47 protein-coding genes, 2 tRNA genes and 1 pseudogene (1 of these 50 running past the window's edge) are annotated in these 57671 nt (G+C 66.3%); 25 read left to right on the top strand and 25 right to left on the bottom strand.

The features are described from left to right. The 4 genes in view from ACPXB3_RS07765 to ACPXB3_RS07750 are tightly spaced (at most 53 nt apart) and all read left to right on the top strand, a layout consistent with a single transcriptional unit that may run on beyond the window. On the top strand, positions 1–733 hold the 3' portion of the coding sequence (locus ACPXB3_RS07765; protein ID WP_425727288.1) for a YhgE/Pip domain-containing protein. The gene continues 767 nt to the left of window position 1, outside the view; 733 of the gene's 1500 nt are visible here — the last part of the coding sequence; the start codon falls outside the window, past its left edge; the stop codon is at positions 731–733. 53 nt (positions 734–786) lie between these two features. Continuing rightward, positions 787–1578: a DNA repair protein RecO gene (recO, locus tag ACPXB3_RS07760; protein ID WP_425703635.1), complete on the top strand. Its 792-nt coding sequence runs from the start codon at positions 787–789 to the stop codon at positions 1576–1578. Then, positions 1559–2380, top strand: coding sequence for an isoprenyl transferase (locus ACPXB3_RS07755; RefSeq protein WP_425703634.1), 822 nt, complete (start codon positions 1559–1561; stop codon positions 2378–2380). The genes recO and ACPXB3_RS07755 overlap by 20 nt, the downstream gene beginning before the upstream one ends. Further along, a complete protein-coding gene (locus ACPXB3_RS07750) occupies positions 2377–2787 on the top strand; it encodes a hypothetical protein (RefSeq protein WP_425703632.1) in 411 nt (136 codons plus the stop codon). Before ACPXB3_RS07755 ends, ACPXB3_RS07750 begins: the two co-directional genes overlap by 4 nt. 25 nt (positions 2788–2812) lie before the next feature. Here ACPXB3_RS07750 and ACPXB3_RS07745 read toward each other — a convergent pair whose 3' ends face one another. Both ACPXB3_RS07745 and ACPXB3_RS07740 read right to left on the bottom strand, forming a co-directional pair. Continuing rightward, the gene (locus tag ACPXB3_RS07745; RefSeq protein WP_425703630.1) at positions 2813–3235 is read right to left on the bottom strand and encodes a Fur family transcriptional regulator; all 423 of its coding nucleotides are present in this window, start codon (positions 3233–3235) and stop codon (positions 2813–2815) included. Further along, complete coding sequence (locus ACPXB3_RS07740; protein WP_425703628.1) at positions 3232–3624, bottom strand: ArsR/SmtB family transcription factor; 393 nt, start codon at positions 3622–3624, stop codon at positions 3232–3234. The genes ACPXB3_RS07745 and ACPXB3_RS07740 overlap by 4 nt, the downstream gene beginning before the upstream one ends. Before the next feature lie 187 nt (positions 3625–3811). Here ACPXB3_RS07740 and ACPXB3_RS07735 point away from each other — a divergent pair, with 187 nt between their 5' ends. From ACPXB3_RS07735 to ACPXB3_RS07725, 3 genes are all read left to right on the top strand, one after another. Continuing rightward, positions 3812–5212: a glycine--tRNA ligase gene (locus ACPXB3_RS07735; RefSeq protein WP_425703626.1), complete on the top strand. Its 1401-nt coding sequence runs from the start codon at positions 3812–3814 to the stop codon at positions 5210–5212. A 118-nt stretch (positions 5213–5330) separates the two neighbouring features. Further along, a complete protein-coding gene (locus ACPXB3_RS07730) occupies positions 5331–5810 on the top strand; it encodes a cold-shock protein (protein WP_425703973.1) in 480 nt (159 codons plus the stop codon). Next, positions 5803–7110 (top strand): deoxyguanosinetriphosphate triphosphohydrolase, encoded by a 1308-nt coding sequence (locus ACPXB3_RS07725; RefSeq protein WP_425703624.1) that lies wholly within the window; start codon positions 5803–5805, stop codon positions 7108–7110. The genes ACPXB3_RS07730 and ACPXB3_RS07725 overlap by 8 nt, the downstream gene beginning before the upstream one ends. A gap of 48 nt (positions 7111–7158) precedes the next feature. Here the strand turns inward: ACPXB3_RS07725 and ACPXB3_RS07720 are convergent, their stop codons facing one another. Continuing rightward, the gene (locus tag ACPXB3_RS07720) at positions 7159–9423 is read right to left on the bottom strand and encodes a glycoside hydrolase family 3 C-terminal domain-containing protein (protein ID WP_425703622.1); all 2265 of its coding nucleotides are present in this window, start codon (positions 9421–9423) and stop codon (positions 7159–7161) included. A 128-nt stretch (positions 9424–9551) separates the two neighbouring features. On the opposite strand from ACPXB3_RS07720, the gene dnaG reads away from it, so the two are divergent. After that, entirely contained in the window at positions 9552–11465 is a 1914-nt protein-coding gene (dnaG, locus tag ACPXB3_RS07715) for a DNA primase (protein ID WP_425703620.1), read from the top strand. 305 nt (positions 11466–11770) lie between these two features. Here the strand turns inward: dnaG and ACPXB3_RS07710 are convergent, their stop codons facing one another. Together ACPXB3_RS07710 and ACPXB3_RS07705 are read right to left on the bottom strand one after the other, a co-directional pair. Beyond that, positions 11771–12355 (bottom strand): AAA family ATPase, encoded by a 585-nt coding sequence (locus tag ACPXB3_RS07710; protein WP_425703618.1) that lies wholly within the window; start codon positions 12353–12355, stop codon positions 11771–11773. Further along, positions 12352–12735 (bottom strand): TA system antitoxin ParD family protein, encoded by a 384-nt coding sequence (locus ACPXB3_RS07705; protein ID WP_425703616.1) that lies wholly within the window; start codon positions 12733–12735, stop codon positions 12352–12354. Before ACPXB3_RS07705 ends, ACPXB3_RS07710 begins: the two co-directional genes overlap by 4 nt. Before the next feature lie 480 nt (positions 12736–13215). On the opposite strand from ACPXB3_RS07705, the gene ACPXB3_RS07700 reads away from it, so the two are divergent. The 4 genes from ACPXB3_RS07700 to ACPXB3_RS07685 all read left to right on the top strand — a co-directional run bounded on the left by ACPXB3_RS07700 (position 13216) and on the right by ACPXB3_RS07685 (position 19790). Further along, entirely contained in the window at positions 13216–15507 is a 2292-nt protein-coding gene (locus tag ACPXB3_RS07700) for a glycerol-3-phosphate 1-O-acyltransferase (RefSeq protein ID WP_425703614.1), read from the top strand. After that, the gene (locus ACPXB3_RS07695; protein ID WP_425703612.1) at positions 15504–16991 is read left to right on the top strand and encodes an HAD-IB family hydrolase; all 1488 of its coding nucleotides are present in this window, start codon (positions 15504–15506) and stop codon (positions 16989–16991) included. The genes ACPXB3_RS07700 and ACPXB3_RS07695 overlap by 4 nt, the downstream gene beginning before the upstream one ends. Continuing rightward, positions 16988–18412 (top strand): wax ester/triacylglycerol synthase domain-containing protein, encoded by a 1425-nt coding sequence (locus tag ACPXB3_RS07690; RefSeq protein WP_425703610.1) that lies wholly within the window; start codon positions 16988–16990, stop codon positions 18410–18412. The genes ACPXB3_RS07695 and ACPXB3_RS07690 overlap by 4 nt, the downstream gene beginning before the upstream one ends. A 256-nt stretch (positions 18413–18668) precedes the next feature. Continuing rightward, entirely contained in the window at positions 18669–19790 is a 1122-nt protein-coding gene (locus ACPXB3_RS07685) for a linear amide C-N hydrolase (RefSeq protein ID WP_425703608.1), read from the top strand. 221 nt (positions 19791–20011) lie between these two features. Here ACPXB3_RS07685 and ACPXB3_RS07680 read toward each other — a convergent pair. Continuing rightward, a tRNA-Ile gene (locus tag ACPXB3_RS07680) sits at positions 20012–20085 on the bottom strand. A 183-nt stretch (positions 20086–20268) separates the two neighbouring features. Between ACPXB3_RS07680 and ACPXB3_RS07675 the strand changes: the two genes are divergently transcribed. Then, a tRNA-Asn gene (locus tag ACPXB3_RS07675) sits at positions 20269–20341 on the top strand. Positions 20342–21144: 803 nt separating this feature from the next. Here ACPXB3_RS07675 and ACPXB3_RS07670 read toward each other — a convergent pair. Then, the gene (locus tag ACPXB3_RS07670; RefSeq protein WP_425703607.1) at positions 21145–21474 is read right to left on the bottom strand and encodes a hypothetical protein; all 330 of its coding nucleotides are present in this window, start codon (positions 21472–21474) and stop codon (positions 21145–21147) included. Positions 21475–21614: 140 nt separating this feature from the next. On the opposite strand from ACPXB3_RS07670, the gene ACPXB3_RS07665 reads away from it, so the two are divergent. Both ACPXB3_RS07665 and ACPXB3_RS07660 read left to right on the top strand, forming a co-directional pair. Further along, entirely contained in the window at positions 21615–21785 is a 171-nt protein-coding gene (locus ACPXB3_RS07665) for a hypothetical protein (RefSeq protein ID WP_425703606.1), read from the top strand. A gap of 532 nt (positions 21786–22317) precedes the next feature. Beyond that, positions 22318–22743: a pyridoxamine 5'-phosphate oxidase family protein gene (locus tag ACPXB3_RS07660; RefSeq protein WP_425703604.1), complete on the top strand. Its 426-nt coding sequence runs from the start codon at positions 22318–22320 to the stop codon at positions 22741–22743. A gap of 21 nt (positions 22744–22764) precedes the next feature. On the opposite strand, the gene ACPXB3_RS07655 is transcribed toward ACPXB3_RS07660, so the two are convergent. Further along, positions 22765–23517, bottom strand: coding sequence for a GntR family transcriptional regulator (locus ACPXB3_RS07655; protein ID WP_425703602.1), 753 nt, complete (start codon positions 23515–23517; stop codon positions 22765–22767). Further along, positions 23474–24613, bottom strand: a complete 1140-nt coding sequence (locus ACPXB3_RS07650; RefSeq protein WP_425727395.1) for an acyl-CoA dehydrogenase family protein — start codon at positions 24611–24613, stop codon at positions 23474–23476. The genes ACPXB3_RS07655 and ACPXB3_RS07650 overlap by 44 nt, the downstream gene beginning before the upstream one ends. A gap of 114 nt (positions 24614–24727) precedes the next feature. Here ACPXB3_RS07650 and ACPXB3_RS07645 point away from each other — a divergent pair, with 114 nt between their 5' ends. Further along, entirely contained in the window at positions 24728–25621 is an 894-nt protein-coding gene (locus tag ACPXB3_RS07645) for a hypothetical protein (RefSeq protein ID WP_425703600.1), read from the top strand. On the opposite strand, the gene ACPXB3_RS07640 is transcribed toward ACPXB3_RS07645, so the two are convergent. Continuing rightward, a complete protein-coding gene (locus ACPXB3_RS07640; RefSeq protein WP_425727287.1) occupies positions 25611–26789 on the bottom strand; it encodes a TetR/AcrR family transcriptional regulator in 1179 nt (392 codons plus the stop codon). The two genes, ACPXB3_RS07645 and ACPXB3_RS07640, sit on opposite strands and share 11 nt — an antisense overlap. Before the next feature lie 189 nt (positions 26790–26978). Here ACPXB3_RS07640 and ACPXB3_RS07635 point away from each other — a divergent pair, with 189 nt between their 5' ends. The 5 genes from ACPXB3_RS07635 (at position 26979) to ACPXB3_RS07615 (ending at position 32316) form a co-directional block, all read left to right on the top strand. Next, complete coding sequence (locus ACPXB3_RS07635) at positions 26979–27824, top strand: enoyl-CoA hydratase-related protein (protein WP_425703596.1); 846 nt, start codon at positions 26979–26981, stop codon at positions 27822–27824. 15 nt (positions 27825–27839) lie between these two features. After that, entirely contained in the window at positions 27840–29444 is a 1605-nt protein-coding gene (fadD5, locus tag ACPXB3_RS07630; protein ID WP_425727286.1) for a fatty-acid--CoA ligase FadD5, read from the top strand. A gap of 193 nt (positions 29445–29637) precedes the next feature. Then, positions 29638–30768, top strand: coding sequence for an NDMA-dependent alcohol dehydrogenase (locus ACPXB3_RS07625; protein WP_425703592.1), 1131 nt, complete (start codon positions 29638–29640; stop codon positions 30766–30768). 57 nt (positions 30769–30825) lie between these two features. Then, complete coding sequence (locus tag ACPXB3_RS07620; protein WP_425703590.1) at positions 30826–31641, top strand: serine hydrolase domain-containing protein; 816 nt, start codon at positions 30826–30828, stop codon at positions 31639–31641. A 156-nt stretch (positions 31642–31797) separates the two neighbouring features. Continuing rightward, positions 31798–32316: a DUF3145 domain-containing protein gene (locus ACPXB3_RS07615; RefSeq protein ID WP_425703588.1), complete on the top strand. Its 519-nt coding sequence runs from the start codon at positions 31798–31800 to the stop codon at positions 32314–32316. 226 nt (positions 32317–32542) lie between these two features. Here ACPXB3_RS07615 and ACPXB3_RS07610 read toward each other — a convergent pair whose 3' ends face one another. The 6 genes from ACPXB3_RS07610 to aceE form a co-directional block, all read right to left on the bottom strand. Then, the gene (locus tag ACPXB3_RS07610; protein ID WP_425703586.1) at positions 32543–33994 is read right to left on the bottom strand and encodes an acyl-CoA carboxylase subunit beta; all 1452 of its coding nucleotides are present in this window, start codon (positions 33992–33994) and stop codon (positions 32543–32545) included. 25 nt (positions 33995–34019) lie between these two features. Beyond that, the gene (locus tag ACPXB3_RS07605) at positions 34020–35291 is read right to left on the bottom strand and encodes a KasA/KasB family beta-ketoacyl-ACP synthase (protein ID WP_425703584.1); all 1272 of its coding nucleotides are present in this window, start codon (positions 35289–35291) and stop codon (positions 34020–34022) included. Continuing rightward, positions 35288–35593 (bottom strand): meromycolate extension acyl carrier protein AcpM, encoded by a 306-nt coding sequence (acpM, locus tag ACPXB3_RS07600; RefSeq protein ID WP_425703582.1) that lies wholly within the window; start codon positions 35591–35593, stop codon positions 35288–35290. The genes ACPXB3_RS07605 and acpM overlap by 4 nt, the downstream gene beginning before the upstream one ends. A gap of 132 nt (positions 35594–35725) precedes the next feature. Then, the gene (locus ACPXB3_RS07595) at positions 35726–36634 is read right to left on the bottom strand and encodes an ACP S-malonyltransferase (RefSeq protein WP_425703580.1); all 909 of its coding nucleotides are present in this window, start codon (positions 36632–36634) and stop codon (positions 35726–35728) included. A gap of 195 nt (positions 36635–36829) precedes the next feature. Next, positions 36830–38104: a PucR family transcriptional regulator gene (locus tag ACPXB3_RS07590; RefSeq protein ID WP_425703578.1), complete on the bottom strand. Its 1275-nt coding sequence runs from the start codon at positions 38102–38104 to the stop codon at positions 36830–36832. A 146-nt stretch (positions 38105–38250) separates the two neighbouring features. Then, positions 38251–41100, bottom strand: a complete 2850-nt coding sequence (gene aceE, locus ACPXB3_RS07585; RefSeq protein ID WP_425703971.1) for a pyruvate dehydrogenase (acetyl-transferring), homodimeric type — start codon at positions 41098–41100, stop codon at positions 38251–38253. A 184-nt stretch (positions 41101–41284) separates the two neighbouring features. Here aceE and ACPXB3_RS07580 point away from each other — a divergent pair, with 184 nt between their 5' ends. From ACPXB3_RS07580 to ACPXB3_RS07565, 4 genes are all read left to right on the top strand, one after another. After that, positions 41285–41938: a hypothetical protein gene (locus ACPXB3_RS07580; protein ID WP_425703576.1), complete on the top strand. Its 654-nt coding sequence runs from the start codon at positions 41285–41287 to the stop codon at positions 41936–41938. Between the two features lie 183 nt (positions 41939–42121). Beyond that, positions 42122–42559, top strand: a complete 438-nt coding sequence (locus tag ACPXB3_RS07575; protein WP_425703574.1) for a DUF3052 domain-containing protein — start codon at positions 42122–42124, stop codon at positions 42557–42559. Continuing rightward, positions 42556–43038 carry a redoxin domain-containing protein gene (locus ACPXB3_RS07570; protein ID WP_425703573.1) on the top strand — a complete coding sequence of 161 codons (483 nt, stop codon included), beginning with the start codon at positions 42556–42558 and terminating at the stop codon, positions 43036–43038. The genes ACPXB3_RS07575 and ACPXB3_RS07570 overlap by 4 nt, the downstream gene beginning before the upstream one ends. 129 nt (positions 43039–43167) lie before the next feature. After that, positions 43168–44070, top strand: a complete 903-nt coding sequence (locus ACPXB3_RS07565) for an SGNH/GDSL hydrolase family protein (protein WP_425703572.1) — start codon at positions 43168–43170, stop codon at positions 44068–44070. Positions 44071–44117: 47 nt separating this feature from the next. On the opposite strand, the gene ACPXB3_RS07560 is transcribed toward ACPXB3_RS07565, so the two are convergent. From ACPXB3_RS07560 to ACPXB3_RS07520, 9 genes and pseudogenes are all read right to left on the bottom strand, one after another. After that, positions 44118–46730, bottom strand: a complete 2613-nt coding sequence (locus tag ACPXB3_RS07560) for an acyltransferase family protein (RefSeq protein ID WP_425727285.1) — start codon at positions 46728–46730, stop codon at positions 44118–44120. A 98-nt stretch (positions 46731–46828) separates the two neighbouring features. After that, positions 46829–46957, bottom strand: coding sequence for a hypothetical protein (locus tag ACPXB3_RS07555; protein WP_425703570.1), 129 nt, complete (start codon positions 46955–46957; stop codon positions 46829–46831). A 226-nt stretch (positions 46958–47183) separates the two neighbouring features. Further along, positions 47184–49238, bottom strand: coding sequence for a protein kinase domain-containing protein (locus tag ACPXB3_RS07550; protein ID WP_425703569.1), 2055 nt, complete (start codon positions 49236–49238; stop codon positions 47184–47186). 34 nt (positions 49239–49272) lie between these two features. Next, positions 49273–51930, bottom strand: coding sequence for a protein kinase domain-containing protein (locus ACPXB3_RS07545; RefSeq protein WP_425703568.1), 2658 nt, complete (start codon positions 51928–51930; stop codon positions 49273–49275). 173 nt (positions 51931–52103) lie between these two features. Continuing rightward, positions 52104–53021 (bottom strand): YfaP family protein, encoded by a 918-nt coding sequence (locus ACPXB3_RS07540; protein ID WP_425703566.1) that lies wholly within the window; start codon positions 53019–53021, stop codon positions 52104–52106. 151 nt (positions 53022–53172) lie between these two features. Next, positions 53173–53709 carry a hypothetical protein gene (locus tag ACPXB3_RS07535; protein ID WP_425727284.1) on the bottom strand — a complete coding sequence of 179 codons (537 nt, stop codon included), beginning with the start codon at positions 53707–53709 and terminating at the stop codon, positions 53173–53175. Between the two features lie 342 nt (positions 53710–54051). Next, positions 54052–54477, bottom strand: a complete 426-nt coding sequence (locus tag ACPXB3_RS07530) for a hypothetical protein (protein WP_425703562.1) — start codon at positions 54475–54477, stop codon at positions 54052–54054. Positions 54478–55172: 695 nt separating this feature from the next. After that, positions 55173–55541: a hypothetical protein gene (locus tag ACPXB3_RS07525; RefSeq protein WP_425727283.1), complete on the bottom strand. Its 369-nt coding sequence runs from the start codon at positions 55539–55541 to the stop codon at positions 55173–55175. 551 nt (positions 55542–56092) lie between these two features. After that, positions 56093–57130, bottom strand: a pseudogene (locus tag ACPXB3_RS07520) (IS630 family transposase); the annotation flags it as partial. Positions 57131–57671: the final 541 nt, after the last annotated feature.

Raw genomic sequence — 57671 nt, 5'->3', positions numbered from 1 at the left:
GCTGCTGCTGATCCTCGCCGGCTTCACCGGCGCGATGATGGTCAGCATCGTCGTCGACGGCATCCTGGGGCAGACCCCGATCGAGTTCGGGCCGTTCTATCAGCTCCGGGTACGCCTGGCGATCTCGCGGTGGGGCACGCTGGCTGCCAAATGGACGATCATGGGCCTGGTCGCGATGGTCCAGTCGGCGTTGTTCGTCGGGGTGTGTACGGCGGTGGGGACGTCCCTGCCCAATGCCTTCACGCTGTGGGCGTTCTCGGTGCTGGTGATCTTTGCGGTCGGGGTGTCGGCGAGTTCGATGATGGCGGTATTCGGCAACGTGGGGCTGATCCTCAACCTCGTCTTCTTCGTCATCCTGGGGTTGCCGTCATCGGGTGGGACGGTGCCGCTGGAGGCGAGTCCGCGGTTGTTCACCTGGGTCGCGGCGGTGGAGCCGATGCATCTGGTCTATCTGGGGGTGCGCGCCATCCTGTACTTCGACGCCGACTGGGATGCCGGGCTGGGGCGGTCGATCATCCAGACCATCATCGGTCTGGCGATCGGCGCGCTGCTGGGCTGGGCGGGCACCGTTTTCTACGACCGCAAGGGCTGGCATCGCTATCCGGGCGGGATGCGGCTACCACCACGGCTCGCCGCGGCCCTGGACCGGACCGGGACGCCGACCATCACCACCCCGTCACCGCATCACTCGCCCGTCGCCGGGTCGTCGGCGCGCTCGACGGACGATTCGTGACGTCTCGGGTGTCACCGTCGATGTCTGTCGCCCGACGATGACAGAATGACCTGGTGAGGTTCTACCGGGACGAGGCCGTCGTGCTGCGTCAGCACAAACTCGGCGAGGCCGACCGGATCATCACGCTGCTCACCGCCGAGCACGGATTGGTGCGCGCGGTCGCCAAGGGAGTGCGCCGCACCCGATCCAAGTTCGGGGCGCGACTCGAACCGTTCGCGCACGTCGACGTCCACCTCTACCCGGGACGCAACCTCGACGTCATCACGCAGGTGCACAGCCTGCATGCCTTCGCCGACGCCATCGTCGCCGACTACGGCCGATACACCACCGCGTGCGCGGTTCTCGAGACCGCCGAACGGCTCGCCGGCGAGGAACGCGCACCCGCCACCCAACTGCAGCGGCTGACCGTAGGAGCTCTCGAGGCACTGGCCGGCGACCGTCGTCCCCGGCAACTGATCCTCGACGCCTTCCTGCTGCGCGCCATGCACTGCGCCGGATGGATGCCGGCACTGGAACTGTGCGCCCGCTGCGCTCAGCCCGGCCCGCACCGGGCGTTCCACGTCGCGGCCGGGGGCGCGGTGTGCCTGCACTGTCGTCCGCCGGGGGCCGCGACCCCGTCGCCCGGGGTCCTCGACCTCATGGACGCGCTGTTCCGCGGGCAGTGGGAGCACACCGTGGACGTCTCCGACTCATTGCGGCGCCAGGCCAGCGGACTGACCGCCGCGCACTTGCAGTGGCATCTGGAACGGCAGCTGCGCACCCTGCCGCTCATCGAGCGCGCCGCTCCCCATAGGCTGGGCCAGACGGGTGTGAGAGGAGTCGATGATGGCGCTGCGGCCGGGTAACTCCGCCAAAAAGCAGTCCGCGCCCGGTCGGCGCACGCCGGTTCGGCCGCCCGATCCGCATCCCAGCGGCGCCACCCCGCCGGCCTTGCCCGCCGAGTTCGTACCCAGGCACGTCGCGCTCGTGATGGACGGGAACGGGCGCTGGGCCACCGATCGCGGCTTGTCGCGCACCGAGGGACACAAACGTGGCGAGGCAGTCCTGATGGACACGGTCTGCGGATGCATCGACATCGGCGTGACCTGGCTGTCTGCGTATGCCTTCTCCACCGAGAACTGGTCACGCAGCCCCGACGAGGTCCGCTTCCTCATGGGCTTCAACCGCGACGTGATCCGGCGCAGACGCGACGAGATGCACGAGATGGGTGTCCGGGTGCGCTGGGCCGGACGCCGCCCCCGGCTGTGGCGCAGCGTCATCAAAGAGCTCGAGATCGCCGAGGAACTCACCAAGGACAACGACGTGATGACGCTGACCATGTGTGTCAATTACGGGGGTCGTGCCGAGATCGCAGATGCGGCAAAGGAAATCGCTCGCCGCGCCGCTGCCGGCGAGATCGACCCGGAGCGCATCACCGAGTCGAGTTTCGCCCGGTACCTCGACGAGCCGGAGATGCCTGACGTCGACCTGTTCTTGCGTCCGTCCGGCGAGCAACGGATCTCGAACTTTCTGTTGTGGCAGTCGGCCTATGCCGAGATGGTGTTCCAGGAGAAGCTCTTTCCGGACTTCGATCGCCGCGACCTGTGGGCGGCGTGTGTCGAGTACGCCTCACGCGATCGCCGATTCGGCGGGGTCAAACCCCGGTGAGCTCCGCGGGCGCGAATGCGAATTCGATTGCGCGGGTGCGGCAATTGCTGGCCGAGGTGGGTGACGTCGTCGAGGCGGACGCTGACTCGGTCGTCGTGCGGGTCGGTCGTACCCGTGCCTCGATCCGCGCAGTCGAACTCGCCGAGGAACTCGAGGTCCTCAGCGTCACCCAGCTGATCGCGCTGAACCTGCCGAACACCCCGCAATTGCGCGACGACGTCGAAACACAGGGCGCCAAGCTGAGTTTCGGGAGCCTGCGCCGAAGCGACCCCGACGGGGTGACCACCGATGTGCTGCTCTACTACACGTTTCCGCTCGGCGGACTCGAGGACGTCGGGCTGCTGACGGTATTGCACCTGGTGTTGGTGACCGGTGCCGATGTGGCCGGCGTTCTGGTGGGCGGCTGAGGTTCGCGTCAGCGGCGGACGGCGCTCACCGACCGGCCCGGCATCGCGCGCACCGGCCGAACACCTCGACGGTGTGGTGGATGTCGGTGAAGCCGTGTTCGTCGCCGAGCGCGCTCGCCCACCGCTCGACCGGGTCGGCCTGCACCTCGACGGTCGTGCCGCAGTCGCGGCACACGAGATGGTGATGATGCCCCGACGAACAATGCCGGTAGCGCGTCTCCCCGGACCCGTCCCACAGGGCGTCGATCTGGCCGGACCGGGACAAAGCCTGCAGGTTCCGATAGACAGTGGTCAGTCCGATCGACTCGCCGCGCGCCTTGAGTTGCTCGTGGAGTTCCTGCGCGGACCGGAAATCGTCGCTCGCGGCGAGTTCATCGGCGATCGCGGCACGCTGCCGCGTGGCGCGCACCCCGGTGACCGGACGCTGCGCCTCGGTGCTCTTGCTCATGAGGCCACCTCGGTCTGCGGGCCCGACGCAGCAGTGCCGGTCGAACGCGCGCCGCGCGACTCGTTCGCGTGGACGAGTGCGTCGGTCACGATGTGTGCAAGGTGATCGTCGATGAGCTCGTACATGATCTCGCGGCCGTTGCGGTGTCCCCGAACCACCCCGGCGTCCTTGAGGACCCGCAGATGCTGGCTGACCAGCGGTTGACTCAGCGCGAGGTCGCCGACCAACTCGTGTACGCATTTCGCGCTCTCCTGCAGTGACAGGACGATCGCGATCCGGGTGGGTGCGGCGAGAGCACGCAGCAGATCGCTGGCCGCTTCGCGCGCCTGGGCATCCGCGCGCGCAGTGGCGGCGTCGCAAGGTCGGCGGTTGGACTCCATGCCGACCATCTTATGGGAATTCGTTGTCATTTGGTGCGTGCGATCTGCCACGCCGCCGGCCGAACGTCTCCGCGGTGGGCGATTCTCGGCCCCATCGGGCGAGAGGATTCTTGGCCCCATCCGGCGGCGGCTACCCTGTAAGGGTTGCCGGTCACCCCTGGTGTCCGGCGCAGTCACCCGTCCCAACGTCTGTGGAGTGCGATTCACCGTGGCCGCCGCCCCGTCCAAAGTCGAAGCCGTCGTCAACCTCGCCAAGCGGCGCGGTCTTGTCTACCCGAGTGGTGAGATCTACGGCGGGACCCGCTCGGCGTGGGACTACGGCCCGTTGGGTGTCGAGCTCAAGGAGAACATCAAGCGGCAGTGGTGGCGTGCGATGGTCACCTCGCGCGATGACGTCGTCGGCCTCGACTCCTCGGTGATCCTGCCCCGGCGGGTGTGGGAGGCCTCCGGCCACGTCGAGGTGTTCACCGATCCGCTCGTGGAGTCGCTCTACACCCACAAGCGCTACCGCGCCGATCATCTGATCGAGAACTACGAGATCAAACACGGACACCCGCCGGAGAACGGGCTGGCCGACATCAACGACCCCGACACCGGCCAGCCCGGAAAGTGGACCGAGCCAAAGGCATTCAGCGGTCTGATGAAGACCTACCTCGGCCCGGTGGACGACGAGGAGGGGCTGCACTACCTACGCCCGGAGACCGCGCAGGGCATCTTCGTGAACTTCAAGAACGTGATGACGACGTCGCGTAAGAAGCCGCCGTTCGGTATCGCCCAGATCGGCAAGAGCTTCCGTAACGAGATCACCCCGGGCAACTTCATCTTCCGGACCCGCGAGTTCGAGCAGATGGAGATGGAATTCTTCGTCAAACCGGGTGACGACGAGACGTGGCACCAATACTGGATCGACCGACGATTCGACTGGTACGTCGACCTCGGCATCGATCCCGAGAACCTCCGGCTCTACGAGCACGCGGCGGAGAAGCTCTCGCACTACTCCAAGCGCACCGTCGACGTGGAGTACAAGTTCGGCTTCTCCGGCAACCCGTGGGGTGAGCTCGAGGGTGTGGCCAACCGCACCGACTTCGATCTGTCGACGCATTCCAGGCATTCCGGCGAGGACCTGTCGTTCTTCGATCAGGCGTCCGGGGAGCGCTACACCCCCTACGTCATCGAGCCGGCAGCCGGACTCACCCGATCGGTGATGGCCTTCCTGTGTGACGCGCTCACCGAAGAAGAGGTCCCGAACGCCAAGGGCGGCACCGATTCCCGCACGGTGTTGCGGCTGGATCGGCGACTGGCCCCGGTCAAGGTGGCGGTGCTGCCGCTCTCACGCAACGAGAAGCTCTCACCGAAGGCCAAGGACCTCGCCGCGGAGTTGCGCAAGAGCTGGAACGTGGAGTTCGACGACGCGCAGGGCATCGGCAAGCGCTACCGCCGGCAGGACGAAATCGGCACCCCGTTCTGCGTCACCGTCGACTTCGACACCCTCGATGATCAGGCCGTGACCATCCGGGAACGCGATTCCATGAGCCAGGAGCGCGTCGCCCTCGACCGGGTGGCCGAGTATCTGGGAGGCAAACTGCTCGGCGCGTGAGGTGGTGGCCGGAGATTTCGATTCGGCCTGACCTGCGGTTGTCTGTCACAATTGGGATCACATCGCACGGTCCGGGCAAGGGGCCCACCGGCGCGATCAGCAGAGAGTGAGTGGAATCGTGGCAGTCAACGGCAAGGTCGTCCATTACGACGCGAATCGGGGATTCGGGTTCTTGGCCCCGGAATCTGGTGGGGCAGATGTGTTCTTGCACATCAATGACATCGATATCGACGAGAACGAGCTGAAGCCGGGCGCCCGGGTCTCCTTCGACGTCGAGGAGACCGACCGCGGTTCCAAGGCGACCAATGTCGCGGTGACCGGCGCCGCACCGGCCGACGAATCCGGCGGTGGCCGCCCGTCGCGCCGCGACGAGCACCGCCGCGACGACCATCACGGCCGCTCGCATGACCGGGATCGGGACCGGGACCGTCCGCGGCGTCCGCGCCAAGGTGGCGGCTCGCTGGACGCGGCCGCATTCACCGAGGAGGTGACGGAGCTTCTGCTCGACTCCTCCGACGAACTCACCGCCGCGCAGATCGTCGCGATCCGTAGCCGTATCACCGAATTCGCCGTCGCCCGGGGCTGGGTGCTTGACTAGCAGTCCCGACACCGGTCGGTCGGGGATTCCGCCGACCGCGTTCTACGGCGACGAGGCCACCGAGCGGGTGGTGCCCGAGGGCGCCAAGATCGCCAGTCTGCCGGGCACCCGGACCGATCACCGCAGCGAGTATGCGCGTGATCGTGCCCGGGTGCTGCATTCGGCCGCGCTGCGCCGGCTCGCCGACAAGACGCAGGTGGTCGGCCCCCGGGAGGGTGACATCCCGCGTACCCGATTGACTCATTCGCTCGAGGTCGGCCAGATCGGTCGCGGTATCGCGATCGGCCTGGGCTGCGAACCCGATCTGGTGGAGCTCGCCGGCCTGGCCCACGACATCGGGCATCCGCCCTACGGGCACAACGGTGAGCATGCTCTCAACGAACTGGCCTCCGACATCGGAGGTTTCGAGGGCAACGCGCAGAATCTGCGAATCCTGACGCGGCTGGAGCCGAAGCTGCTCGACGCCGCGGGCCGCAGCGCCGGGCTCAACCTGACCCGGGCCTCGCTCGATGCCACCCTGAAATACCCGTGGACGCGCCGCCCGCCGAAGGTGAAGTTCGGTGCGTACGCCGATGACGCCGCCGCGCTGAACTGGGTGCGCCGGGGTGCTCCCGGTGACCGGCAGTGTATCGAGGCGCAGGTGATGGACTGGTCCGACGACGTCGCCTACTCGGTTCACGATCTCGAGGACGGCGTCATCGCCAATCGGATCGACCTGCGGTCTCTCGCCGACCCCGACGATCAGCGTACGCTCGCCGACATCGGCATCAAGGAGTTCCCGGACCTCGAGCCGGAGCCGCTCATCGATGCGGCCCAACGGCTTTCGCGCATGGAGATCGTGCGGGCGATCGGCGTGTTCGACGGTAGTCTGGATGCTTCGGTCAAACTGAAACGACTCACCAGCGAACTCATCGGCCGATTCGCGTCGGCGGCCATCACCGGTACCCGCGCGGTGGTGGGGGGCCGGTCGCTGTCGCGTTACGACGCCGACCTGTTGGTGCCGCCACTGATCGCCGCCGAGGTGGCGATCCTGAAAACGCTTGCGCTGCGGTTCATCTTCTCCGACGTCCGGCACAAAGCCCATCAAGCCCGCCAGCGCGAGCGGATTCACCGGGTGGGTGACTGGCTCATCGCCGCGGCGCCGGGCGGCCTCGATCCGGTTTTCGTGCCCAGTTGGCAACAGGCCACCGATGATGCGGCCCGCAAGCGGGTGATCGTCGATCAGATCGCCTCGATGACCGAAGGCCGGCTCGAACGTACCGACAAGCACAATTCGGGCGCGCAGGCGCATCTGGGCTGAACCGCCGCCGCCGCCGGCGCTGTGTGGTCAGTGCCGACGTCCCGCAGGTCAGTGCGCGGCGTTGGCCCGATCCAGGATGCCCTGCAGGGATTCTCGCGACAGTGCGCCGGCGGAGAAGTCGACGATGCGGCCCACCGGAACCGAGCCCATCATCGCCGCGATGTCGATGCCAGAATCGGGACCGGAATCGGATCCGCCCGTCAGCCCGGCGATGATCGGCGCCATCCCCTCGGCGGCGACGGGGTCGGCGAGCACCTCGGCGATGCTCGAGTCCTCGGTGAGTGGCAGGGTCGGCTCGTTGCCGACGATGTCGACCTCGACGGTGCCACGCAGGTCTCGACTCGAGGCACCCACCGACACCGCATAACATCCGGACGAGACGACGAAAGCGTGTGTCCGCAGATCCCAGCAGGCCAGATCGTCGGCGGAGATGGTGAGATCCGCGCGGCGCGACTGCCCAGGATCGAGGTCGACGTCGGTGAACGCCTTGAGTTCCCGGACCGGGCCGGTCGCGACGGATTTGGCCTCGCGCCGCTTGGTGGGGCCCGCGTAGACCTGTATCACCTCGCGACCGGCCCGCTCGCCGGTGTTGGCGACCGTCACCGCGATGTCGATGCCGCCGTCGTCGTTCGCGTGGACATCCAGATCTCGGTACTCGAAAGTCGTGTAGGACAAGCCATGTCCGAATGGGAAGGCGACCGGCAGGTTGCGTGAGTCATACCAGCGGTAGCCGATGAACAGTCCCTCGCCGTAGGTCACATGGCCCGACTCGCCGGGGAAGGACAGGTAGTCGGAGGTGTCCTCGATGCGCAGCGGAATCGTCTCGGCCAGTCGGCCCGAGGGATTCACCTGCCCGAACAGTACGTCGGCGACGGCGGCGCCGACCCCCTGGCCGAGGAGTGCGCCGTCGAGGATCGCCGGAGCGGTCAGCGGTGACAGTGCCAGCACCCCGCCGTGTGCGAGAACGATCACCGTGCGCGGATTGGCGGCAACGACGGCCTCGGCGAGTGCGATCTGGTCGGCGGGCAGGTCGATGTCGTCGCGGTCGAAGCCCTCGGACTCCTGCTGATCGGCGAGGCCGAGGAACAGCACCACCGTCGACGAGTTGCGGGCCAGATCGAGCGCCTCGCCGAGAAGGACCTCGCCCGGATCGGCACCGGTGTCGCCGACCAGGTAGCCGGGCGCGAAGCCCACCGATCCGTCGGCACGCGCACGGATCTCGTCGAGTGGCACGTCCACCCGCGTCGCGTTCACGTGTGACGAGCCGCCACCCTGATAGCGCGGCTGCGTGGCGAGGCGACCGATGACGCCGAGGTCAGTCGACGCCGAGAGCGGCAGCACGTCGTCGTCATTGCGCAGCAACACGATTGCCTGGCCGGCCGCCTCCCGCGCCAGCTGGTGGTGGGCGTCGAGGTCGGGGCTCTCGTCGGTGGCCGGTGCGTGCGAGGTGGCCGTGCGGACGAGTGTGGCGACCCGGTCTGCGGCGGCTGCCAGTGTGCTCGGGTCGAGCCGGCCGTCGGACGCCGCGGCGGCGACCTCGGCGTCGGCGGCGGTGCCCGGGGAGGGCATCGTCAGGTCGAGTCCGGCGGCCACCGACCGAACGCGATCCACCACCGCACCCCAGTCGCTGACGACTGCTCCGTCGAAACCCCAACGCTCGCGCAGGGTCTCGGTGAGCAACTCACGGTGCTGCGCGGTGTGTACACCGTTGATCCGGTTGTAGGAGCACATCACCGTCCACGGCTGCTCACGTGTCACGATCGCACGGAACGCGCGCAGGTACAGCTCGTGCAGGGTGCGCTCGTCGACGTCGGCGCTGACGCGCATCCGGTCGGTCTCCTGGTTGTTGGCCGCGAAGTGCTTCAGCGATGCGCCTACGCCGCGGCTCTGCAAGCCCCGTACCCAGGCTCCGCCGAGCTGGGCGGTCAGGTACGGGTCCTCGGAGAAGAACTCGAAGTTGCGGCCACCGCGTACCGACCTCTTGAGATTGATGCCCGGACCGAGGACCACCGAGACCCTCTGGCCGCGCGCCTCGTCGCCGATGGCGGCACCGACCCGCTGGGCCAGCGCCGGACTCCAGGTCTGGGCCAGTCCGGCGGCCGGCGGGAAGCATGTCGCCGCGACGCTGCCCGAGATGCCCAGGGCATCGGTGCCGCCGGTCTGTTTACGCAGACCGTGGGGGCCGTCGGTGAGCATGATCGGCGACAGGTCGCCGATCGCCTCGGTGGTCCAGAAGTCGCGGCCGCTGGTCAGCCGGGCCTGCTCGTCGGTTGTGAACGGAGTGGGGGTGAACGGGGATGATTCCTGTGCCATGCGGACTCCTGTTCCGTCGTCGCCGGGCGGTGATCCGGCCTGATACCGATCAGCTCGACCGTACCGCTCACCGGGCCGGGGCCGAACCGCGCGAGCCGGACACCATCGTGATCACTACACTGGTCGAAGTGGCAGGCCGAATTCCCGATCGCGACATCACGGCTATCCGTGAACAGACCCGCATCGAGGAGATCATCGGCGATTACGTGGCACTCAAGCAGGCCGGTTCGGACCGGCTCAAGGGCTTGTGTCCCTTTCATGACGAGAAGACCCCGTCGTTTCATGTCCGCCCGCTGCATGGGCATTTTCACTGCTTCGGCTGTGGGGAGGGCGGCGATGTCTACAGCTTCTTGCAGAAGCAGGAGCACGTCGGCTTCGTCGAGGCGGTCGAACAGCTCGCCGACCGGATCGGCTATCAGATCCACTACGAGGGCGGCGGACCGAGCGTGGCACGCGACCGCGGGACCCGTGCCCGCCTCGCCGCTGCCAATGCCGCCGCGCACAAGTTCTACGTCGAACAGTTGCGTTCGCCCGAGGCGCAGATCGCTCGCGACTACCTGACCGAACGCAACTTCGATGCGGCCGCCGCCGCACAGTTCGGCTGCGGATACGCCCCCGCCGGGTGGGACACGATGACCAAACACCTGCTTGCCCAAGGCTTCGAGTTCGCCGAACTCACCGAAGCCGGTCTGTCCAAGGAGGGTCGTAAGGGACCCATCGATCGTTTCCATCGGCGGCTGCTGTGGCCGATCCGCAATCTCGGCGGCGACATCATCGGCTTCGGGGCCCGCAAACTCTTCGACGACGACAACCTCGGCAAGTACATGAACACGCCGGAAACCATGTTGTACAAGAAGTCTCAGGTGCTCTTCGGTCTGGATCTGGCGAAGAAGAGTATCGCCAAAGGTCATCAGGTGGTCATCGTCGAGGGCTATACCGACGTGATGGCGATGCACTTGTCCGGTGTGACCACCGCCGTCGCGGCGTGTGGAACCGCCTTCGGTGAGGATCACCTCGCGCTGGTGCGGCGGCTGATGATGGACGACTCGTACTTCCGTGGCGAGGTGATCTACACCTTCGACGGTGACGATGCCGGAAAAGCGGCGGCGCTCAAGGCTTTCGAAGGTGAGCAGTCGGTTGCCGGTCAGACATTCGTCGCGATCGCGCCCGACGGGATGGACCCGTGTGAACTGCGTCAGGAACGGGGCGACGCCGCGGTCCGCGATCTGATCGCCCGGCGCACCCCGATGTTCGAGTTTGCGATCAAGACCCTCATCGCGACCTACGACCTCGATACCGCCGAGGGGCGTGTGCACGCGCTTCGGGAGGCGGTGCCCGTGGTGGCCCGCATCAAAGACGTTGCATTGCGCGACGAGTACGCGCGCCAACTCGCCGGCTGGGTGGGGTGGGACGAGGTGGCCCAGGTGCTCGCCCGCGTTCGCGAAGAGGGCGCCCGCCATGCCCGGACCTCGGGCCGGGCATCGGCTCCGAGCCGCCAGTTGCGGCGGGATCGTCCGGAGGCCGCCAAGCAGCCCGGTTCTGGCCGGCCACGCCCTGATGATCCACGCCTGTGGGCGCAACGCGAGGCGCTCAAGTCGGCGCTTCAATGTCCGGGCATCGCGGGGACGGTCTTCGATTCGCTGCCGGCCGAATGCTTCACCGAGCCGGCGTATGCGCGGCTACGTCAGGCGATGTCCGACCTCGGTGGCACGTCATCGGGGATGGCGAGTGCTCAGTGGGTCGACGCGGTGAACCACCAGGTCGACGATCCGGTGCTCTCTCCGTTGGTCACCGAGCTGGCGGTGGAACCGATGTCGGTGACCGAGGACAACGTCCCGCGCTACGTCAACAGCGTGTTGGCCCGGTTGCAGGAGGTGTGGGTCGGTGCGCAGATCGCCGACATCAAGTCCCGACTGCGGCGGATGGCGCCCAGCGAGGACCCCGACGGGTACAACGCGGTGTTCGGCGATCTCGTGGCGCTCGAGGCGTATCGGCGCAGCCTCCTCGAGCAGGCCGTCGACCCGAGTGCCGGGGTCGGCTGAATTGCCGGTCCCGTGCTTTCTCAGGCGGCCTCGGGCCTGACTCCCGGCCGCAGTTCGGCCGGATACCGCGGTCGGTGGGGGTCGTCGGCGTTGTACCGACAGCCGCCGGCGTAGGTGTGGACGCCCGAGCATCGGTCGGGAACTGCACGCGGTCGTCCCCAGATGTGTTGCCTGCTCTCTGCCATGATTTGGCTCCCATCACATCGGTGCGATTCCCCAAAGTATGGGGCTGCACCTGGCCGATCGGGCAGTGAGCGCGCACGTATCACTGCCGGTGGCCGTCGTGGCGTGCCTCACCGGGTCTCTCACCCGGGTGCCGACGCCCATGTCGACGTCAGTGGCGCCGGCGTCCAGACGGGCCATCGCGGCGGGGTTTCGGGGGTGCCGTCGACGAATCGCGCCACGACCCGGGTCCGCCGCGCGTGGTTGTCGTAGACGGCGGCCTGATCGCATCGGGGGATCGCCTGTGCGATCAGCGGCCACAGCCGGTGGTAGCGGGTCCGGATCTTGTCCTCGGGGACGCGGTGGCCGCCACTGGTCACGCGTAGTCGGACTCGTTGTACGGCATACTCTTCGGGCACCATCACCACGTGCAGGGTCACCCGGAAGCCGTGGTCGTGCGCCTCGTCGATCAGCTCGAGCTTCGATGGATGGGAAAAGACCGTCTCGGCGATGAAGGATCGGCCGAGTCCGATAAGGGTCGAGCGGGTGCGGGCGGCCACCCGCGCGGCCTCATAGGAATGCTCCTCGGGCTCCGAAGGCCAACGCCGGCGGGCGATTTCGTCGGCATTGACGAACGGTGTGTGGAGCAGGGGCAGGAGGTGATGTTCGACGAGGGTCGTCTTGCCCGCCCCATTGCATCCGACGACCAGGTCGAGGCGCGGACTCACTCCAGGACGACCGTGGTCCCATCGGCCCGGTACTCGACCATGCGTCCGTCGTCGCCGACGGCGACCGAGGAAAACCCTTGCGCTGCACGCTCTGCGACGATATCTGTCATTGCCAGTCGCTCCTCGAGAAGGGCCTCGACCTCGGCATCGAAGACCACCGATTCCTCAGGGGTGAGATCGCCGATCGGCAGGCTACCGGTCAGTGCCGACTCCACACGGCGACGGGCCGCGCTCGTGCGCAGCGAGACCCCGCGGCCCACACGTGCCCAGTGTTCGAGTTGCTGACGTGCCGAACGGTGTTCGCGCGCGCCCTCCGCGCCGGCGGCATCGACGAGTGCAGCCGAGAAGCGGGTCACCTTGTCTGCGGTCCCATCGGCCATGACGGCCTCCTGTCTTGTGCGCCCACCCACCGATACTGCGTGGGCCATCAGTGTGTAGCAGACTGCTACCACACCACCGTAGCAGACTGCTACGGTGGTGATGACGCGCTGGTCGTCGATCTACGTCGCCACGCTGCCGCCCGTGTACGTGCCGACTCCGGCGACCGGTACCCGAACGGGTTGAGCCCGGCCCGCGGTGGTCGGCGGGCCGGGCTCAACACGATGGACAGATCAGTCCTTCTTGCCGGGAAATCCCATGGCGAATCCGATCCCGATGATCACGGAAGCAACCAGTGCGATGACCGGCATCACCCACATTGCGTTCATGGCCGCAACGCTACGCCGGGCGCGCGATCATCGAGTGCTGATCGGCCCAGATCGGGACCTTGGCCGGGAAAGACGGGCCATAGGACCCGTCGGCCTCGCCGCGGGTCGGCGCATTCGGCTGATCGCACAGTATGTGGTGAGTCACAATGGCCGATGTCCGACGTGATGGTCGCGACGAGTGAGAAGGGCGGATCGCCGGTGACAGATATCGTGCTCGCGGAGGTACGTACCGCGTGTGAGTGGCAGGTGGTGGCGCAGTGGGCGCAGACGACCCATCCCGACGCGTCGACGCGGAGCCTCGACGAGATCGATGTGGCGACCGTCGATCCGGACACGACTCTGATACCTGCGCGGGTGGTGTGGCTGCCGCCGGTGCGCAAGGGGGAGCGGCGCGTCTCGGTGGCCGACGTCTTGGTGCTGTCGAACCCGCGCCGGCCGCCGGCGTTCCGGCAGAAGGCGATCCAGCGGCGAAGTCCTGATCGGGTGCGTGTGGTGGCCGGTGAGCCGGCCACCGTCGCAGACCTGTATCGCCGCCACGAGCAGTCGTCGGCGCAGGGGGAGTCGTTCGCGGCATTCGTCGGTGTCCAGGCGTCGTTGTCGGCCGAGCGTGCCGAACGCCAGCTCGTCGGTGACCGGTACAAGGTGCCCCGTCTGGTCGCCGAGCAGATCGGATCGTCGGCACGCTTTCGCGAGAACGCCGCCAAACTCGCGGCCGAACTCGGCCGTCCGATCGCGGCGGTGATGCAGGAGACGACCGACAAGATGTCGGACTTCGTGGCCACCCAGAGCCGATTGATGGGCGACGTGTTCTCCTCGACCTTCCGTGCCCTTTATCAGCGGGCATGGACGGTCTCGGTCGACCTCGACACGCTCGGTCGGCTGCGTACCCTCAACAAGAGTCACGGCTTGATCTTCCTGCCGTCGCACCGTTCCTATGTCGATACCCTGGTTCTTTCGGAAGTTCTTCGCAGCCATGACTTTCCGCCGAATCTGGTACTCGGTGGCAACAATCTCGCGTTGTGGCCGATCACCCCGGTTGCCCGCCGCGCGGGACTCATCTTCATCCGTCGCAAGTTCGGCGGCGATCCGGTCTACAAGTTCGCCATGCGGTCGTATCTCTCGTTCATCGTCGAGAAGCGGTTCAACCTCGAGTGGTACATCGAGGGCGGCCGCAGCCGGACCGGTAAGTTGCGTCCGCCGAAACTCGGATTGCTGTCCTATGTCGTCGACGCCATCGGGCAACTCGACGATGCCGACATGATGGTGGTGCCGACCTCCATCGTCTATGACCAGCTCCAGGAGATCGCGGCGATGGCGCGCGAGTCGGCCGGCGGCACGAAGAAGCCCGAGGATGTCACCTGGTTGCTGAAATATGCGAAGGCCCAACGCACGCACCTCGGTGAGGCGCGGGTGCGCTTCGGCACTCCGTTCTCACTGCGTGCGGCCATGGCCGAGGGCGGCGACGATCCCGCCGCATTGGACAAGATCGCGTTTCGGGTGATGGACGAGATCAACGCCGCCACACCGATTTCGGCGACCTCGCTGGCCGGGTTTGCCTTGCTGGGTGCCGGCGACCGGGCGTATACGGCCGGCGAGATCGAGCACATCCTGGCGCCGCTGCTCGACTACATCGAGCGCCGTGGCCTGCCCGGGCCCGACCCACAGTTGTGTAGGGGTCTGGGACTGCTTTCGACGCTGCGCGAACTGGCCGTCGCCGACGTACTCACGCGGTACGACGGTGGCACCGACACCGTGTGGTCGATAGCGCCCGGCAATCACGCGATCGCGGCCTACTACCGCAACGGGGCGCTGCATCATTTCGTCGGTCGCGCCATCGTCGAAGTGGCGATGCTGGCCGCCGACCGCGGTGATCTGACGGCGGATGTCGATGCGATGCTCACCGCCTCCCAGCAAGAGGCACTGCGTATCCGTGACCTGCTGAAGTTCGAGTTCTTCTTTCCGGCCAAGGACGTGTACTTCCACCGTCTCGCTGCCGAACTCGACCTGATCGCACCGGAGTGGCGGCAGACCCCCCCGACACCCGAATGGATACATCAGACGCTGCTCTCGACGTCGGGGGCGTTGTTCGCGCGGCGCACCCTGCAACCCTTCTTCGACGCACAACTCGTCGTCGCGCAACGGCTGGTGGCGCTCGGATCAGCACCGGTCGGTCAGGCGGCGGTCGCCAAGGACGAGGTACTCGCCGATTGCCTCGGGTTGGGGCGGCAACTGGTACTGCAGGAGGTGGTCCGCTGCAAGGAATCGGTGTCCACGGAGCTCTACGACGCCGCCTACCGCCTCGCCGACAACCGCGGACTGATCACGTCCGACGGGCGTGACCTCGCCGTGGCCCGTCGGAAGTGGCTCGACGAGGTGGACGAGATGCGCGAACGCCTCGACAAGATCGCCGCGATCGAGGCCGAGCAGACCGGGGTCATGCGGTGAGTGCGCTCGCCGAACGAGTTGCCGCGATCGGTGCGGCCGGGCGTGGCAAACAGATCGGTGCGTTCTTCGACTACGACGGCACGCTGATCGAAGGGTTCTCGGCGGCCGCGATCATGCGTGCCCGGGTTCGCAGCATGGAGTTCGGCCTCGGTGAGCTCGCCGATTTCCTCCTCATCGGGTTGCGCGGGGTCGAATCCGAACAGGATTACGCCGAGGTTCTCGATGCCACCCGGCCGACGTTCGCGGGTAAGACCTATCAGGAACTACTCGACCTCGGCGATCATCTCTTCACCCACGAGACAGCGGCGCGACTGCGGCCGCAGATGTGGCAGATCCTGCGGGCACACCGGGCGATGGGCCACCGGATCGTCGTCGCGTCGTCGGCGACCCGATTCCAGATCGCCCCGATTGCCCGGGCGATCGATGCCGACCATGCGCTGGCGACCGACGTCGAGGTGGTCGATGGCGTGGTGACCGGCCGGTACATCGGACGGCCGCTGTGGGGGCCGGGCAAGGCGGCAGCCGTGCGGCGGCTCGCGCGCGAACACGACATGGATCTCGACGGGTCGTTCGCCTACAGCGACGGCAACGAGGACATCCCATATCTCGAGTCGGTGGGCCACCCGGTGGCGGTGTCGCCCAAGCGCAACCTGCGGACCGAGGCCGAGGCCCGTGGCTGGCCGATCCTCGACCTGCGCAATCCGGCCCACAACGAGATCGAGATGGCCGTGCGTACCGGCGCGTTCTATGGGACGTTCCTCACCTCGGCGGCCGCGGGTGCGCTCGGTGGTCTGTTGCGTCGGGGCCGGAGTGAGTCGATGATGCAGGCGGCGATGTCCGGGGGAGTCGACATCGGGCTCGCGCTGGCCGGGGTGCGCGTCGATGTGCTCAGTGGTGCCGAGCACCTGACCTCGTCTCGCCCATGCATTTTCGTCTTCAACCACCAATCCAAACTGGATCTGCCGGTGATGATCCATCTGGTGCGCTCGAACGCGACCGGGGTTGCCAAGAAGGAGATCCGGCAGCTACCGATCTTCGGACAGATCCTCGATGCGGCCGGGCTGGTGTTCATCGACCGCGCCGACTCGGACAAGGCGATCGAGCAGCTGATGCCGGTGGTGGCCAAGGTGCGCGACGACGGCGCGTCGCTCGTGGTTGCTCCAGAGGGAACACGTTCGGCGACACCGCGTATCGGACGATTCAAGAAGGGGCCGTTCCACATCGCCATGCAGTCCGGGGTGCCCGTCGTTCCGGTCGTGCTACGCAACACCGGTGAATTGATGTGGCGCGGTGCGCAATTGATCAAGCCGGGCGTGGTGGAGGTCAAGGTTCTCGATCCGGTTGACACGTCGGCGTGGACGGCCGAGCGGGTCGGCGAACACGCCGAACAAGTGCGGCAGATGTTCGTGTCCGCCCTGGCCGACTGGCCGGTCGATCACGGCGATGATGCATCGGACACGCCGGACGAGGGGGCGATCGGATGAGTGCGGATCGTCCGCTCGACTGGGCCACCGAACCCCACATGAGTCCGGTGGATACCGTGATGTGGCGCGGGGACAGCGACCGCCGGCTACGGGGCACCATCTGCATGCTCGAGATCTATGACTGTGCGCCCGACTGGGATCGGCTTCTCGCCGCGCATGAATGGGGGAGTCGGATGGCGCCCCGGTTCCGGCAGCGTGTGATCGATTCACCATTGGGCACCGGTACCCCGAGCTGGGCGATCGACCCCGAATTCGACCTGCACTATCACGTTCGGCGGCTGCGTCTCGCCGGCGACGGCTCCATGCGCGAACTGTTCTCGACATGTGAGCAATTGGCGATGTCGGCACTCGATCCGGCCCGGCCGCCGTGGGAGGGATACCTGATCGACGGGTTACCGGACGGGAAGGCGGCCTACTTCCTCAAGGGGCACCACGCCCTCACCGACGGACTCGGCGCGATCGTGGCACTGGCACAACTGCATTCGACGTCACGCGAGCCCAAGCCCGACAAGCCGCAACCGCCCGAACCGGCGCCGGTCGAGGTCTCCGGGCTCGAGGTGTTGTGCCGGCAGATCGGGGAGGAGGTGCAACGTGTGCCCCACCGGGTCGACGTCCTGCTCAGCGGAGCCCGTGCACTGACCGACCCGAAGCGGGCGCTGAGTAAAGTGCTGCGGTACGGCCGGTCGGTGCCCCGGGTGGCGGGCCTGGTGAGTCCGCCTGGTTCGCCGCTGCTGGCACAGCGCAGTCTGTCGCGGCGCTTCGCTGCCTTCGATGTCGCGTTCGCCGATCTGCGCACGGCCGGCGCGGCGATCGGGGCTTCGGTCAACGACGTGTATCTCGGTGGCCTGATCGGCGGGTTCCGGATCTACCACGAACAGATGGGCCGCCCGGTCGATGCCGTCCCGGTGGCGATCCCGATCTCGGTGCGCCGCCCTGAGGATCCTGAAGGCGGGAATCGGATCGCGGTCGGCCGACTGGCGGGACCGGTCGGTATCGCCGATCCGTTCGAGCGCGTTCTGACCATCCGTGAACAGGTACGGGCCGCACGCACCGAACCCGCCGTCGACGTGTTCAACACGATGGGACCGGTCCTCGCCTGGATTCCCGGGAAGCTGCTGGGGCAATTCAGCGGCGCGACAAGTCAAAATGACCTGCAGGCAAGCAACGTCCCGGGCATCCCATGGGACACCTACGTCGCAGGGGCCAAGGTCGAACGCATGTATCCGTTCGGTCCGTTACCCGGATGCGCGGTGATGGCGACGATGATCACCCACAACGGTATCGCCTGCCTCGGAATCAATTTCGACGCAGCATCGATCATCGAGCCGGAAATTTTTGCCGAGAGTATCGTCGCGGGCTTCGACGAGGTACTCGCGTTGTCCGGGTCCGGTACTCCCGCCACGATGACGCACGTGGTCTAGAAGTGCCGCGTACTCGAGCGGGTCCGGGTCATGAAAGGTACTGACCCTGCCGCATTCGGGGCTGCGTCGAGTCCAATGTTGTGCCCTGATAGGTGCATTCTTGTGCCCTTTGGTCCCGATTCGCGTGAGTTCAGGCCTTTGCGATCCCCGCGATGATTAGCCTGAGCCCGGAAGGACTATCTGCTCGGCGGGACGTCGTGAACAGCGGCGCCCCACGCTCGACCTCCCTCGCTTCTAGTGAAAGAGACACCAAAGTATGTGCACTCGTGTCATGTGGCCGGACGCCAACGGATCGGTCATCGTCGGCCGGAACATGGACTTCCATCAGGACCTCCACACCAACCTGTGGAAGCTTCCGCGCGGCATCAAGCGCGATGACCGTGTCGCCGGCAAGCTCGAATGGACCGCCAAGTACGGCAGTGTCATCGCGGGTGTGTACGACATCCTGTCCACCGATGGTCTCAATGAGCGGGGGCTGGCCGCACACCTCCTGTGGCTGGCGGAATCAGATTACGGAACCCCCGACGATTCCCGGCCGCAGCTGGCGATGTCGGTGTGGCTGCAGTATTACCTGGACAACTTCGAGACAGTGGCCGAGGCCGTCGCGTGGACGGAGAAGCACCAGCCCCAGGTCATCCCGATGGCCGATCCGACCGGTCACAGCAAGCCGGCGCTTCACCTCGCCATCGAGGACGCCGGCGGCGACTCGGCGATCCTCGAGTACATCGACGGCAAGGTGGAGATCTACCACAGCCGCGACTACCTGGTGATGACGAATTCGCCGACGTACGACCAGCAGCTCGAATTGGCCAAGAAGTTCCAGGGCCTCGGCGGTGACGACCCGCTCCCCGGCACCTGCCTGGCCAGTGACCGTTTTGCGCGTGCACTGTATTACGTTGGTGTGCAGCCGGAGCCGACCTCGCAGGTGCAGGCGATGGCAGCAATGCTGAGCATCATCCGCAACTGTGCTCAGCCCTTCCGTAACCCTGAGCCGGGCAAGCCGGATGCCTCGCAGACGCTGTGGCAGGTTGTCATCGACCTGACCAACCTTCGCTACGCATTCGAATCGACCACACGGCCCAACACCGTGTGGGTGGATCTCGAGGATCTCGACTTCTCCGAAGGCTCCGGCGAGGCGAAGCTGGATCTCCTGAGCAAGCTCGCCCTGGAGGGCGGTATCGCCGGTGAGGTGCACAAGCAGTTCAAGAAGAACCACAAGTTCCACATCGTCTCCATCGAGCAGGCCAAGCTCATCGGTGAGGTCGTGGCGAAATCGACCAAGGAGCTCGCCGGTGTCAAGGCCACGGCCGAGGCGCACGAGAACAAGATCCAGGATTATGTGGAGGCAAAGCTGACCGCATTCGTCGACGCGGAGTAGCGGTGCGCCGAGCTTGAGCTACCGGCCCCGAGTCCTGGCGAGAGGATTCGGGGCCGGTCCTCGTCCACGCGGCCCGCAGGGTGGGAGCCACCGTCATCGACGCCGAATGGTCTTCGCCGAGTAGCGGTTAGGCTCGAGCGGGTCGGGTGCCGGTGCGGACGCAGGAACCAGGCCACGTGCTGTGGGGTCCCGGGGACGTGTGCTGGTAGGGACACATTCGGTGGGGCGGGCGGGGCTCGAACCCGCGACCTACGGATTATGAGTCCGCGGCTCTAACCGACTGAGCTACCGCCCCAGCGGGCATGGGATGCCCGAGCAGCGAGAATACCCGACGGCCGCGGCGACCCGTCGCCCCGACCGGCCCGTACGGCACGGGAACACACGAACTGGCGTTTTGTCCTTTCCGCGATCCATGCGCTAGAGTCAGCGTTCGGTTCTGATGCCACCCCGGTGGGCGGCGGACGCACCGAACGAGCAATCCCCCATAGCTCAATTGGCAGAGCATTCGACTGTTAATCGAACGGTTACTGGTTCGAGTCCAGTTGGGGGAGCAGCACAAACCCGCTGGTGACAGCGGGTTTTCTGCTTTCTGAAGCATCCCGTGGTGCTCGGCTGCATGTTCTGACAGTTACGCGCTTGGATGCGCTGGTCCATACTCATCGAGAACAGGAAGATCGAGGTCGTCGAGATCGGTCCGCCGACGCCCGACGCGATCGCGGGGTGCACTTCAACGGCGCCGACGTATACGCCTATAGACGCTTTCGCGAAGGCGCTCAGACTGACCGGACATCGGTTCCTTTCCGAGGACAAGGCGATAGAAGCCGTGCTAGGCAAAGGTGTCGACCGCGATTCCTAGCCAGCGCCCTGTGCCCGGGGGACGAACTCAGGCGGAGACCGGTTCGCGTCGAGCACACCACCGCGCAGCTGCTATACCAGTTCGAGAACGAGTGGATCGCAGAGTTCACCGCGCAGGTGTCGGCGATCGAGCCAGCGAAGAAGAAGCGCACAGCCGTGATCCGGAGAATTCCTGACGAGTGGATGGGCAGGTCGATGGACGATTGACGCCGGACGCAGCGTTCACCTGGCGGCGCGCTGGGCCAGCTCGTCCGCCCGGGCACCGGCGTGGTGGTCGCACATCGCGGTTTGTACCGAGACGTGCCCGAGCCGTGCAATGACCTCGGTCATTGACGCGACGGAGAGCTGGGCGTAGCGGGTGCAGTAGTAGTGGCGCAGCGAATGCAGTTGCAGGTCAGGATGATTCGCAAGCTTGTGCGCCTGGACTCAGTGCCAGGTGAAGCTGCTGCGGGGAAGCGGGCCGGTTCTCGCGGCGTCGGTGAACGGCAGCTGCTCGAGATCATCGATGGCACTCAGGTGGCGAAGCGAAGATGAGTGCGTCGTCGTCGTTCACGATGAAGCGCTTGCGGGGGAAGGCGGTCAGCTCGCCGAACCGGCCGCCCACGGCGGCGGCGGGGATCACCAGCTGGCTGCGGCTCCAGGGGAGCGCGGCTACGGCGATGGGCAGCTCCTCGTCGGTGGGCGGGTTTTGCTGTTCCGGGCCTCCACTGTTGGTGCTTCCGGCGCCTCGAGGGGTCTCGACGCGCCGGAAGGTCAGCCCGATGGCTCGATGCGGGTAGCTGTGTCCACAGAAGTCCGTTGATCCCCTGTTCCACCAAGAATCGATCACGTTGTCTGGCGACGCAATCAAGCAGTGTGCATACTTGTGCAATGACCGCCGCGATCAGCTATGAGAGCGATTCTCAGATCATTGAGTCCGACGAGTCTTCAGAGTTGCACATCCCGGCCGGCTAGCCGCACCAGAAGTACGTGCGAATCACCGAGTCGGACGGCTCCATCCGGCTTGTTCCGATGTCGGCATTACACGAATCCGAGCGCGCGATTCTTGAGAACAAACAGCTCTACGAGCAAACGCGGCGGGCACTCAACGAGGTCGTCGAGGGGAAGACCACGTCGTCCGACTGGCTGTTTGACGAGTGACGAAACCTCGCGAGGTCCGCTTTGCGGAGTCGTTCGACCAGTGGGTGCGAGAGGCGAGCAGCACCGTCTGGCTTGAATCGAAGTTTAAGAAAATGAAGAAGTGCATCAAGATGATGCGTGACGTGGGCCCGACCCACCCCGGGTTTCAAACGCACAAGATGGAGCACTTGAAGGGCCCAGGAGGGCGCGACATCTGGAACTCTTACGTGAACGCCACACCGAACGCGTAGCGCATGTACTGGCAATGGGCCGACGACAGCAACGCGGACGGAGGCGTGGTCGTTGTATTGTCAGTCGGCCCGCACGACCATGAGCCAGGTGTGCCGCCCGAGATACCGCGTAAACCACGGTCCGAGTACTAGCCGTTGTCCGCCAAATTTCCCATGACCATGTCCGGGGCTGTACGACAGGCCTTCGGTGGTCCCTGGCGGGTTCGATTCCTGTTCTCTCCTGTATGAGAGTTCCTCACCGGTGACATTTCAGAGCTCCGATCACGTCCCGCAGATTCGGGTTGAAACCTAGGCTTGTGGCCATGGCACTGAGTATCGAGGAACGACAGAGCTTTTTGGCCGAACCGCACATCGGGGCGCTCTCGATCGAGGCCGGCTCCGATCGGGCGCCGCTGGTGGTGCCGATCTGGTATCAGTATCAGCCCGGCGGCGATCTGTGGTTTCTGACCGGAACCGGGTCGCGAAAGATGAAGCTGCTCACCGCGGCCGGCCGGTGCTCACTGATGGCGGAGCGTCTCGAACCGTCGATCCGGTACGTGGCGATCTCCGGGCCGGTGGTCGCCACCGCACCGGGCACCGGCGACGAGCTCGCCGAGATGGCCGCGCGCTATCTCCCGGCCGACAAGGTGGCCGGATATGTCGAGTTCGCGTCGGGCGACCACGGTGCGCAATCGCGCGTCACGGTGCGGCCCGAGCAGTGGCTCTCCGCCGATCTCGGCAGCGTCTGAGGGCAGTCCCCACATCCGGAGTCAACTCGGGTTGTCATCCCAGATACCCGTCTGCTCAAGGTGTTTGGCGAGCCGGGCGGCTCCGTCGATGAACTGCCTGCGCGTCTGCGCGGTCACCGCGTCGCGGTCGGCGGAACGGTACGCCGCGATCAGGCGATCGTGGCTGTCGACGGCCACCGCGCCCCAGTCGGGGTCGGACGCGTAGAGCTGCGTGGGGGTGTAGCGCGCCGCCGACAGCAAAAACCACGCGAGCTTCTTGCCCGCGGCGATCACGTTGTGCCTGCGATGGAATTCGAACTCGGCGTCGATGACCGCCTCGGTGTCACCGGCTGCCACGGTGGTGCGCAACTTCTGGTTGCACCATTCGAGGTCGGCGAGTTGCCCGGCGGTGATGACCTCGGCGGTACGCAGGGCGAGCTTCACCGCGATCTCGCCCTGCAGCCAGAACAGGTCGTCGACGTCGATGCGGTCGAGCTCGCTCACCCGGTATCCACGGTGCGGTTCGACGCTGACCATGCCCTCGCCACGCAGGGTCAGCAGCGCCTCACGCACCGGCGTGACGCTGACGCCGAGCCGCTCGGCGGTCTCGTCGAGTCGGATGTACTCGCCCGGCCGGAAATCGGCCGTCATGATCAGGTGCCGCAGGTGCGCGGCGACCTCCTCCGACAGTTGCGGACGCCGGCGTAACCGGGTGGGCGCCGCATTGGTGTCCGCGCGCCCACCCGGGTTGTCAGAGCCCGTAGGTCTTGCCGATGATGTCGCGCTGGATTTCATTCGTGCCACCGTAGACCGTCGAGATGATCGCGCCGCGCATGAGACGCTCCGCGTCGAACTCCGTGGCGTACCCGTAACCACCCATCATCTGCATCGCGTCGATCGTCATCCGCTTCGATGTCTCGGTGGCCTTCAGCTTGGCCATCGAGGCCTCCCGTGGCAGCAGCTTGTCCGGGTGCGCATCGGCCTGCGCGGCAACCGAATACACCAACAGTTTGGTGCATTCGATCTCGGTGGCCAGATCGGCCATGCGATGCCGCAGTGCCTGGAACGTGCCGATCGGCCTTCCGAACTGTTTGCGCTCGGTGATGAACTGCAACGTGTCGGCGAAGGAGCGTTCGGCGACGCCGAGCTGCATCGCCGCCAAGATCAGCCGCTCGGTGTTGAGTCCCGCCATCAACTGCTTCCAGCCATTGCCGACCTGGCCGACGACCGCGGAGTCGGGCACGCGGACATCGGTGAAGTAGAGGTCGTTGACCTCCCGGCCGCCGAGGGTGTCGATGCCCTGGATCTTCAGCCCCGGGGTGTCGGCCGGGATGTGGAACTGGGTGAGGCCCTCATGCTTCTTGTCGGTCTTCTCGGTACGCGCGATCAGCAGGATCGACGTGGCGAAGTGCGCGTTGGAACACCATGTCTTCTGGCCGTTGATGATCCAGCCGCCGTCGACCTTCTCCGCGCGACACGACAGATTCGCCACATCCGAGCCCGCCTCGGGCTCCGACATCGAGATCGACAGTGAGTCACCGTCGACGACACCGGTCAAGACCTGCTTTTTCGTCTGTTCGTCGGCGAACTTCTGATATGCGGCCGCAGTGATCAGGGTCGGGCCGATGCCGCCGATGGGCGCCATCGCTCGCATCGCCTCCTCGAGCAGGATGCACATCTCGACGTTGCCGGCCCCGGCGCCGCCATACTCTTCGGGTACCAGCAGTCCGGTCCAGCCGAGTACGGCCATCTTTCGGTAGAGCTCTTGTGAATGCAACTCCGCACCGCCGTCGGTCAATGCGTCGCGTTGTTCGCGAGTACCGGCCTCGCGGCGACAGAAGTCGGCGACGGCCGCGGCGAACGCGGTCTGTTCCTCGGTAAAGCTGATCACGGGTTCGGTGCCTCTCGGTGAGCTGATGTCTGCGCGGAACGGTACGCGCACATCATATATCGTATATGACACGGGGGTGACGACCGCCACAACGGTGCAGCTACATTGGTGGCCATGCCCAAGTCAGTCGCGCCGAGTTCTCGGCGAGCGCGAGAGTCCCGGTCGGACACTCCGGACGACCACACCCTGGACGAGCACACCCTGGACGAGCACCCGTCAGACGGGTACACCTCAGATGGTCACGCCGACGATGATCCCGGTGAGAAGCCGGACGCAGCCGCGCGGGGTGGCGTTGCCGAGTCGGGTCCTGATATGACACCGCTGGACGGCGACGACTTCCTCGCGGCGAACCGGCGTGAACGTGAACGGCTGCGTGCCGACGCAGACCGCAAAGCCGTCCGTTCGTCGGATCCGGATCGGATCCCACGCAAGATCGATGACTCGACGCCCCCGAGCTCAACGGGGCGTTCACGTCGCAGGCTGCAGATCGCCGGCAGTCGCCGGCTGTTCGCCCTCGTGGCGGTGTTGGTGGCGCTGGTCATCGGCCTCGGAGTGGCGACCGGCGTGCTGGCGTATCAATTGGGCCAGACCGACAATGCCGCGCAGTCGGGGCCATCGGAGAATGACCGCCGGGAGGTCATCGAGGTGGCCAAACGCTCTGCCGCGACCGTGGCCACCTACGATTCGACGAACTATGGCGACCTCGATTCCCGGGTTCGGGCGGTCTCCACACCGGAATTCTTCAAGGGTTTCCTCACGTCCTCGCATGATGCCCGCACGGGCAATGCCAGCGCCAAAGGGGTGTCGAAGGCCGTCGCCGACCACGCCGGCATCGAGTCGATGAGCGACGCGAATGCCAAGGTGCTCATCAGCCTGGACCAGACGATCACCTCTACGGAGGTCGCCAACCAAGTGCCCCAGGGGATTCCGTACCAGTCACGGGTGCTGGTGACCTTGACCAAGCAGAACGGGCGTTGGCTGCTGGCCAAGCTCGACGTCATCGACTGAAGTCGGCGCCCAGCAGAATCCGCCGTCCGATCGCCTCGATGCGCGCCGGATCGGGCAGGGGAGTGATACGGACGAGGTCGGCGGCCACCGCCAACAGGGCGTGGACGAGGAAGCGGGCGTGGGTGGCGCTCAATTCGGGCCGTGCCCGACCGAGCCAGGTGGCCCACTCTTCGACGGTCAGACGTTGTCTGCGGCTCAGTGCAGTGCGTGTACTCGCCTTGAGGTGCCCCGTCTCCGACAGATACACGGTGATCAATTCGCTTGCCGAGCAACATAATGCGACGTAGCGCCGCACCATCTCGCCGACCGCGTCCGGCGGTGTGTGCGACGTCGCCAGCGCATCGGCGACGGAGGCCGCGGTGCGATCGTAGGCCCGCCAGAACGCGGCTTCGAGAATCGCGGCCTTGCTCGGGAAGTGCCGATATACCCCGGACGGGGGTATCCCGGCAGCCTGGCCGATGTCGTCGATGGTCACGTCGTGAAAACCGCGCGCGGCAAACAAGTCGATCGACTGCGACAGGATCAACTCGCGCTTGGCTGCCGGTGCGAGACCCGGGATCGATGCCGGAGGTCCGTTCCCCGTCTGGGCCAGGTCCGGTTCGAGCAGACTCATCGCGGCATCGCACAGCAACGTCTGTACCTCCCGCGGCGGCAATGACACCCGGTGGGTGGCCGGGCTCGCGACGACGCTGGTCATGGCCGCGGCGAGCAGGTCGGCATCGGTGCGCTCCAGCTCGGTTCGGCACCGCATGATCGTCGACCGCAGCCGGCGATGCTGCGCGATGACCACGGTCCGCACGTGCTCGGCGTCGGGTCCGGTCAGATAGCGCGACTCCCAGCGATACAGACCGCCGGTGCGGCGATTCTCGATGGCGGTTGCCGCGATGGCCGAGAGCAGTGCGCGCAACTCCGTCCGGGGTTCGTCGGCCTCGACGGCTGCGGTGGCGGCCGCCAGTCGGGTCGCCAGTGTCGCCGTCGCCTCGGCGAACAGGGCATATTTGTTCGGAAAGTGACGATAGAGCGCGGGTGCGGAGACTCCGGCGGTCTCGGCGATGTCGTCGAGGCGCACCGCGTGATAGCCGCCATCGCTGAAGGCGCGCGCTGCAACCTCGACCAGATGCCGGCGACGCGCGATCGGGCGTCGCCGAGGCGAGCTCCGGATGGTCACGAGCAACAGCGTATCCGGATGTTCTATTCGCAGTCGGCAAGACCGGGATTTGGGCAAAAAGCCTGGCAGCTGGGCTTGTACGGATCATATATGTTAATCCGCATTCTCGTGATCCACGTCTCATGGTGGTGTACGGTGGGCGCCAGCGAACCCTGGGGTGTGGTTCGGCGTCGGGGAGGTAGGAGAACCGTGACCGAGAACAGCGCCGTCGATGTCGGGACGGACGTGCCGAGCAACTCGGGCTTCGCCGCAGGTTCGGGCGTGGTGACCTCGCTCGACGATCGCGGCGTGGCCCGGCTGGTCATCTCCAGGCCCGAACGGATGAACGCGCTCGACGCCGCAGCGAATCAGGCCATCGCCGACGCGTTGCGCCGGTGGAGTGCTGATGAGAACGTTCGGGTCGTCGTGATCGACGGTGCGGGCGGAAGTTTCAGTACCGGCGCCGACATCACCTCCATCGCGCACGGCGGCGGACTCGACGGGCTCGACCCGGATCGGGCACACGGGATCATCGCGGCCGGATCGGACCTGGCGCGAGCGCTGCGGGCGGTCCCGGTACCGGTGATCGCCTCGGTCGACGGCGCAGCCGCCGGTATCGGCGCGTCCCTCGCCCTCGGGGCCGACCTGATCTACGCCACTGCCCGGTCGTACTTCTTGCTCGCGTTCATCAACATCGGCTTGATGCCTGATGGCGGCGCATCGATGCTGGTGGCCGCAGCGATCGGGCGTGTGCGGGCCAATGCGATGACCCTCCTCGGCGAAAAGTTGTGGGCTGCTGCGGCATTCGATGCCGGCTTGATCAACGAGGTGGTCGAGGAACGACGTGTACTCGACGAGCGGGTCGACGCAGCGGTCGCCAAACTGGCGCACCTGTCGCCGGCGGCGGTGCGCCTGACCAAGGCCGCCCTCGACGCGCACACCATGCCGGGATTCGAACCCGCACTCGCACGAGAACTCGGGGGACAGGCCGAGTTGTTGCAATCCCGCCACTTCCGGGCCGCGCTGGCCGCCTTCACCAACCACGCTGGGAAATAAGGAGAATTTCGTCAGATGACCGCCACGCTCGACAACTCTCACGACCTCACCACCGAACCGGTGCGGTCCCGTCGCAATCACTGGAACAACCAGATACGCCGCCACGGGTTCATGAGCCCCGATGCGCCCGCATTGAAGTTTCTGGGCAAGGTCACCACGTGGAGGCAACTCGACGAGCGCATCGCCGCCTTCGCCGCCGCGCTGAGTCGGCGCGGGGTCACCGAGGGCGACCGCGTGCTGATGCTCCTGCTGAACCGCTCAGAATATGTCGAGGCGGTCCTGGGTGCGAACCTGATCGGCGCCATCGCGGTCCCGGTCAACGTCCGGATGAGTCCGGCCGAGATCGCATTCCTGGTCAACGATTCCGGGGCGAAGGTCATCGTGACCGAGTCGTTGCTGGCGCCCCTGGCCGATGCGGTGAGCGCGGCCACCGGTGCGATCGAGCTGACCGTCGTCGTCGGGGAGACCGGTAACGCCGGGCATGTCGACTTCGAGACGCTGCTCGCCGAGGACTCGACGGATCTGCCGGAGATCGATGTGTCCGAGGAGTCGGTGGCACTCATCATGTACACCTCGGGAACCACCGGAAAGCCCAAGGGCGCCATGCTCACCCACCAGAACATCCAGGCGCAGGCCGTCACCTGCCTACAGGCGTTGCATACCCGTTCCGATGACGTGGGGTCGTGTGTGGCACCGATATTCCACATCGCCGGGCTCGGCGCGATGGCGCCACTGTTCTACATGGGTGCGCTCTCGGTCATCCATCCGCTCGGGGCCTTCGACGCCGACGACATGCTCGACACCCTCGAGCGGGAGGGCACCACATCGATCTTCCTGGTGCCTGCCCAATGGCAGGCGGTGTGTGCCGCACAGCAGGCTCGGCCCCGCGATCTCAGGTTGCGGGTCATCAGCTGGGGGGCGGCGCCGGCGTCGGACACGGTGCTGCGCGCGATGAACGAGACCTTCCCGGACGCAGTGAATGTCGCGGTGTTCGGGCAGACGGAGATGTCACCGATCACCTGCGTGCTCGAAGGCGCCGACGCACTGCGCAAGCTCGGATCGATCGGCAAGGTCGTGCCCGCGGTCACCGCTCGGGTGGTCGATCCCGAGATGAACGACATCGCGCCGGGGGAGGTGGGCGAGATCGTGTACCGCGGTCCGAATCTGATGATCGGCTACTGGCGAAACCCACAGGGAACGGCGGATGCCTTCCGCGGTGGCTGGTTCCACTCCGGTGATCTGGTGCGCCAGGATGAGGAGGGCTTCCTCTACGTCGTCGATCGCGCCAAGGACATGATCATCTCCGGCGGCGAGAACATCTACTGCGCCGAGGTGGAGAACGCGCTCTACGGGCACGAGAAGATCACCGAGGCCGCGGTCATCGGCCGCGCGCATGAGAAGTGGGGAGAGGTGCCGGTGGCCGTCGTGGTGCTCGCCGCCGGCGTCGACGATCTCACCCTCGCCGAACTCGAGTTGTATCTGAACGAGAATCTGGCCCGCTTCAAGCATCCGAAGGAGCTCGTCATCGTCGACGAATTGCCCCGCAATGCCGGTGGCAAGGTCGTCAAGCCGACGTTGCGTTCGGCCTACGGAAGCAAGGACGCCGGGCTGGCCCGGTGAGGCGGCGCACTGGGCGCATGGACCCGACCAAAAACTGAAACACGTTACAATTCAAAACTGAAACACGTTACAATTCTGGACGAGGGTGTGGCGGTGTCATGTCCCGGATTTCTGCAGGTGTGGACCACCGATCTGCGTCGCGGTGAGGCGCGATCGGACGGGCCACGCCGGCCGGCAAAAGTGGAGGTTCAAGGTGAAGACCAAGGGTGCGCTGCTGCGCGAGCTCAACAAGCCGTGGGAGATCGAGGAGATCGAGATCGGCGATCCCCGGGCTCATGAGATCAAGATCAGGATGGAAGCCGCCGGCATGTGCCACTCGGATCATCATCTGATGACCGGCGGTATCCCGATGGCCGGATTCCCGATCCTCGGCGGGCATGAGGGAGCCGGCGTCGTCGAGCAGCTCGGCGAGGGCGTCACCGACTTCGCGGTCGGCGATCACGTGGTGTTGTCCTTCATCCCGTCGTGTGGCAAGTGTCCGTCGTGCAAGGCCGGGCAGGCCAACCTATGCGATATGGGGGCGATGCTTCTGCAAGGAGAAGCCGTCTCCGACAACACCTTCCGTGTCCACACCGAGGCGGGGGAGAACGTCTATCCGATGACGCTGCTCGGCACATTCTCGCCGTACATGGTGGTGCACGAGGCGTCGGCGGTCAAGATCGACGACGACATCCCGTTCGAGGTCGCGGCGCTGGTGGGATGCGGTATCCCCACCGGCTACGGATCGTCGACGCGCAGTGGCGATGTCCGTCCGGGCCAGGACGTTGCGATCGTGGGGGTCGGCGGTGTCGGGACCGCCGCACTGCAGGGTGCGGTGATCGCCGGAGCGCGCAACGTCTTCGCGATCGATCCGGTCGAGTGGAAACGTGAGCAGGCAATGAAGTTCGGCGCGACCAGGGCGTTCGCGTCGATCGAGGAAGCCGCGCCGACGATCGCCGAGATCACCCACGGACACATGTGCCACAAGGTGATCGTGACCGTCGGCGAGGTACACGGCAGCGATGTCGACACGTGGATGGGCATCACCGCGAAGGCGGGCACCTGTGTGCTCACCGGGATGGGCAACATGCTCGAGAACCAGGTGACGCTGAATCTCTCGATGCTGACGCTGCTGCAGAAGAACTTACAGGGCACCATCTTCGGTGGCGCGAACCCCAAGCTCGACATTCCGCTGTTGCTGTCGATGTACCGGACCGGCAAGCTGAACATCGACGACATGATCACCCGGCAGTATCGCCTGGACCAGATCAACCAGGGATACCAGGACATGCTCGACGGCAAGAACATCCGCGGCGTCATCCGGTACACCGACGAGGATCACTGATCGAACACCGGTCAAGCCCAGACCGCGGATCGAGGGGCGCCGCGTAGTCTGCGTCGTGTGTCTGTCTTCGATGCACTTGCACAGTGGCCCGTCGACAATGTGTCGGCCGCGCTGATGACCGGTGGTCGGGTGGTCGCCGAACACGGCGACACCGACCGCGTCTTCGAACTCGCCTCGGTGACCAAACTCTTGGTCGCCGAGGCGATTCTGGTTGCGGTCGAGGAAGGGGCGATCACGCTGGATGCCGCGGCGGGGCCGCCGGGTGCGACGGTGGCCCATTTGCTTTCGCACGCCTCGGGACTCGCCTTCGGCACCCGCGACGTCGAGGCGGCGCCCGGCACGCGGCGCATCTACTCGAGCGCCGGATTCGAGGTCGCGGCCGAGGCGGTCGAGCAGGCCGCCGGTATTCCGTTTGCCGACTACCTGCGCGAAGGGGTCTGTCAACCGTTGGGATTGCGCGCGACCGTGCTGGACGGTCCGGCCGGACACGGTGCGCGATCGAACGTCACCGATCTGGCGGTGTTCGCCGGCGACCTCCTGGCGCCCACGGTGCTCTCGCCGGCGACAGTCGATCGGGCGAGGCAGGTGTGGTATCCGGGGCTCGACGGATTCGTTCCCGGCTACGGCAAACACCGTCCCAACGACTGGGGCCTGGGTTTCGAGTTACGCGCCCACAAGTCCCCGCACTGGACCGGGACACAGAACTCGCCGGGCACGTTCGGGCACTTCGGTCAGTCGGGAACATTCCTGTGGGTGGATCCGGTGCTCGACGCCGCATGTGTCGTGCTCACCGACCGTACCTTCGGGGCCTGGGCCAAACCGTTGTGGAGCGAGTTCAATGACGCGGTGGTGGACGAACTGCGCGAGCGCTGACCACCTTCTCCGGTGTCACTCTCGCTTCAGAAAAGCACTCCAGAAACTAGCGCAACACATGCCTCATAGGGCACAATCGTTGACAGCAATGTGATATCCGGTGTTGCGAGGTGTGTTGGGGAAGACGTTCCTCGTCGACAACCGGAGGTGACCAAGGTGCGCAACCTGAATCAGTTTGCGGACGTGACAACAGGAGTGGTGTACATCCACTCGGCGCCGGTGGCGCTGTGCCCGCATGTGGAGTGGGCTCTGTCGTCGACCCTGAATGCACGCGCGAACCTGAAATGGTCGGCACAGGATGCCGATCCGGGGATGCAGCGTGCCACTGTCGACTGGGCAGGGCCGGTCGGGACCGGTGCTCGCCTGGTGACGGCGCTGCGCGAGTGGTCGGCGTTGCGCTTCGAGGTGACCGAGAACGCCAGTGAGGGCGTGGACGGCGAACGCTTCTGCTATGTACCTGGATTGGGTCTGTGGCGCGGTTCGATGAGCGCCAACGGCGACGTCATCGTCGGCGAGACGCAGTTGCGCGCGATGATCGAGTCCCAGCCCGACAGCGCCGGGCTGGCCGGGGAGATCGAATCCGCACTCGGCACCGCGTGGGACAACGCGCTCGAGGCCTACCGCATGGGTGGCTACGGCGCAGAGGTCACCTGGTTGCAGCAGCGCGTCGGCTAGCGCGACCCACAACGAAACCGGCCCCGACGAAACCGTCGGGGCCGGTTCGCGTCGTGCGGAAAGCCGGACCAAATCAGCGAGGAGCGTAGCGACGACGCGAGCCCACAACGGCCGCCGCGCGTCCCGTGTCTGGACTGACGAGGAGCGAGGAGCGTAGCGACGATGTGATGAGGAGGGAAGACGCGGGTGTTAGCGCGGTGGCCCGCGACGGCGGAGCCGGCGCAGATTAAAGGGGTATGTTTTTGTGCCGACCCCGCCGGGCCGGTGCTGCAGCGAGGGCGTCGGTGATGATGCTGCGGGTTTTTGCGGGGTCGATGATCTCGTCGACGACTCCGATGGACTGGGCGCGTCCCACGCCGCCGGCAAGGGTTTCGTGCTCGGCGGCCAGGCGATCGTGTAGTGCCTCGCGCTCGTCTTCGGAGGCGGAGGCGAGGGCCTTCTTGTGTAGGATGCCGACTGCGGCTTTGGCGCCCATGACGGCGACTTCTGAACCAGGCCAGGCGAATACGGCGGTGGCTCCGAGTGCGCGGGAGTTCATCGCGATGTAGGCGCCGCCATAGATCTTGCGGGTGACGAGGGTGACGCGGGGGACGGTGCATTCGGCGAAGGCGTGCAGCAACTTTGCGCCACGGCGTACGACGCCGTTCCATTCCTGGCCGACGCCGGGCAGGTAGCCGGGTACGTCGGTGATCACGACCAGCGGGACGCCGAAGGCATCACAGAGCCGGACGAAGCGGGCCGCTTTCTCGGCGCTTTCGGAGTTGAGGCATCCGCCCATGCGCAGCGGGTTGTTGGCGATGACGCCGACACTGTGGCCGGCCAGCCGGCCGAAGCCGGTGACGATGTTCGGTGCCCACTTGGCCTGGAGCTCTTCGAAAGTCGAGATCTCGGACTCGCCATCGGCGCCCAGCTGGGTGTCGAGGAGGCCGGTCACGACGGGGTGGACGTCGTAGGCCCGGCGGTTGGATTCGGGCAGCAGTGCCTTGAGGTCGGTGTCGCCGGCGGCGGCTTGGGCGCGGTCGAACTGTCCCGGTGTGGTGAATGTCGAGACGAGGCGACGGGCGCGCCAGTAGGCGTCGGCCTCGGAGTCGGCGGTGATATGGCTGACGCCGGACTTCTTGCCGTGGGTGAGGGGCCCGCCGAGGGACTCCATGTCGACGTCTTCGCCGGTGACACTGCGTACGACGTCGGGGCCGGTGACGAAGATGCGTCCGGCCGGGGCCATGATCACGACGTCGGTGAGGGCCGGCCCGTATGCCGCACCACCGGCCGCGAAGCCTACGACCACCGAAATTTGTGGGACGTAGCCGGAGGCACGCACCATCGCCTCGAAGACCCCGCCGACGGCATGTAGGGCTTCGACGCCTTCGGCGAGGCGCGCGCCGCCGGAGTGCCAGATACCCACGACCGGCGCCTCTTCGGTGATTGCGGTGTCGATCGCGTTGACGATGTGGGCACATCCGACGACACCCATGGCACCGCCCATCACGGTGCCATCGGTGCAATAGGAGACGGTGCGAACGCCGTTGACCTCTCCGATCGCGGCCTGCACGCCCGAGGTATCCCGGGCGTGCAGCAGCGATAAGGAGCCCTCGTCGAAGAAGTTGGTCAACCGCAACAGCGGATCTCGTGGATCAACCGATTCTTCACGGCCGGTGATGGGGGCCAATGTGGTCATCGCTGTCTCCTGGTGTCGGGTGTATTCAGTAGCGACCGAAGGCGAGCGCCACGTTGTGCCCACCGAAGCCGAACGAATTGTTCAGCGCGTAATCGATCTGCCCACGCCGGGCCTGGCCGTGGACCACTTCGATCTCGCACTCGGGGTCCTGGTTCTCCAGGTTGAGTGTCGGCGGGATGATGCTCTCTTCGACGCTCTTGATCGTCAGCACCGATTCGAGCGCCCCGACCGCGCCGATGGAATGTCCGAGCGCCGACTTGGGTGCGTACACCGCCGCGTGATCGCCGACCGCAGCCTTGATCCCGACCGCTTCGGCGGTGTCGCCGATGGGAGTCGAGGTGGCGTGCGCGTTGACGTGGGTGATGTCCTGCTTCGTCAGTCCGGCGGTCTGGATGGCCCGGGCCATGGCCCGCGCGTTGCCCTGACCACTGGGGTCGGGGGCCACGAGATGGAAGCCGTCCGAGGTGATTCCGGCACCGAGAACGCGGGCGTGGATGTGTGCACCGCGCGCCTTGGCGTGCTCCTCACGTTCGAGGATCAGCATCGCGGCCGCTTCTCCGAAGACGAAGCCGTCACGATCTTTGTCGAACGGTCGTGAGGCCGCCGCGGGATCGTCGTTGCGGGTGCTCATGGCACGCATCATCGAGAACGCAGCGATCGGGATCGCATCGATATGTCCTTCGACACCGCCGGTGACCACCATGTCGGCATCGCCCATGACGATGTGCCGCCATGCATGCGCGATGGCCTCGGCACCCGACGAGCACGCCGAGACCGGGGTGATCACGCCGGCACGCGCGCCGACGTTGAGTCCGACTACTGCGGCCGGGCCGTTGGGCATCGCCATCGACACGGCGAGCGGTGACACCTTGCGGTAGTTGCCGGAACTCTCGATCGCCTTGACGGCGTCGACCATCGCGTCGCCGCCACCTTGCCCGGTGCCGAGCACGACGGCGAGCCGCTCGGGATCGACTTCGGGCTCGCCGGCCTGCGCCCACAGGCGCTTGCTCATGACGTGGGCGATCCGTTCGACGTAGGCCATGCGACGCGCTTCGACGCGGGTCACCTCGTCGGCCGGGTCGGCGAGCAGGCGACCACCGACACGGCACGGCAGTTCGCCGTACTTGGTGACGAAGTCGTCGGTCAGCTCCCGAATGCCGGTCTTGCCGTCGAGGAGTCCCTGCCAGGTTGCGTCGAGGTCAACGCCAAGGGAGGTGGTGGCCACCATGGAGGTGACCACCACGCTCGGGAAGTTCCCGCCCAGCGTGGAATATTCGCGGAGGGACGGCGAGCTCACGAGTTCTGGTCTGCCTCGATCTGCGCCTGGATGGCGGCGGCGGCTTCGGGGTTCTCGGCCTCGAGCTTCTGGACGTAGCGGACCGTGTCGCCGACGGTGCGCAGCGCGGCGAGGTCCTCGTCGGGGACCTTGACGCCGTACTTGTCCTCGACCTGCACGGCGATCTCGACCATCGACAGGGAGTCGATGTCGAGGTCATCGACGAATGACTTCTCCATCGTCACCTCGGACGGCTCGATGCCGGTGACTTCCTCGATGATCTCGGCGATGCCGGCAATGAGTTGTTCCTGGGTGGCAGCCACGTGGGTGGTTCCCTTCTGATTAATTCGCGGTGATCGGTGATTTCCGGAGCTACCTCGTGACGCGAAAGCGTCACGGGTGCTTGGACATCCGGCTGGTGCCGAATTTCCGGTGGTCGCGTCAAGACGCGACCGTTATCCAAGTTCGATGACCTTCTCGATCTGGTCGGGTGTCTTCCACGCGACGGTCGGGGTGCCCTTGAGTTCGCGCTTGGCGATACCCGCGAGCGCTCCGGCCGGTGGCAGCTCGACGAGGGCGGTGACGCCGTTGTCACGCAGATATGCCGAGCACAGATCCCAGCGGACCGGGCTCGTCACCTGGGCGACCACCTTGGCCAGCGCGTCGGCGCCACCGGCGACGGGTTGGCCGTCGGAGTTGGACAGCAGCGTGCGGCTGGGATCGGCGGGGGTGATCTGTGAGGCGGCCTCGGCGACGGCCTCTTGCGCCGGGGCCATGTAGCGGGTGTGGAAGGCGCCGGCGACCGCGAGTTTGCGGGTGCGCGCCTTCTCCGGCGGGTTCGCGATCAGTTCGTCGATGGCGGCCACGGGGCCGGCCGCGACGATCTGACCGGTGGCATTGCGGTTGGCGGGCACGAGCGCGAGCTCGTCGAGGCGCGCGAGCACCTGTGTTTCGTCACCGCCGAGCACTGCGGCCATCGTGGTGGCCTCCAATGCGCATGCCTTGGCCATCTCCGAACCGCGGATCGCCGCGAGCCGCAGCGCCTCGTCGGCCGTGATGATCCCGGTGATCGCGGCGGCGGCGAGTTCGCCGACCGAGTGGCCGGCGATGACCGCGTCGTCGGGCAGCTCGCCGCTTTTGAGGTATTCGTCGAAGGCCAGCAGGGCCCCGGCGACGACGAGGGGCTGGGTCACCGCGGTGTCGGTGATCTCCTCGGCGGTGGCGGTGGTGCCGAGCCGCTCGAGGTCGAGTTGGATCAGCTTCGACCACGTCGCCAGCTGATCGCGGACGCCGGGAAGTTCCAGCCACGGAATCAACATGCCGGCCGTTTGTGAGCCCTGACCGGGCGCAAGCATCGATAGCACGTGACCAGAGAACACCGTTTCGGCCCGGCATGTCGGTGTCGAGGTCGATGAACCTCATCGCGTTGGTTTGTGGGGTTCCCACAAAGGTGCCTTTTGTCGGTCCCGCATCGTCATCACTCTGAGATTCGTTACAGAAACGTGTCCAAATGGCGTCTGCCAGCGGAAACACTTAAACGACAGTGGGGCGGATGGTTCTCATGTGGCGGAGGTTGTCGATTCGTGCCGGAAGTGTGTCAATCTGCCGACTGTCGCGGCGATTCGTAAGACGTACCCGTCACGAGAGTTAGTTGGATCACGTCCTGTGGCTTCTGCAATTTTCTTCAGTCTGTACCGGACAGTATTTGGATGGATATACAGTTCGCGCGCGCAGGCCTCCACCGAGCCACCGCAGTCGAGGTAGGCCTCGAGCGTCGTGTTGAGGGTCGAGCCGCCGGCCGCGAGTGGGCGCACGAGCGTGTCGATCAGGGTTGCGGTTGCCGACGAATCGCCGTTGAGAGCCCGCTCCGGCAGCAACTCGAGGCTGTGTACCGGCCGCGGAGCGCCCGGCCAACCGACGACCGCGCTTATCCCGGCCATGGCCTCGGTCGCGCTGGCGTGCGCGGTACCGAGATTGGGCATGGTCGGGCCGATGACGACCGGCCCGTCGGCGAAATGGGTGAACAAGGCGCTGCCGAAAGGGTCGGAGACTGCGATCGGCCCACTGACGATGGTCACCAGCAACGTGCCCTGCACTACTGAAAGAGCCGCTCTGTCATAGCGTTTGGCGGTGTTGTGGATCGCCAGCGGCACCGACACGTTCTGTTCGGGCGGTGGTGCCCCGACGATGACGGTGGCCGGGGCGTCGGAGTCCCAGTTCAGCGCCGCCGCGCGGGAGAGCAACTGCGGGCCGGTGTCACCGCGCACCACCGCGTCGACGACGAGCGCCTCGAGCCGGGAATCCCAGGCACCACGGGACTCGGCGGCCGAGGCGTAGATGGCGGCCGCCGCGAATCCGATCTCACGTCCGTAGCGCAATACCGACTCGGTCAATGCGCGGAGTTGGGCGTCGTTGCGGGCCAGCAGGGGCAACCACTTCTCGAAGAACTCCATGGCGACCCGGACCATCTCGACGGTCTGCAGCAGGGTGATGCGGCGGGCGAGGTCCTGGGGGACGACCTGGAAGGCCTGGACGGTGAATTTGACGTTGCCCTCGGGGTCCTGAATCCACTCGACGAAGTTGACGACCGCGGTCTGTACGACGAGCTGGACGCTCGCCCGTTGCGCGGCGTCGAGGTCGGCGAAGTACGGGAGCTGATCCTGCATCGAGTGGACGGCTTCGGTGGCCAGCCGGCCGCTGTATTGCTTGACGCGGCGCAGCAGGGTGTCGGGGAGCGCATCGTGGACGGTGGCAGGCGCCGGTACGTGCGCACCACGCTCGCCGAAGACATCACTCGGCGCCGGCGGCGGCTGATTGACCCGTTGCTCGGACATGTACTCAATGTAGGCGTCGCGTCCGGTGGGGCCCGACCGATCGTGGTGGTCACCCCGGACGAGGGGGACCGCCACGACGACGGAGAGTGACGACGGAGAGTGACGACGGAGAGTGACGACGGAGAGTACGGAGAGCGCGGGAGCCGCTACGCGCTGCCGGTGTCGGCGTAGGACACCTCGGCGGCGGCGACATCGGTGATCCGGTACTTGGTGGCCGCGGCCGCAGCCACCGACGAGTCGAGGTGGCCGTCACGGGCCAATGCCACCAGGACGCCGACGACGATCGACTCGGCGTCGATGTTGAACACCCGCCGTGCGGCCGGGCGGGTATCGGAGAAGCCGAAACCGTCTGTGCCCAGCGTCAGGTAGGTGCCCGGCACGTAGGCGCGGACCTGCTCGGGGACACCCCGAAGGTAGTCGCTGACCGCGACGAAGGGCCCGGAGCTCTCGGCGAGGACTGTCGTCAGGTACGGCTGACCGGCCTCACCGGCCGGGTCACGTACCGTGGCACGATCGATCGCGATGCCGTCGCGGGCGAGTTCGCTCCATGAGGTCACCGAGTAGACGGCCGCGCCGACATTCCACTCGTCGGCCAGCAATTCCTGTGCGCGCAGCGCGTCGGACATGGTGATGCCGGAAACAAGGATGTTGGCCGGGAACTCCTTGCCCTGCGGCGCCGGGCGGAACCGGTAGATGCCCTTGCACACGCCCTCGATGTCGAGATCGTCGGGTTGTGCCGGCTGACTGATCGGCTCGTTGTAGACGGTGAGGTAGTAGAAGATGTTCTCCGGAGTCTCCCCATACATCCGCCGGAGACCATCGGCGATGATGTGCCCGAGCTCGTAGGCGAACGCCGGATCGTAGGCCACGACCGCGGGATTGGTTGCTGCGAGAAGTGGCGAGTGCCCGTCGGCATGCTGCAGTCCTTCGCCGGTCAGGGTGGTGCGTCCGGCGGTGGCGCCGATGGCGAATCCGCGGGTCATCTGATCGGCTGCGGCCCAGAAGCTGTCGCCGGTGCGCTGGAATCCGAACATCGAATAGAAGATGTAGAGCGGGATCATCGGCTCGTCATGGGTGGCATACGAGGTGCCGACCGCGGTGAAGGACGCGGTCGAGCCCGCCTCGTTGATGCCCTCGTGCAGGATCTGGCCCTCGCTGCTCTCCTTGTAGGCGAGCATCAGGTCGGCGTCCACGGAGGTGTAGAGCTGGCCGTTGCGGTTGTAGATCTTGAGGGTCGGGAACCACGAGTCCATCCCGAACGTGCGTGCCTCGTCGGGGATGATCGGCACGATACGGTGACCGATCTCCTTGTCGCGCAAGAGATCCTTGAAGATCCGCACCAGTGCCATCGTGGTGGCGACCTGCTGTTTGCCCGACCCCTTGGCGGCCGTCTTGAGTGCGTTGCTCACATCCGGCTTGAGCACCTTGGCCCTGGTGCGGCGCACCGGCAGGAACCCGCCGAGATTGCGGCGGCGGTCGAGCATGTACTCGATCTCCGGTGAATCCAGCCCCGGGTGGTAATAGGGCGGCAGGTAGGGATTCTCCTCGAGTTGCGCGTCGCTGATCGGGACGCGCGTGGAATCGCGGAATGCCTTGAGGTCGTCGAGGGTGAGCTTCTTCATCTGGTGCGTGGCGTTGCGGCCTTCGAAGTGCTTGCCGAGGGTGTAGCCCTTGATGGTCTTGGCCAGGATGACCGTCGGCTGGCCCTTGTGTGCCATCGCCGCGGCATAGGCGGCATGGATCTTGCGGTAGTCGTGCCCGCCGCGCTTGAGGTTCCAGATCTGGGCATCGGTCATATCCCGGACGAGATCCTTGGTGCGGGGGTCGCGATTGAAGAAGTACTCCCGCACGAAGGCCCCGTCGTTGGCCTTGTAGGTCTGGTAGTCACCGTCGTTGGTGGTGTTCATCAGATTCACCAGAGCGCCGTCCTTGTCGGCCTGCAGCAGGGCGTCCCACTCCCGGCCCCAGACCACCTTGATGACGTTCCAGCCCGCACCGCGGAAGAACGACTCGAGCTCCTGGATGATCTTGCCGTTGCCGCGGACCGGCCCGTCGAGGCGCTGCAGGTTGCAGTTGATGACAAAGGTCAGATTGTCCAGGCCCTCGGTCGCGGCGACCGAGGCGAAGCCACGCGACTCGGTCTCGTCCATCTCACCGTCACCGAGGAACGCCCACACGTGTTGATCGGAGGTGTCCTTGAGGCCGCGGTCGTGCAGGTAGTGGTTGAATCGCGCCTGATAGACCGCATTCATCGGGCCCAGGCCCATCGATACGGTGGGGAACTGCCAGAAGTCGGGCATCAGCCGTGGATGCGGATACGACGGCAGCCCACCACCCTCGCCGGCGTGGCTGTGCTCCTGCCGGAACCCGTCCATGCGCTCGGTGCTGATCCGTCCTTCCAGAAACGCGCGGGCGTAGATGCCCGGCGAAGCGTGGCCCTGGATGAAGATCTGGTCGCCGCCGCCGGGATGATCGATACCGCGAAAGAAATGGTTGAAGCCGACCTCGTAGAGGGACGCCGACGAGGCATAGGTCGAGATGTGGCCGCCGACCCCTACCCCGGGACGCTGGGCCCGGTGGACCATTATCGCGGCGTTCCAGCGGATGAACTGGCGGAAGGTGCGCTCGACCCCCTCGTCGCCGGGGAACCACGGTTCGAGTTCGGTGGGGATGGTGTTGACGTAGTCGGTCGACGTCAGAGCCGGGATGGCGACATGCTTCTCGCCGGCACGCTCGAGTAACCGCAGCATCAGGTAGCGCGCGCGGGCGGGCCCGGCATGTTCGACGAGATTGTCGAAGCTCTCCAGCCATTCGCCGGTCTCGTCGGGGTCGATGTCGGGCAGATAGGACGCGACGCCCTCACGGATGACCCGCACGCGGGTTCCGGGGATGGTGTCGGGTGTGCCGTCAGTGGTGCTGACGCCCTTGGTCTCTGCCGGTTCGGTCACGGTGATGCCTACTCCTCTATCGGGCCGGGCGGGGGTGCTGCCCGGCATGCGATGACACGAGAGCCCATCGGCGGCAATGGTGTGCTCGCTCACGGACCCACCTCACATCGTGCCCCATGTTGCCGACGTTGGCACCGGGGGTGCTCCGATTCGACGCGTGGTGCCTGACCTGCGGTAGCGTTCCGAATGTGATTACCGCCGAGTAGGGAACGCGGCGATTAGGGAGTAGCGAGTGACGCGTGCATCGGCATGTCCGCCGACGTCGGGGCGACTGTGCCGTGTGCGGCGAGGCGGCGAGCCGGCCGGACCGTCCGGCGCGCCGGCCCGGACGGTGCGTTCCCCGGCGATGAGTGTCGCGGCGATGTGTGCCGTGGTGATGATCGTCGGCGGCTGTTCGACGACGGTGGCGGGGTCGGGGAGTGCCGATTCGGCGCAGGTCTCGCAGTATCGCGCCGAACAGTCCGCGTCGGCCGCGGCCGGCCGCCACGAACTCACACTGGCGCTGTGCCGGCAGGCGATGTCGTCGATGGTGGTGATGGTGCACGGTTACAACACCTTCGTCGACCGCCTCAACGAGGTGCAGTCTTACGACCGGGTCGGAGACCTCGATGAACGGGCGCGAGCGAGCCTGATCGCCGGGGTGGACCAGATCCGGGCAAAGACAAACCCTTCCGTACCGGCCGCAGTGACCGATCCGGTGAACGCCTTCCTCGATAGTTCCGCCCGGCTCGGCGAAGCGATCGGCCGACGCGAACGGGCCGGTCTGAACCCGCTCGCCGACACCTGGACCCAAGACAAACAGGCTGTGCTCGCGGCGTGCGCGACCTACCTGCCCACGCCTCCGGGCCTGGCCTCGACCACTGCCACGGCGCCGGTGCCCGGGTAGTACGGGCCGTCGCCGATCGCCCCGGCCGGTGCCCATTTCGACCGACTGGAGGTCTCTGATGGCCGATTCCTGTCGGTGCGGGGTCATGGCGTGCATTACGCTGTCCCAATAGCCGGTCCGAAGACCGGCTGGTTTTCGACAGCCGACACGGCGAACAGTATTCGACTTGGGAGGTCTCGCGCGGTGGTAGCCGCCTCAGGGAGCAATGGCTCCGATGGCAGCAGTGCACAGAAGCTCGGTTTCGGACCCGGCATGGTGGTCCAGGAACTGGGTTGGGACGAGGACACCGACGATGACCTGCGTGCCGACATCGAGGACGTCATCGACGCCGAGATGCTCGACGAAGACGCCGATGACGTCGTCGATGTCGCGGTGCTCTGGTGGCGTGACGACGATGGCGACCTCGTGGACCGGTTGATGGATGCGATCGGACCGCTCGCCGACGATGGATACATCTGGGTCCTCTCGCCCAAGACGGGTAGTCCGGGTTATGTCGATCCGAGTGAGATCGCCGAGGCCGCGCCCACGGCGGGGCTGACCCAGACCAATGTGGTGAGTCTCGGTGACTGGTCGGGTGCGCGTCTGGTGCAACCGAAATTGCGCACCGGCAAACGGCCATGAGCGCACCCGACGTCGCGGTCGGACCCCGAATCGGCGCCGGCGCACCGGATTTCGAGCTGCGGGACCAAAACAATCAACGGGTCTCGTTGTCGCGCTTGCTCTCCGAAGATCGCAAAGTGCTCATCGTCTTCTTCCCGCTCGCGTTCACCGGCACATGTCAGGGTGAGCTCGGCTATATCCGCGACCAGCTGCCGCGCTTCGTCAATGACGACGTCCAGACCATCGCCGTGTCGGTCGGTCCGCCGCCGACGCACAAGGTCTGGTCGTCGGCCCAGGGCTTCTTGTTCCCGATCCTCTCGGACTTCTGGCCGCACGGCGCGACCGCGCGCTCGTATGGCGTGTTCAGCGAGAGCCGCGGCTATGCCGATCGCGGCACCTTCCTCGTCGACACCGACGGACACATCGCCTTCGCCGACGTCGTCGGCCCAGGCGAGGCGCGGTCGGCGGAACTCTGGGACCGAGCCCTCGCGGCGGTCTGACCTTGGGGCGAGACTCGGTCAAGCAGGGAACCGGGCAGTGTCTCGCGGCGTTGATGCATCGACCTTGATCAAGTTGTTGCACGCCACCAGTTGCGACAGAAGTGACTGGTGTAGTTCAGTGTGATCATTGTGGTCAACTTTTCGCTGTCTCAGCTCACCCGCATATGCACTCGTGGCCGTATCCGGCGTATCGGGGTCGGCATGGTGGCCGGCGGTGCGCTGGCCTTCGCCGGTGCCGGTCATTGCGCTGCTGCGCCGCCCACCGACCTGCCGTCGGCGATCGACAGTCTCAACGGCATCGTCACGGCGTTACCCCAGTCCGGCGTGCCGAACTCGTCGGCAGATCTCGGCCTGCCCGACGTACTCGACCAGATAGGCAATCTGACGCTTCCGCAGACGGGCACCAACCCGGGATCGTCGCGATGCACCTCGGTCATCCAAGTGGGTGACTCCACCTCGGTGCGCGCCGACGACGCCGCCGCGGTGCCCGCGCCCACCGATACCGCCAGTGCCCAGTACCGCCGAGTCGGTGCCGCGAACTTCACCCTCGACGCGCTCGCCAGCCGCGCGATCGTCGATGGCCCGTCCCTCGACGCCGAGCACGCTGTCGGCGCGCAACTCGCGGCAGGCAAACACGGTTGCTGGGTCATCGCCATGGGCGTCAACGACGCCGGCGCCATCGCGACCGGCAGTTCCGTCGGCGCCGACGAGCGCATCGACCGGATCATGAAGCAGCTCGGCGGGCAGCCGGTGTTGTGGCCGACAGTGGCCTCGTCCAATCCGAGCAATCGGGCCTTCGGCTCCGCGGCGATGGCCGCGTTCAACACGGCACTGCGCAACGCAACCGTCCGCTACCCCAACCTGGCGGTCGTCGACTGGGCTGCCGCGGCGCAGCCGGGCGAGTTCACCGACGGTATCCACTACACCGCAGCGGGTACCGCCGACCGCAATCGCCGCTTTGCCGATGCTCTCGCCGCCGCCTTCCCGCCCGGTGCGGGCGCGACCCCGGCGACACGGTGGGTCGTCGGCTGAACGTCGCGTGACCGGGCTTCAGCGGTACCGGCACGTCCTCCGGTCGCTCAGTTCGGGCAGGTGATGGTGTTGTCCCGTTTGCCGGTGACAGCCTGCCGCAGACCTGTGGTCACCGCGTCGGCGTACATCCAGGTGCCGGGGCCCATCGGGTGTACTCCGTCGGGGCCCAGATTCTCCGGATGGGCAGCGGCCGCCTGACACCACGGCGCCAGGAACACGTCCGGGTGCCTCGGCGCGTACTGCAACACCTGCTGCGCGGCCTGCGGGATGCCGTCGACCGGTCCGTACGGCACGAGCAGCACGATCTTGTGGCCCGGTCCGATCTCGGAGAGGATGCGGTCGAGTTGACCGTCGAAGGCCTGCCCGTTGGTGCCGAAGCCCAACACCACGAATTTGCGCAGCGTGCCGGCGGATCGCAAGTTCTCGATCACGCCCTCGCCGCCGGTGTAGTGCCGTGACACCTGTGCGTCGATGTAGATACCCGGGAACCGCGCCTGAAGTGCGGGGGAGGAGGCGAGCATCACCGAATCACCGACGCCGGTGATGTCGCGGCCCAGTGGCAGGGCCGGGACGTCGGCGGGCGCCGGCCGAGGCGGTGGTGTGGCGGCCGGCGGGTGCGCGTTGGCCTGCCGCTGAAGGTCGGCGAGGTGGTCGAGCTGCTGTTCGAGCGCGGTCTTCTCGGGGCTTCGGCCCAACGCGGAACCGGCGAACAAGGCGACGACCAGGCAACCCACCAGGACCGCGGCCGGGACACCGAGGCGTTCGGTCGTCCCCAGCGAGCGCAGCACGCCGCGGAAGCCCTTGCGGCGGAACGGCGTCTCGATGTAACGGTAGGACAGCTCGGACACACCGAGGGTGAGCACGGCGGCAAACAAGCCGACCGTCCAATCCGGCCACGACGACGAGCGCGCGGCATCGTGGCCGCCCTGCAGCCAGGCCCGCAGGAACAGGACGATCGGCCAATGCCAGAGGTAGAGGCTGAAGGAGCGCTCGCCCAGATAGCGCAAGGTCTGCACCCGGAGCAGAGCCGCGACCGGGCCGGTCTCGGCAACCGCGGTGTGAACCACGCACGCGGTGAGCAGACACGCGACGAGCAGGCCGCCCTGATAGGTCAACGCCGAGGTGTCGGGAAGGAAGAAGATCAGTGCGATCAGACCCGTGAAGGTGAGCGGCGCGACTGTCTTGCCGAGGATCTCTGCGGTGCGCGGTGACACGCGTCGCGGCCAGGAGTCGGGGGCATCGGGCGCCGGTGCGGTGAGGACCAGTGCCAGCGTGACGCCGACGAGCAGGCCGAAACTGTGGGTGTCGGAACCGAAATACACCCGGCTGGGGTCGCGGGCGGGATCATAGAGTGCGACCATTGCGGCCACCGACCCCGCGGCCAGCAGCGCCGCGACCGTCGCGATGATCCGCATCTGGGTACGCGCCCCCGACGACAGTCGCCGCGCCACCCACAGCGCGCCGAGGAACAGCAGCGGCCACACGACATAGAACTGCTCCTCGATCGCGAGTGACCAGTAGTGCATGGTGATCTGCGGCGACGTGTCGGCGAAGTAGCTGTGCGACTGGGCGATCTGAACCCAGTTGTTGACGAAGAAGGCCGAACCGAGGAACTGATTGACCAGTTGCACCGCGGTGTCGCCGCCGATCAGGCCGGCGACGGCGGTGGTGACGATCAGCACCGTCAACGCGGCCGGCAGGATGCGACGCGCCCGGCGAACCCAGAACCGGGACAGTGAGATGTGGTTCTTTGCCCCGTACTCGCGGACCAGCAGCGAGGTGATCAGGAAGCCCGAGAGCACGAAGAAGATGTCGACACCGAGATACCCGCCGCGGACCGCGTTGCCGAAGAAGTGATAGACGACCACGGCCAGCACGGCGATCCCGCGTACGCCGTCGAGGGCGAGGCTGCGGCGGATGCGGCCGGGCGCGGTCTTCGCGGGCTGCACCGACGGTGCGGTGCCGATCATCGCAGCTTGGGTGGCCGCCACCACGGGACGGAGGACCCGGGTGGTCGGGCGCGCGGCGGGCCGAGCGATCGTCCAGACCGGCATGATCGTCCGGGCCGGCGACAACGGGCCAGGCGGACGGGCTGCCGCCTTCCTCGGCTGCTGGCCACCGCCGGAGTCGGCGTCGGATCTGGCGGGCTCCGCAGCTGTGTCGGTGTTGGTGGCGGCGATCGAGGCGGTCCGGCGGTGCCGGAGATTCGGGGTCGCGGAGGCCTCGGTCGCCGGCCCGGTCTCGGAGTCGGCCTGGTCCGGGTCGGTGCTGTCCGGGTCGGTGCTGTCCGGGTCGGCGTCGCCCGGGTCGGCGTCGCCCGGGTCGGCGTCGCCCGGGTCTGCGTGGTCCGGATCGGCCGCGAGCTCGACGGTGTCCGTGTCGGAGGTGTCGATTTCGTCGGTGTCGGTGTCGGTGTCGGTGTCGGTGCTGTCGGCATCGACGACGGCGTTCGGCTCTTCGGTGTCGGCGTCGTCGGGAGCGCTGTCGGTGCTGGGCCGCTCGATCTCGACGGTGTCGTCGTCGGGGGCGGCTGTGATCTCGACCGTGTCGGACTCGGACGGTGCGGTACGCGGCGGCATCGGCAACGCGTACACCGGCTCGGTGCCGGGGCGGTGCACGACTCCGATCGGCGCCAGTCCGGCCATCGGGGATGAGTTCACTGCCGGCGGATGCGAACGCGCCGCGGGCATCGTGCTCGGCCGGTTGTGGGTCGAGACCGACGGGTGTCGACGGGTGCGCCAGGTTCGCATTCGTGCCATCACGCGTGCACCTGCCGGACTGTCGAACTGCGCACGACGAGATCGACGGTGAGCATGCAGATGCCCTCGAGCGCGGGGCCGTCGAGTTCGGGGAGCCGGGCCGGCGGGCTGGGGAAGATGCGTGGCATACAGCAGGTGAGCGTTTCAGTCGGGTGCGGAGGTGACATGGCAGCGATGTCGGTTGTGCCGAAGGGGGCACCAGGCGCTCAGTGTAGCGGTGCGCGCCGACGTTTCCAGAACGACCGACCGTCGTGTCCTCTGGTCGGACGAACGATGACCGATTCGCGAAGATGGCATGCGCCGCAAAAGAATTCATTGCGATCGCAACCACCGCGATGAACCGCGACCGTCGACTCAGGTCGGGAAGTTCACCTGGGTCGGAGCCGGTCTGGTGTCGGTGGTGCCATCCCCCACCTGGCCGTCGAAGTTGGATCCCCAACAATAGAGCTGATCGTGTGCAATGGCGCAGGTGTTACCGCTCCACACACTCACCGCGGTGACGTCGTCGACGCCCCGAACGTCGGTCGGTGTTGGTTGGTCGAGATAGTCCTTGCGATTGTCGCCCCAGCACTTCAGGGTGCGGGCGGTCGTGATGGCGCACGTCGCCCCGCCATTGGTGGCGATGGTGTCGACATCGGTCAGGATCTTCTTCGGCAATAGCCGGTTGGTGGTCGTTCCGTCACCGATCTGGCCGGAGCCGTTGTCGCCCCAGCAGTAGGCAGAGTCGTCGGCGCGCCGCGCACACGTGGAGCCGTCGCCCCACAATCCTCCGGTGCTGATCGGCGACACATAGTTGATGTTCTTCACCTCGACCGGGGTCAGGCGGCCGGTGGTGGTCCCGTCACCGAGTTGGCCGCTCGCGTTCTTTCCCCAGCAGTAGGCGGTGCTGTCGGCGATGGCGCATGTCGCTTCGTCGGCGACCGACACGTCGGTCACCGACGACAGCGACTCGATCTTGGTCGGCGCGGTGCGTGCAGAGTTGGTCCCGTCGCCGAGCTGGCCTTCACTGTTCGAACCCCAGCAGTAGAGAAAACTGTCCGCGATCGCGCACGTGGTGTAGGAGTTGGTGGCGATGTCGGTGACATTACTCAGACCGGGAATCTCCTTGGGTGTCGTGATCTTGTCGAGCGTTCCCCAGCAGTAGGCCTTACCCGCGGCCACTGCGCAGGTCCCGCTGCCGCCGGTCGAAACCGCGGTCACATCGGTGAGGCCGGCGACCTTCACCGGGGCGGTCCGATTGGTGGTGGTTCCGTCGCCGAGTTGCCCGTTGTCGTTCTCGCCCCAGCAGTAGGCCAGCCGGTTGCGTACCGTGCAGGCGGCAGAGACGGCCACACTCACGTCGGTGAACGTGGGGGCGGTGGCCGCGGCCGGGACCGGTTCCGATCGCCCGACCGTCCACCACGTCGCGGCGACCGCGACGACGGCGACGACGATCGCCGCGACAGCCGACACCAGGATGGCGCCCAGACGCGATCTGCGCCGCCGCGATTCGACGGTGCGGGCGTCGGCGTCGACCGGCGGCTGCCCGCCACCGAGGGGAGCGGTCGTAGCCAGCGGGACGATCGCCGATTGGGGCCCGCCGGTCGAGGTGGTCAGTACGGCGGCAAGTGCCCGGGCGAAGGATTGGCAGTCACCGAAGCGCTGCGTCGGGTCCTTGGCGAGGGCTCGCTCGAAAACCGGATCGAGGGCTGCCAGGTCCGGGCGACGTGAACTGATCGGCGGTGCCGGCTTCGACAACAGTGCGGCCATCATCGCCGACGGCGTGGGAGCATCGAAAGGTGCTACGCCAGTGAGCAGTTCGTACATGCTGCACGCCAGCGCGTACTGGTCGCTCATCGGACCGGCAGGTTGACCGTCGATGACCTCGGGCGCGGCGTAGGCGAGCGTGCCGATGAACGCGTGGGTGGCGGTCATCGACGTCGAGTCGGCCAGTTTGGCGATACCGAAATCGAGCAGGACGACCTGGTCGATCGATCCGTCGGCCTCCCGCGTGACAATGATGTTCGCGGGCTTGATGTCGCGGTGGATCACCTGATGCCGGTGCGCGTAGTCGAGTGCTTCGCCCGTGCGAAGGGCGATCTGTCCGACCTCGGCATCGGTGAGGCCGCCGGCGGTGAGATCGCTGCCGTCGAGGTAGGTCATGGTGAACCACGGCGAGTCGCCTTCGACGCCGTAGTGATGGATCGCGACGATGCCGGCATGGTTCAGTGAGGCGACGGTGCGCGCCTCGTTGGTGAAACGCTGCTGGAACTCGGCGTTGTCGGCCGCGGTGACCGAGATGACCTTGAGCGCCTCACGACGCAGCAGGTGCGGATGTTCGACCAGGTAGACCTGCCCCATGCCGCCGGCACCGAGTTTGGCCAGAACCTGGTATCCGGCGAACGTACTGCCCTGTTCGAGCTGTGCCACTAGTGCCCCCTATCGGTTCGCCTGGTACCGGCCGTCAAAACGTGACCTCCGTCGGTGTCTGCACAAAGGCGTCGGACCCGATGCCGAGTTCACCGTCACGGTTGGTGCCCCAGCAATAGATCTTGCTGCCGGTCTGGGCGCAGGCCACCGCCGCGTCGGTGGCGACCGCGGAGGCCGTTCCGGTGATCCCGGCGATCTTGGTGGGCGTGCTGAAATACCCGCGCGGATCGGGTCCGGCCACGTTCGCCGAGTTGTTTCCCCAGCAGTTGACGGCGCCGTCGGCCACCGCGCAGGTCGTCTGCGAGCCCATCGAGACGCGGCTGACGTTGCTCAGCCCGGTCACCTGAGTAGGCGCTCGCGTCGTCCGGCGGTCGGCACCACCGGTCTGCCCGTAGGTGTTGTTGCCCCAGCAATAGAGGCTGCCGTCACTGACCGCGCACGTACTGTTCACGGCGGTGGCGAGGTCGGTCACCTTCGACAGGCCGCCGACGCGCACCGGGGTCTTCTGGTCGACGGTCGTGCCGTCCGCGAGCTGTCCGCGATTGTTCGCACCCCAGCAGTAGACATCGCCGGCGCCGGTGAGCGCACAGGTCTGCGCCGAGTCGGTGGTCAGGGAGACCACGTCGTCGAGGTGTTTCACCTTGGTCGGGACCGGGCGGCTGTCGGTGGTGCCGTCGCCGAGCTGTCCGCGCGTGTTCGCGCCCCAGCAGTACGCGCCGCCGTCGGCCACCGCGCACGAGGTGGAGTCCGACTCGACGGCCTCGCCGGAGAGTTTGACGTCTGCGCCGATGGCCACCGACGTCACGTTGTGCAGATTCGCGACCTTGGTGGGCGCAGGGCGATTCTGGGTGGTGCCGTCGCCGAGCTGTCCCTGGGCGTTGTTGCCCCAGCAGTACAACGAACCGTCGGCGATCGCGCACGCCGACGTCCACCCGACGGCGATGCTCGTCACCTTGTTCAGTCCGTTGATCTTGACCGGCGTGTTGGAGTCCGTCGTCGTGCCGTTGCCGAGCGCGCCGTCGGCGTTCGAACCCCAGCAGTACGCCGCCGACTGGCGAATGGCGCAGGTGGTGCCGTGGCCGGTGGACATCGTCGAGGTGGTGACCTGCGCCAGGGTGGAGTCGCGGTCGACGACGAACCAGGTGGCCGCGACCGCGATGGCCGCGATCACCACCGCTGCGACCAGGGAGAGGCCGGCGTAGATCCCGCGACGGCGCCAGGGGCCGCGGGACCGCGAAGATCCGTCTGGGGCCGTCGGCGGTGGTCCGTCGGTGCCCGACGGACCGGTGTGCCGGGGCGGCGGTTCGGGCGTCGAGGTGCTCTCGCCGGGCGCGAAAAGTGGCTGGGTGCCGGTGTGCGGGTGTGTCGACGCGGAGTTGCCTTGAGGTGCATACACGCTGGTGGAGGCGCCGGAGAAGGCCTCCGGCAACAGTGTCTGAGGGGAATCGAGGGCGGGGGAACCGATATCAGGCGAACCGGTATCAGAGGAACCGATATCGGACGGAACCAGCGTCGGCGGGGCCGGTGAAGCGGCCGCGTCCGGACGAGGCGCCTCTGGGTGGGTGGGCTGTGGTTGCCCGGAAACGGGTTGCCCGGACGCGGATCGCGCGGGTTCGGCTTGCGCGGCTTCGGATTGCGGAGCATCCACTGGCGGTGGGACCGGATGTGACGATGTCGGCGGCGGCGTCTCGCCGGGGATTCCCAACTGCTGTACAGGGGCCTGCTGGACGGGGGCTTGCCGGACAGGCGCCGGTTCTGGGGCCTGGGTAGGCGGCTCCACCGGTGCGGCCGCGCGTCCGCGCAGCGATGATGCCGGCGCGGGGGCGACCGGCCGTGACTGCGCGGCGGTCGCGCGGGCACGCAGGGTCGCCACCGTCCCCACGAACGCCCGGCAGTCGGGGTAGCGGCGTGCCGGGTCCTTGTCGAGGGCGTGCCCGAAGGCGACGTCGAGCGCGGCGAGGTCCGGCCGGTACGCACTGATCGGCGGCGCCGGCCGGTGGAGATGCCCCGTGATCGTCTGTTGCGGTACGGCATCCGCGAACGGTGTTGTGCTGGTGAGGAGTTGGAATAGCAGGCAGGCGAGTGCGTACTGATCGGAGGCGGGGCGGGCGGGTTGACCGGCGATGATCTCGGGGGCGGTGTATTCGGCGGTGCCCGAGAGTGGGTTCAGCGTCGGGCGCCCGGTGAGGGCGATCGTGCCCACGTCCAGGACGACCGTTGTTCCCGGAGCGTTCGGTTCGACGTCGGTGGCGAGCAGGACTTCCGCGGGGCCGAGATCGCCGTGGACGACGCCACGTCGGTGCGCGTGGTCGAGTGCGTCGGCGATCTGGCCGATGATCGCCATCGCGTCGGCGTCCGAACGGCGTTGCCCGGTCAGCACGCGGCCGTGGACATACCGGCTGGTGAACCACGGGCGGCCGGACTCGATGCCGGAGTCCATCAATCCGGTCAGTCCCGGATGGACAAGTCCTTGCAGCGTGCGAACCCCGGCGGCGAAGCGGCTCTGGAACTCCGGCGAGCTCGGATCGACGGACAGCACCCGCATCAGCTCGCGTCGGCCGGAAACAGCGGGGCTCGACGCAGAGTGGGTGGATACCGACGGGTCGGCGATGAACATCTGGCCGAGTGCGTCTGAACGAATGGGACCGATCAGGTGACGGCCGGCGATCACCCCCGCATTGGTCGCGTTCAAGCAGTTCCCCCTCGATGTTCCATTCGCGATTCCGGGATGACGATACCCAACTGGAATCGTCGACCTGCGATCCCGTCGTTCATCTGATGCAGGCAGGGGTGTCGCGGCCGGGTGCGCCGGGGGTGTCGGCGGGCGCGGACGAGGGGTCGACGTGGCCGCCGACAGGCGCGGCTCTACGTCACCTGGAAGGCGGTGACCTGACGAATCTGGCTGGTATCGGCGGTGTGGACACCTGCACCGGTGAACGTGCCGGTGAATGTCTGGGGCTGCTGGCCGCCGACGCTCACCGTGACGACGTAGTTTGTGGCCGGTGTCCCACAGGACGAGTAGAGATTCACGTAGGCGGTGTAGGTGCCGGGCTCAGCCCGTGGATAGGTGATGTTCTCGTTTCGCTTGCCATCGATGTCGCAGTCGGCGTTGGAGTCGAGGTCGAGCTCGCCGCCGGCCGATGATGTCTTGTTGTTGAAGTAGATCTTGTCGCCGGACGGCTCGACGAGGATCAAGTCGAGATCGCTGTCGACATCCCATGACGCGGTGACCTGGACCGCGCCCGTCCCCACCTTGAGTGCCTTCACTTCTTGCCGGATCATCGGTCCCTGGACGCCGGAGGCATCGACACCGGCAAAGTAGAAGGCAAAGTCCTCCGACGGCAGCTGCTGCGCGAGGGTCATCACCACCGAGGCGTTCGACGTCGCCGATCCGAACTTCAACTCGGTGTATCCAGGGGCCGGGGCGCCGGTCGGATGACCATTATGCTTGCCTTCCAACGCGATTCGCATCGTGGTGATCGGCGCAGATGACTGGGTGCTCTGCAGGACGCTGCCGCCGTTGACCGCGGTGACATTGTCGGGCAGATGTAGCGTCGGGCCCGCAGACTGCCCGGCCGCGAGGGTCCCCGACACGGCCGATGACGAGCCACCAGGATTGTTGATGGCGGTGACACCCGTGACGAAGCCGTCGATGGCGGGCCCTGCGGCGACCGGTGTGCCGCTGACCGAACACGCCGTGGACAGCCCGACGATCACGGTCAGAACGGCGATGATGACGCGCGCGGTCCGCGTCCGGTGCGTACGTCTGTCTGCGGAAGGCATGCAGTTGATTAAAGCGACCTGAGAGATGATCCGCGAGAGATCAACCGATGTAGTGCGTCCGTGTCGGAAATTCGCACGTCGGGGTCAGTCGATCGGCGGACGCCTCGACCGGGTCATCCCTGGCTGTTACGCGATGTCGCGGCGCGCCCGGCTACCACCGCAGCATCGGCGCGGGGGCCGCGGGATGCTTTGCGGCATACCCGGACAGGCCCTTGGCGAGCCAGCGGTGGAAGCCGAGATAGGGAAACGTCTCGACGATCCCGCGGACATCGTCGCGGGTGATCCCATGGCGGATCAGACCCTTGCTGACATCGACGAGATCGGCGCGCCGAAAGGTGTCGGTGAGGCGGTCGGGATGGCTGCGCACCTTGTGGTGTTCGAGCACCATCCGGTGCACCGCGTCCAGGTCGGTCGCGGCGAAGTCGGCGGTGAGATCGTCGGCGAGGCGCGCGGACGGATCCAGATAGTCGAAGGTCTCGGCGGTCCAGACACCGAGATCATGGACAACCCACGCCAGTACGGACTCGGCCGGTGGCTCATGGCCCAGAAGGAGCGCCTGATAGTTCAGGCCGCGCAGCACATGGTTGCGGTACACCGGTGCGCTGTCGCCCAGAGCGTCCGCGTAGCGGGCGAGCGTGGCGTCGACGATGTCGGGCTGGAGGATCGTTATCAGCCCATGGTGCCGCATTGCGGCGGCGACGTGTCCGGTTCGGGATGCGCGTGCGGCTGTGCAGGCGCCGGAACAGGTGCCAAGAAGCCGGAGGTCCGGTAGGTCACCTCGTCGACGACGTGCCCGGCACCTGGCCATCGATATCCCGCCACATTCTCGACTCGGACGATCCTCGTGTGCACCGACGACCGCTTCCGATTCGTTCATGTCGGCAGTCTTTCCAATGCGAAGCACCGTGAGCATCCGCATCCGGCGGAAGGTCGACTTCGTGCGGCAGCAGAACTCGCGAAGTCGGGCGTCGGCTCGTCGGGAGCGGCCGCGGACCGCTACGATTCGGCGGCACCGAGTCAAATGTCGCGGTCATGGTTCTCGCGGAACTTCTGGGTGCTGTCGGGCCCAGTCTTTGAGTTCTTTCAGGAATGACTCCTCGACCTCGCGGCGGATGGCCTGTGCGATGCGATCGGGGACAAGCACAAATGTCGTGTGGCTCTGCCACCATTCATCGAGCGAATCGGAGACGCGACGTTCGTACTCTTCTCTTCGCGCTTGCTTGTCACGGACCCAGCGTTCGTATCCCTCGGTGACGGTATCTTCCGAATCGTTTCGCGGGATCGACGTGCGGTGTGATATCGACGGTCGGTACTCTCGGTCGCCACCCATCCCCGGCGGTATCGGTGCCGAGGGCGCTCTTGGCCCGGAGCTGGACGGCGGCTGATGGTTGGTGTCGCTGCCATCACCCCGCAGAACGGCTTGGATGTGAGCTGGAAAAGCCGAGATATCGGGCATAGGTGTACCTTTCGCCGGAACTCACGCGCCGGGGTTCGGATTCCAGGACCAGCCGGGGCTGTTGGGTGGGTTCGTTGGCTTGGGGATGTGAGCGGCAGCGCATTGGCGTGCTGCGGTGCCAGGTGGTTGGTTGAAGTCGGGACGGGTTTCGTTGAGGACCTTCCAGTCGCCGAAGACGTCATGGATGGGGTACCAGTGTGGGCCGTGCTGGTTGGCCGGCGGCGAGGTCCCGGTGCGCCGATAGGTGAGCACTTCGCCGCTGACGTCGGGGCCGGGTTGGCAAATTGTAGCGCTGGCAACGGCCCCTTCAGTATGGAACGCGATAATGAATACCGAAGTCCGGCCAGGTGGGTACGGGTGGGTGGGGTCTTCACCCAGCCCGAATGCCGGAGGGTGCAATTCGGTGGCCTGAACATATCCGGGATAGCCGGCCGCGGCGTGCGTAGCGCTGAGCTGAGCGATCGACTCTGACTCGTACACGGCCCGGATAAACGTTGCGTCAGGGCTCGTGAGATCAATTGCGGTCGTGGGGATCCATTCGGTGGTGAGGTGAAGGAACCACGGTGGTGCGTATGCCGAAGGCGATGCTGAGGGAGTTGGCGTGGTGTTGGCTGTTGTGCATGCGGCGAGCGCGAGTATCAGCATCGTGAGCGCTGATGCCCTGAGAAAAGTTCGCGCTGAGCGGGTTTGATGTTTCATGTGCCGGGATTCGGATTCCAGGACCAGCCGGGACTGTTGGGTGCGTTGGTTTGTTCGGGGATGTGCGCGGATGCGCATTGGCGTACGGCGAGACTGAGCGGTTGGTTGAAATCGGATTCGATGTCGTTGAGGACTTGCCAGTCGCCGAAGACGTTGTGGATGGGGTACCAGTGTTGGCCGTGCTGGTTGGCCGGTGGCGGGGCCCCGGTGCGCCGGTAGGTGAGGACTTCGCCGGTCCAGCCGGGACCAGTTTCACAAATCGTGGCTGTTGCCGTAATCCCGTCACTGTGGAAGGAGCCGACGAACCGGGAGCTTCGAGCTATCGGGCGGGCGAACTTCGGATCCTCGGTCGGTTGGAATTCCATGGGGTGTAGTTCGGTAGCGTGAACGTAGCCGGGAAATGCCACTGCGGCGTGAGCTGCGCTAAGCCATGCTATCCCGTTGGATTCAGATACGGCTCGGATGAAAGTGGCGTCGGGGCTCATGAGATCCAGTGCGGGGGTGGGAACCCAATACATAGTGATGTGCAGAAACCACGGAGGCGCATAGGTCGAAGGAGATGCCGACGGAGTTGGCGTGGTGTTGGGTGTTGTGCACGCGGCGAGCGCGAGTATCAGCATCGTGAGCGCTGATGCCGTGAGAAAAGTTCGCGCTGAGCGGGTTTGATGTGTCATGTGCCGGGGTTCGGTTCCCAGGACCAGCCGGGGCTGTTGGGTGGGCTGACTGGTTCGGGGATGTGGGCGGCGGCGCATTGGCGTACGGCGAGGCTGGGCGGTTGGTTGAAATCGGGTTGAGTGTCGTTGAGGATTTGCCAGTCGCCGAAGACGTTGTGGATGGGATACCAGTGTGGGCCGTGCTGGTTGGTCGGCGGCGGTGTTCCGGTGCGCCGGTAGTGCGGCGTGTTTAAAGTTGTTGGACGGTAGGCTTTCGCGAGGATTTGTTCGGCGGTTTTCGTCCAGACGAATGGTTGAGCGCGTGGATTCCAGCCGTTGATGAAGTCGCGTATCTTGGCGGTGAGTTCGCGGACGTTGCGGAACGTGCCACGATGGATGGCTTGGCGTTCGATGATGCCGAACCATACTTCGACCAGGTTCATCCACGACGCCGACGTGGGTGTGAAGTGCGCGTGTACACGAGGATTCGCGGCAAGCCAATCCCGGACCTCCTGCTTCTTATGGGTGGCGTAGTTGTCCATCACCAGGTGCAGTTCTTGGTCCGGGTAGGCGCGGGCAACATGTTTGAGGAACACCAGAAACTCCTGGTGCCGGTGCCGGGGCCGACAGATCCCGGTCACCTTCCCGGTCGCGATATCCAGGGCAGCAAACAGTGTGGTGGTGCCGTTGCGGACGTAGTCGTGCGTCTGGCGCTCGGGAATTCCGATCTGCATCGGCAGCGTCGGTGCCGTGCGGTCGAGTGCCTGGATCTGCGACTTCTCGTCCACACACAACACGATCGCGTTCTCCGGCGGGTCGAGATACAAACCGACGATGTCGGTGACCTTGCCGACCAACTCGGGGTCGGTGGAGAATTTGAACGTCTCGGACCGCCACGGCTGCACGCCGTGTTCGCGCCATACTCTGGCCACCGTGCCGTAGCCGATACCCAAGTGATTCGCCAGCAAGCGCGAACTCCAATGTGTGACACCGTATTTCTTCGGTGGAGGCGTCAACGTCGTGGCAATCAGCTTGTCACGGTCCAACACCCGTGGACGGCCTGACCGGTCCTCGTCGTGCAAACCGTTCACACCGCCGGTCTCGTAGCGTGATCGCCAGTTGACCACGGTCTGCCGTGAGATCGAAAACCGCCGCGCGATCTCGGTGTGGGCCACACCGTCGGCGGCCAGTAACACGATCCGCGCGCGCTGCACCAGGCCCGCCTTGGTGGTCGACGAACGAACCCATCGTTCCAACTCGGCGCGGTCACTGTCGGGGATGATCAACGGTGCAGCTCGCATACACCATTGAATCAAACAACACCGTCCAGAAACTTCAGGCGCGCCGCAGTAGGTGAGGACTTCGCCGCTCCAGCCGGGGCCGGTGTCGCAGATTGTGGCTGTCGCGATGCTTCCGTCAACTTCGAACGCGACGATGGCGTGCGTCTCCCTGCTCGTGGGCAACGGTGATTTCGGGTCGTCGGAGTCCAGAGGGGGAGGCGAATGGTGTAGTGCCGTAGCGTGAGTGAAACCAGGGTAGGCGGCTGCAGTGCCTGCCGAAGATACCTGCGCGATGTAGATTGAGTCGCGAACAGCGCGGATGAAGGTAGCGTCGGAACTCGTGAGATCGATTGCCGGAGTTGGCATCCAGTTCATAGTAAAGTGCACAAACCACGGTGGTGCGTAGACCGAAGGCGATGCTGGGGGAGTTGGCGTGGTGTTGGGTGTTGTGCATGCGGCGAGCGCGAGTATCAGTATCGTGAGTGTTGATGCTGTGAGAAGTGTTCGCGCTCGGCGTGTTTGGTGTGTCATGCGCCGGGGTTCGGATTCCAGGACCAGCCGG

Origin of the sequence: Gordonia sp. DT219 (assembly GCF_049847065.1) — a bacterium.
Taxonomy (GTDB): domain Bacteria; phylum Actinomycetota; class Actinomycetes; order Mycobacteriales; family Mycobacteriaceae; genus Gordonia.
The sequence above is the reverse complement of the archived record's forward strand: the minus strand, read 5'-3'. Positions and strand labels throughout refer to the sequence as shown.

Excerpts from the sequence above, each read along its gene's own strand:
- ACPXB3_RS07660 (WP_425703604.1), top strand. The coding sequence starts at position 22,318 with ATGGCACTGAGTATCGAGGAACGACAGAGCTTTTTGGCCGAACCGCAC.
- aceE (WP_425703971.1), bottom strand. The coding sequence starts at position 41,100 with ATGCCGGGCAGCACCCCCGCCCGGCCCGATAGAGGAGTAGGCATCACC.
- ACPXB3_RS07590 (WP_425703578.1), bottom strand. The coding sequence starts at position 38,104 with ATGTCCGAGCAACGGGTCAATCAGCCGCCGCCGGCGCCGAGTGATGTC.
- ACPXB3_RS07540 (WP_425703566.1), bottom strand. The coding sequence starts at position 53,021 with ATGCCTTCCGCAGACAGACGTACGCACCGGACGCGGACCGCGCGCGTC.
- ACPXB3_RS07685 (WP_425703608.1), top strand. The coding sequence starts at position 18,669 with ATGTGCACTCGTGTCATGTGGCCGGACGCCAACGGATCGGTCATCGTC.
- ACPXB3_RS07720 (WP_425703622.1), bottom strand. The coding sequence starts at position 9,423 with ATGGCACAGGAATCATCCCCGTTCACCCCCACTCCGTTCACAACCGAC.
- ACPXB3_RS07535 (WP_425727284.1), bottom strand. The coding sequence starts at position 53,709 with ATGCGGCACCATGGGCTGATAACGATCCTCCAGCCCGACATCGTCGAC.
- ACPXB3_RS07645 (WP_425703600.1), top strand. The coding sequence starts at position 24,728 with ATGCCCAAGTCAGTCGCGCCGAGTTCTCGGCGAGCGCGAGAGTCCCGG.
- ACPXB3_RS07700 (WP_425703614.1), top strand. The coding sequence starts at position 13,216 with ATGTCCGACGTGATGGTCGCGACGAGTGAGAAGGGCGGATCGCCGGTG.
- fadD5 (WP_425727286.1), top strand. The coding sequence starts at position 27,840 with ATGACCGCCACGCTCGACAACTCTCACGACCTCACCACCGAACCGGTG.
- ACPXB3_RS07745 (WP_425703630.1), bottom strand. The coding sequence starts at position 3,235 with ATGAGCAAGAGCACCGAGGCGCAGCGTCCGGTCACCGGGGTGCGCGCC.
- ACPXB3_RS07555 (WP_425703570.1), bottom strand. The coding sequence starts at position 46,957 with ATGCCACGCATCTTCCCCAGCCCGCCGGCCCGGCTCCCCGAACTCGAC.
- ACPXB3_RS07655 (WP_425703602.1), bottom strand. The coding sequence starts at position 23,517 with ATGAAATCCAGCGCGACATCATCGGCAAGACCTACGGGCTCTGACAAC.
- ACPXB3_RS07530 (WP_425703562.1), bottom strand. The coding sequence starts at position 54,477 with ATGCCCGATATCTCGGCTTTTCCAGCTCACATCCAAGCCGTTCTGCGG.
- ACPXB3_RS07525 (WP_425727283.1), bottom strand. The coding sequence starts at position 55,541 with ATGGAATTCCAACCGACCGAGGATCCGAAGTTCGCCCGCCCGATAGCT.
- ACPXB3_RS07690 (WP_425703610.1), top strand. The coding sequence starts at position 16,988 with ATGAGTGCGGATCGTCCGCTCGACTGGGCCACCGAACCCCACATGAGT.
- ACPXB3_RS07570 (WP_425703573.1), top strand. The coding sequence starts at position 42,556 with ATGAGCGCACCCGACGTCGCGGTCGGACCCCGAATCGGCGCCGGCGCA.
- ACPXB3_RS07705 (WP_425703616.1), bottom strand. The coding sequence starts at position 12,735 with ATGGCCGATGGGACCGCAGACAAGGTGACCCGCTTCTCGGCTGCACTC.
- ACPXB3_RS07610 (WP_425703586.1), bottom strand. The coding sequence starts at position 33,994 with ATGACCACATTGGCCCCCATCACCGGCCGTGAAGAATCGGTTGATCCA.
- ACPXB3_RS07740 (WP_425703628.1), bottom strand. The coding sequence starts at position 3,624 with ATGGTCGGCATGGAGTCCAACCGCCGACCTTGCGACGCCGCCACTGCG.
- ACPXB3_RS07755 (WP_425703634.1), top strand. The coding sequence starts at position 1,559 with ATGGCGCTGCGGCCGGGTAACTCCGCCAAAAAGCAGTCCGCGCCCGGT.